Here is a 54,951-nt window from a genome sequence, read left to right on the forward strand (position 1 = left end):
TGCTGGAACGGCCCCCTCGCAGGGCCCCGCCGCGAGCGTGCGAGCGGTGGGGGGCGAGGGGGTCCTTCTAGTAGGCGGCCTTGACCGCCAGGACCGGGCAGGGGGCGTCGAGCAGGATCCGCTGCGCGGAGCTGCCGGTGATCAGCTTGCCGGTGGGCGTGCGGCGGCGCAGGCCGATGACCAGCAGGCTGGCCGAGAGCCGCTCGGCGGCGTCGACCACCTCCTCGGCGGCCTCGCGGCCGCGCACCTGCTGCTCGAGCTCGTAACGCACGCCCGTCGCGTCGAGCCGCTCGCGGACGGCCCGCAGGTCGTCCTCGCCGGCGAAGCGGCGGTCGACCAGGCTGTCGCCGCGGGAGGTGTTGACCACGTGCAGCGGCTCCCCGCGGCGCTCGGCCTCGGCGACGGCCGCGGTGAGGGCGGCCTCGCCCTCGGGGGTCGGGACGTAACCAACGACGACGGTCATGCGGGGCAGCCTGCGGCAGCGCGTGGCCGGGGTCACGCTTGCGGCCCTAGTGGAGCTATCGGTCGTTGTGGTCCGGGCCGGTCAGCGGGGCACCGGCCGGCCCGACCGCACGCTGAACCGCCGCTCGGGCCGGCCCGCCGTCCCGTAGCGCTGCCGGACGTCGGCCTCCTGCTGGGCCACCAGCTGCTCGAGGTAGCGGCGTGCGCTCACCCGGGCCAGCCCCGTCCGCTCGCTGGCCTCGGTCGCCGACAGACCCTGGGGTCCGGCCTCCGCCAGCGCCTGCCGGACCAGCTCCAGGGTCTCCGGGCTGATGCCCTTGGGCGTGCTCACCGGCCGGGGGGCGGCCGTGCCGCCGGGCCGGCCGAACACCCGGTCGACGTCGTCCTGGGCGAGCTCGGTGCCGCGGCGGAACTCGGCCGACAGGGTGCGGTAGTCGGCCAGCCACCGCTCCAGCGTGGAGCGGTCGAAAGGCTTGACCAGGTAGTGCAGGACGCCGCCGTGCAGCGCGCTGCGGATGCTCTCGACGTCGCGGGCCGCGCTGATGACGACGACGTCGACCGCCGAGCCGGAGGCCCGCAGCCGCTGCAGGACCTCCAGGCCGGTCATGTCGGGCAGGTAGACGTCGAGCAGCACGAGGTCCGGCCGCAGCCGCTCGACCTCGGCCAGCGCCGCCGCGCCGGTCGACGCGGTGCCGGCCACCTCGTACCCGTCGGCGGCCGTGACGAAGCCGGCGTGCACCCGGGCGACCATGAAGTCGTCGTCGACGATGAGGACCCGGATCACGCGCCCACCAGCTCGGGGTCGGCCGGCAGCCGGGCGGTGAACACCGAGCCGCCGTCGGAGGAGGCCACGACCTCGCCGCCGCGGCGGGTGCAGACCAGGTGCACCAGCGACAGTCCGATGCCGCGCTCCCCGCCGCCGGCCGCGTCCTTGGTGGTCACGCCCTTGCGGAACACCTCGCGCTCCAGGCCCGGCGGCACCCCGGCCCCGGAGTCGCGGACGACGACGTCGACCTCGCCGTCGACCAGGCCGAGGGAGACCTCCACCCACCGCTCCGGGGCGGCGGCCGCGGCGTCGAGCGCGTTGTCGACCAGGTTGCCCACCACGGTGGCGACGTCGGTGGACAGCTCGTCCCCGAGCGGCGGCAGCGCGGACTCCGGCGCGAAGCGCAGGTCCACGCCGAGCTCGCTGGCCTGACTGGCCTTGGCGATGAGCAGCGCGGCGATGGCGGGGTCCTGCACGGCACCGGTGACCTCGGCGCCCAGCCGCGACCGGCCGGCGCTCACCCGGTGCACGAAGCGCACCGCCTCCTCGGCCTGGCCCAGCTCGATCAGCCCGGCGATCGTGTGCAGCCGGTTGCTGAACTCGTGCGCCTGGGCGCGCAGTGTGTCGGTGACGTGCCGGGTGAGCTGCAGCTCGCGGCGCAGCTCCAGCAGCTCGGTGCGGTCGCGCAGGGTGGTCACCGAGCCGAGCGTCCGGCCGCGGCTGCTGATCGGCAGCCGGTTGACGACCACGACGCGGCCGGCCGTGGCCACCGCGCGGTCGCGCTCCTCGTCCCCGCGCAGCAGCGCGTCGCGCAGCTCCTCCCCCACCCCCAGCTCGCCGAGGTCGCGGCCGACCGCGTCGCCGGGGATGCCCAGCAGCCGGATGGCCTCGTCGTTGACCAGCGTCACCCGGCCGTGCAGGTCCAGCCCGACGACGCCCTCGCGGATGCCGTGCAGCATCGCCCGCTGGTGCTCGACCAGGCCGGTGATCTCCGCCGGCTCCAGGCCGAGGGTCTGCCGCTTGACCCGGCGCGCCACGAGCAGCGAGCCCACGATGCCCAGCACGCTGGCCACACCGAGGTAGGTGAGCAGGTTCGGCGCGGCCGCGGCCAGGCCGTCGAGGACGCCGGGGTAGCGGCGCTCCACCGCGACGAGGCCGAGCTGGTCGCGGCCGGTGAGCACCGGCACCATCGCGACGGCGTACCGCCCGCGCTCGTCGGTCCGCTCCCCCACCCAGGCGCGCCCCTCCAGCACGGTGCTGTCCCCGACCGGGAACCCGGTCCCGAGCTCGGCGGGGTCGGCGCTGGCCAGCACGGTCGCGCCGGCGTCGGCCACCACCACCGACGCGGAGCCCGAGACGGTGCGCGCGCTCTCCGCGGCGATGCGGACGTAGCGGACCAGGTCCTCCTCCATCGCCGAGCGCAGCGAGACGGAGTTGGCCAGCGTCTCGGCCACCGAGAGCGCCCGGCGGCCCTCCGACTCCTCGGCCCGCTGGGTGGTCTGGGCGACCGAGACCGCGGCCACGCCGACGAGCACCAGCAGGATGATCACGACCTGCAGCGCGAGCAGCTGGCCGGCCAGCGACAGTCGCCGGAGCACGAGCGCCTCCCTCGGGGCCTGGGGAACGCCTGACAGTGCACCACGCCACCGTCGTCCTGTGACCGTGAACACAAGGACCGCAAGGCGCAATGCGTCCGCAACGGTGACACCCCACCGGCCGGTTGCCAGCCTTCCTGCGACGCGGCAGAGGAGCCGCCCGCACACCTGGAGGAACGCATGCGCAACGCCCACCTGCGGAGGATCGCCGTCGGCACCGTGGCCGCCGGCCTGGTGCTCACCGGCTGCGGCACGACGGCGGAGGGCGGCTCGGCCTCCGGCGGCGGCAGCGACGAGGCGCTCAGCGGCCTGCGGGTCCTGGTCCCCAACTCGCCCGGCAGCGGCTACGACACCACCGCCCGCGCCTGGGCGCAGGTCCTCGACGACGAGGGGCTCGCCTCGGGCACCGAGGTGTTCAACGTCGAGGGCGCCGGCGGCACCGTCGGTCTGCAGCGCCTGGTCAACGAGGAGGGCAACGCCGAGATGCTCATGCAGATGGGCCTCGGCGTCGTCGGCGCGCAGTTCAGCAACCAGTCCGAGGCCACCCTCGACCAGACCACGCCGATCGCCCGGCTCATCGAGGAGGCCGAGGCGATCGTCGTCCCGGCCGACTCGCCCTACCAGGACCTCGACGCCCTGGTCGAGGCGTGGAAGGCCGACCCCGGCAACACCCCCGTCGGCGGCGCGTCCAACCCCGGCGGTCCCGACCACCTGACGCCGATGCTGCTGGCGCAGGAGGTCGAGGTCGACCCGACCACCGTCAACTACGTGCCCTACGACGGCGGCGGCGAACTGCTGGCCGGCATCCTCGGCGGCGACGTGGCCTTCGCCGCGACCGGCGTCGGCGAGGTGGCCGAGTCCGCGGCCGGCGGCGACGTCCGCATCCTCGCCGTCACCAGCGAGGAGCCCGTCGAGGGCGTCGACGCGCCGACCCTGACCGACGCCGGCGTCGACCTGACCTTCACCAACTGGCGAGGCGTCGTGGCCGCCCCCGGCATCTCCGAGGAGGACACCCAGCGCTTCGTCGACGCGATGACCGAGATGCACGGCAGCGAGGCCTGGCAGCAGGCCCTCGAGGACAACGGCTGGACCGACGCCTTCGCCACCGGCGACGAGTTCTCCTCCTTCCTCGACGAGGAGAGCCAGCGGGTGCAGTCCGTGCTGGGCCAGCTGGGGCTGGCGTGACCTCCGCCCAGGCCGGCCCCGCCCGGGGACGGGAGCAGGGCCGCTCCGAGTACGGGGTGGCCCTGTTCCTGGGGGCGATCGGCGTCGTCGTCGTCGTCTCGGCGCTGCTGCTACCGGAGAGCCGGATCAGCCGGGGGCCGGTCGGCCCGGCTGCCGTGCCCGTCGTCGTCGGCGGCCTGCTGCTCGTGGTCGCGGCCCTCCTCGCCGTCGACGTCGCCCGTGGCGGCCGCGGCGAGCCCGAGTCCGGCGAGGACGTCGAGCTCGGCGCGGGCAGCGACTGGCGGACCATCCTCCTGCTCGCGGCGTCGTTCGCCGCCAACGCCCTGCTCATCGAGTCGCTCGGCTGGGTGTTCTCCGGCGCGATCCTCTTCTGGGGATCGGCCTTCGCCCTCGGCAGCCGCCACTACGTGCGCGACGCGGTCATCGCCTTCGCGCTGTCGATCGGCTCCTTCTACCTGTTCGCCCTGGGGCTCGGCACCGTGCTGCCCCCGGGGGTCCTGAGGGGGATCCTGTAGATGGACGCGTTCAGCTCCCTCGTCGAGGGCTTCGGCACCGCGCTGACCCCGACGAACCTGGCGTTCGCCCTGCTCGGGGTGCTGCTGGGCACCGCCATCGGGGTGCTGCCCGGCATCGGCCCGGCCATGGCGGTGGCCCTGCTCCTGCCACTGACCCGCGGCCTCGACGTCACCACCGCGCTGATCATGTTCGCCGGCATCTACTACGGCGGCATGTACGGCGGGTCGACGACGTCGATCCTGCTCAACACCCCCGGCGAGAGCGCCTCGGTGGTGACCGCCGTCGAGGGCAACAAGATGGCCCGGGCCGGGCGGGCCGCGCAGGCACTGGCGACGGCGGCGATCGGCTCGTTCGTCGCCGGCACCATCGCCACGCTGCTGCTGGCGATGCTGGCTCCGACCGTCGCCGACCTCGCGATCGAGGTCTCCCCCGCCGACATGTTTGCCGTCATGGCGCTGGCCTTCATCGCCGTCACCTCGGTGCTCGGCAGCTCGCGGATCCGCGGCCTGGCCTCCCTGGGCCTGGGGCTGACCATCGGGCTGATCGGCATCGACGCCACCTCCGGCCAGCAGCGGCTGACCTTCGGCGTCCCGGAGCTGGCCGACGGGATCGACGTCGTCGTCGTCGCGATCGGCCTGTTCGCCGTCGGCGAGGCGCTGTGGACCGCCGCGCACCTGCGGCGGCGGCCGGTCGACGTCATCCCCGTGGGCAGCCCGCGGATGAGCCGGTCGGACTGGAGCCGGTCGTGGAAGCCGTGGCTGCGCGGCACCGCGATCGGGTTCCCGTTCGGGGCGGTCCCGGCCGGTGGCGCGGAGATCCCGACGTTCCTCTCCTACGTCACCGAGAAGCGGCTGTCCAAGCACCCCGAGGAGTTCGGCAGGGGCGCGATCGAGGGCGTCGCGGGGCCGGAGGCGACGAACAACGCCTCCGCCGCCGGCGGCCTGGTCCCGCTGCTGACCCTGGGCATCCCGACGACGGCGACCGCGGCGGTCATGCTCGCGGCCATCCAGAGCTACGGCATCGAGCCCGGGCCGCAGCTGTTCGACAGCGAGCCCGAGCTCGTGTGGGGCCTCATCGCCAGCCTGTTCATCGGCAACGCGGCGCTGCTGGTGCTCAACCTGCCGCTGGCCCCGGTGTGGGCGCGGCTGCTGCGGATCCCGCGCAGCTACCTGTACGCGGGCATCCTCTTCTTCGCCAGCCTCGGTGCGTACGCCGCCAACGCCAACACCTTCGACCTGTTCCTGCTGCTGGTCATCGGGGCGCTGGGCATGATGATGCGGCGCTACGGCCTGCCGCTGCTGCCGGCGATCATCGGCGTGATCCTCGGCCCCTACGCCGAGGCGGAGCTGCGGCAGGCGCTGCAGATCAGCAACGGCGACCTCGGCGGGCTGATCGACCCGATGTCGGTCGTGGTCTACGCGATCATCGCGCTGGTCCTGCTGTTCCCGATCGTCCGGCGGCTGCTGCCGCGCACGGCGCACGTGCCGGTGCTCGACGAGGCGGTGCACGAGCTCGAGGAGGCGCACGCCCACCACGGGGCGACGACGGCGGTCGCCGTGGAGCGCCACGTCGGCGGGCGCCCCGGCAGCCAGCGCCCCGTCGTCGAGCGCCCGGCCGTCGAGCGCCCCGTCGACGAGCGTCGCGACCGGACACCCGGGGAGCCGCCACCGGGTGGCTGACACCAGGACCCCACGGAGGGGAGGGACGCCGCGAGCTCCCTCCCCTCCGTGGCGTCGGGGACCCGGGCCGAGACGTGCCGGGCTCCCTTCCGTGGGAGGACGGCCGGATCGACACTGCTCGCGCCGTCCACGGGGGACCCGTCCTCGGGAGGGAGTGCACCGTGTCCGACCACCCCAACCTCACCCGCATGCGGGAGGGCTACACCGCCTTCGCCAAGGGCGACCTCGCCGCGCTGACCGAGCTGTGGCGCGACGACGTCCGCTGGCACGAGCCCGGGCACACCCCGGTCTCCGGTGACTACGAGGGACCGCAGGCCGTGTTCGCGATGTTCGGCCGGTCCATGGAGCTGACCGAGAACAGCCTGCGGGTGGAGCCGGTGCTCCTGTGCGCCGACGCCGAGCACGGCACCGCCCTGGTCCGGATGACCGCCCACCGCGGCGACCGGCACCTCGACACGCTGACCGCGCACGTCGTCCGCTTCGACGGCGAGGGCCGGCTGGCCGAGTTCTGGAGCGCCCCGATCGACGAACCGGCGATCGACGCGTTCTTCGCCTGACCGTCAGCCGGCGGGGAGGGCCGGCCCCTCGTCCTTGAGCGCGACGCCGGAGGCGCCGAGCTCGCGTGCCGCGGCCAGCAGCGCGGCCACGGTGTCGGCGGCCTGCGCGTAGGACAGCCCGTGCGGCGGGCGGACGTTGGAGACGCAGTTGCGCTCGGAGTCCACCCGCCCCGGCCGCGGGTCCCAGGTGAGGTAGACGCCGAGGGAGTCGGCCGAGGACAGCCCCGGCCGCTCACCGATCAGCACGACGACGGCCCGCACGCCCAGCGCCGCGCCGATCGCGTCCCCGAGCGCCACCCGAGCCTGGTCGGCCAGCACCAGCGGGGCCACCCGCCAGCCGGGCAGCCGCTCCAGCAGCGCGGTCACCAGGCCCGCGGCGTGCTCGTGCACCGCCCGCGGGGACAGCCCGTCGGCGACCACCACCGCGAGGTCGGCGTCGGTGCGCGGCAGCGACGTCCCCTCCGCCAGCTGCCGGCCGAGGTCGGGCCGCTGCAGGTAGGTGGCCCGGTCGGGGGCGGCCGAGTGCACCTCCAGCAGCTCGTGCCCGGGCAGCGCGGCGCGCACCGCGGCCGGGTCCAGCGGCTGGTGCACCGCGTCGCGGGCGGCGGCGTGCGCGGCGCGGAACTCCAGCTCCCGGGCGGTGGGCAGCGCGTCACCGGCCCGGCCCAGGGCCACCCGCGCCCGGGTGGCCGTCCGCAGCACCGTCCACGGGTCGTTCCCCGGCGGCAGCGGCCGGTCGAGCGCCTCGCTCACGCCGACGCCGCCGCGAGCAGGGCCCGCGCCGCCGGCGCGTCGGGGGCGAGCTCGCGCACCCGGCCGGCGTCGTCGAGCAGGTCCATCCGCGCCAGCCACGCCTCGAACTCCGGTGCGGGGCGCAGCCCGAGCACCTGCCGGGCGGTGAGCACGTCGGTGAACGACAGCGACTGGTAGTGCAGCATCACGTCGTCCGACCCGGGGACGGCGATGAGGAACGAGCACCCCGCCGCGCCCAGCAGCAGCATGAGGGAGTCGGTGTCGTCGCCGTCGACCTCGGCGTGGTTGGTGTAGCAGACGTCCACGCCCATGGGCAGGCCGAGCAGCTTGCCGCAGAAGTGGTCCTCCAGCCCGGCGCGCAGCACCTGCTTGCCGTCGTAGAGGTACTCCGGGCCGATGAACCCGACGACGGTGTTCACCAGCAGCGGCGCGTAGTGCCGGGCCACGCCGTAGGCCCGGGCCTCCAGCGTCTGCTGGTCCACCGGCCGCCCGCCGACGCCGAGGTGCGCGCCGGCCGACAGCGCCGAGCCCTGCCCGGTCTCGAAGTAGGTCACGTTGTCCCCGACCGTGCCGCGGCCCAGCGCCAGCGCCCCGGCCCGGGCCTCGGCGAGCAGGTCGAGGGTGACGCCGAAGCCGCGGTTGGCCTCCTGGGTGCCGGCGACCGACTGGAACACCAGGTCCACCGGCGCGCCCTGCTCCAGCGCCCGCAGCGTCGTCGTCACGTGCGCCAGCACGCAGGACTGGGTGGGGATGTCGTAGCGCTCGATGACCGCGTCGACCAGCTCCAGCAGGGCCACGGTGCGGGCGGGTGAGTCGGTGGCCGGGTTGATGCCGATGACTGCGTCGCCCGACCCCTGCAGCAGCCCGTCGACGATGGAGGCGGTCACGCCCAGCGGGTCGTCGGTCGGGTGGTTGGGCTGCAGCCGGGAGGCCAGCGTCCCGGGGCGGCCGATCGTGCTGCGCAGCCCGGTGACCACCCGCGTCCGCCGGCCGACGGCGACCAGGTCGGCGTTGCGCATCAGCTTCGAGGTGGCCGCGGCCATCTCCGGGGTCAGCCCCGGGGCCAGCGCGGAGATCGACGCCTCGTCGCCGGCGGCGGCCCAGGCCAGCAGCCGGTCGCGGAACTCCCCCACGGTCAGCGACGCGACCGGCGCGAACGCCGCGGCGTCGTGGGTGTCGAGGACCAGCCGGGTGACGTCGTCCTCGTCGTAGCCGACCACCTGCTCGTCGAGGAAGGTGGCCAGCGGCAGGTCGGCCAGCACGCCCTGGGCGGCGACCCGCTCGGCGGCCGACTCCGCTGCGCAGCCGGCGAGCACGTCGCCGGAGCGCAGCGGCGTCGCCTTCGCCAGCAGCTCGACCAGCGTCGGGAACTCGAAGGTGTGCCCGCCGACGGTGCTGCGCCGGGCGCTCACCGGACGTCGTCCTCCGCGTCGGCGAGCAGCTCGAACTCCTCCTCCGGCGCCGAGGCGACCAGGTGGTGGCGGCTGTAGAGGGCGAACCAGGCGAGGAACACGACGTAGGCCGCCAGCGTCCACAGCGCCGCGGTGACGTCGACGAGGAAGGTGGCCAGGACCGCGGCGGCGGCCAGCACCAGCGCGACGCCGGTGGTCGCCGTCCCGCCCGGTGTGCGGTAGGGCCGGGGCAGGTCGGGCTCGCGGCGGCGCAGCACGATGTGGCTGACCATCATCAGCACGTAGGACACCGTCGCGCCGAAGACGGCCATGTTGAGCAGCACCGCGCCCTGGCCGGTGAGCGAGAGCGCGAAGCCGATGGCGCCGGGCACCAGCAGCGCGAGCACCGGCGCCCGCCGGGAGTTGGTCACCGACAGCGCCCGCGGCAGGTAGCCGGCGCGCGACAGCGCGAAGACCTGCCGCGAGTACGCGTAGATGATCGAGAAGAAGCTGGCCACCAGGCCGAAGAGCCCGGCGTAGTTGACCACCCGGGTGAGCGCGTCCGGCGCGGCGGAGGCGGCCAGCGCGTCGACCGGCGGGTTGCCCGAGTCGGCAATGGTGGACGCGCCGCCGGCGCCGGGGGTGAACACCAGCATGAGCACGGCGAGGACGACGAGCACGCCCATCGCCGCGACGATCCCCCGCGGCATCGACCGGGCCGGGTCGCGGGCCTCCTCGGCGGCCAGCGGCACGCTCTCGACGGCGAGGAAGAACCAGATCGCGAACGGGAAGGCCGCCCAGATGCCGATCAGCCCGAACGGCAGGAAGGACGACGCGCCCGCGGCGTCGGTGGGCGCGATGTCGAGCAGGTTGCCGGCGTCGAACTGCGGGACCGCGCCGACGAGGAAGACGATCAGCCCGGCGACGGCCACCACGGTGACGGCGAACATGACCTTGAGCGCCTCGCCGACGCCCATCAGGTGGATGCCGATGAACAGCGCGTAGGCGGCGAGGTAGACCCACCAGCCGTCGGTGATGCCGAACAGCCCGAGCGACTCGACGTAGGCGCCGATGAAGGTGGCGATCGCGGCCGGGGCGATGGCGTACTCGATGAGCACCGCGACGCCGGTGGCGTACCCGCCCCACGGGCCCAGCGCGCGCCGGGCGAAGGTGTAGCCGCCGCCCGCCGTCGGCAGCGCGGAGCCGAGCTCGGCCAGCCCGAACACCATGGCGGTGTACATGACCGCCATGAGCACGACGGCGACCAGCAGCCCGCCGAAGCCGCCCTCGGCCAGGCCGAAGTTCCACCCGGCGTAGTCGCCGGAGATGACCGCCGAGACGCCGAGGCCGGCCAGCAGCAGCCAGCCCGCCGTCCCGGTGCGCAGCCGGCGCCGCTCCAGGTAGTCGGCGTCCACCCGCTCGGACTCCACGCCCGCGTGCGCGGGGTGGCGGGGCGGGGTGGGTCGGGCGGTGGGGTCGGCGGTCAACGGGGCCTCCCGCGGTCGGCCCGCCCGGCGGCGGGGAGGGCCAGCCTCGTCCCGCCCCGACCCCCGGGTCAACCAGGGACGACGGTGCGCACCACGGTGGTCACGGGATGCCGTGCCAGCGCCCCGTCGTCGCGTTGCCGTCGGGCCGCGACGCGAAGACGTTGCCCTCGGTCGGCGGCGTCCGGTCGTCGTCGGCGAGGGCGAACACGCGCAGCAGCGGCCCGACGAGCGCGTCGTAGAGGGCCGGGAAGAGCCGGAACCCGAGGATGACGACGGGGTTGGCGAAGCCGGACTGGACCAGCCGCCGCGGCTTGTCCAGCCGGGCGACCACCGAGCGGGCCACCCGCTCCGGGGAGTAGATCGGGATCGGCGGGCGGCCCTTGAGGCCGACGTAGCTGCCGGCCTGCGAGTAGATGGGCGTGTTCACCCCGCCCGGGGCCACCGCCGAGACGTGGATGCCGGGGACGTCGCGGGTCTCCTGCTGCAGCGTCCGGATCATCGCCAGCTGGCCCCACTTGGCGGTGGTGTAGCTGCCCATCAGCGGGGTGGTGACCGACGCCAGCAACGAGCTGACGACGACGAGGTGCCCGGCACCCTGCCGGCGGAACACCGGGAGCACCGTGCGGGCGAGGTTGCCGGTGCCGTGCAGCGCCGTGTCCACCACCCGCTCGAAGACCTCCTTGGGCACCTCCTCGAGCCTGCCGTAGGCGACCACCTGGGCGGAGTGGACGACGATGTCGAGGCGGCCGGTGCGCTCCACCGTCCCCTCGACGGCGCGGCGCAGCGCGTCCTCGTCGAGCACGTCGGCCGGGCAGACGACGACGTCGGCGGCGCCGGCGGCCCGCACCTCGGCGGCGGTCTCCTCCAGCGCCTCCCGGCCGCGGGCGAGCAGCACCAGGGACGCGCCGCGCTGCGCGAACAGGTGCGCGGTGGCGCGGCCGATGCCGCTGGAGGCGCCGGTGATCAGGACGGTCTGGGGCATGCGGTCGGGCTCCTCGTCTCGGAGTGCGCCGAGGTCACGCCCCGGCCGGGCAGTCTCCTCCCCGCCTACCCCGGTCCGTTGCCCACCATGCGATCGAGCGCGGCGAGCAGCCGGCCGAGGCCGGTGACCTCCGTCCCGGCCGGCAGGCGCGCGCGCAGGCCGCGGTCGGCGGTCACCACGTGCACCCGCCGGCCCGCGGCGGCCAGGCGGGCGGCGGTGAGGGCCAGCGCGTCGTCGCCGCTGCCGGGCGCGCGCACCAGCCGGACACCGGCGGGCTCGGGGACGCCGGCCGCCGCACCCTCGACGACGACCAGCACCTCCGTCACCAGGCCGATGCCGGGGACGGCGGCGCCGGCCAGCGGGGCCAGCCGGCGCAGCAGGCGGGTCGTGGCGCCGGCGCGGTCGCGCCACCACCCGTCGGGGCGGGCGCCGACCACGTTGGCGGCGTCGACGAGCAGGACCGTCATCCCGCCTCCTCACCGGTCACCCGGTCGGGGTGCCGCCGTTCACGATCGCCGCGACCGGGTACCCGACCTGCGCGGACGCGCCGGACCGACCGGCGCACACCGGCCGGGGAGCGCCCTCCCCGCCCACGACGAGGAGGTCCGATGGCGACCAACGACCGTACCCACCACGACCAGGACGCGACGCTGGCCACCGAGGGCGCGCACGTCACCCGCGGGGCGGCCCGGGACGCCGTCGCGGCGCAGCGGGCGCGCTTCGGCGGGATCAAGTGGGGTGCGGCCTTCTTCGGCTGGCTGTCGGCCACCGGCCTGGCGGTGGTGCTCGTGGCGCTGCTCGCCGCGACCGGCGTGGGGCTCAGCCTCGCCCAGGTCGACGGCGTCGACGACGTCCCGGCCGACCCGGCGAGCACCCTCGGCGTCGCCGGCGGGATCGCGCTGCTGGTGATCCTGTTCCTGGCCTACCTGGCCGGCGGGTACGTCGCCGGGCGGATGGCCCGCTTCGACGGCGCCCGCCAGGGGCTGGCCGTGTGGCTGGTCGGCCTGCTCGTCGTGGTCGTGCTGGCCGTCGTCGCCACGGTGCTCGGCGCGCAGTACAACGTGCTGCAGCAGCTCAACCTGCCGCGCATCCCGATCGACGAGGGCACCGCGACCACGGCCGGCCTCGTGACGCTGGCGGCCGTGCTGGTCGCGACGCTGCTCGGCGCGCTGCTCGGCGGCACCCTCGGCACCCGCTACCACCGCCGGGTCGACCGCGCCGGCTTCTGAGCGAGGGCCCGGTGCAGGGGCCGGCAGCGGGCCCGGTCCGGGTGCGGACCGGGCCCGCTGTCGGCTGCCGGTCCTAGGGTGCGCGGCATGTGCCGCAACATCCGCCCGCTGTCGAACTTCGCGCCGCCGGCCACCGACGAGGAGATCACTGCCGCGGCCCTGCAGTACGTGCGCAAGATCAGCGGCTCGGCGAAGCCCGCGCGGGCCAACGCCGAGGCCTTCGACCGCGCCGTCGCCGAGGTGGCCGCCGCCTCGGCCCGGCTGCTCGACGCGCTGGTCACCACCGCCCCGCCGAAGGACCGCGCGGTCGAGGCGGAGAAGGCGCGCGCCCGGGCCGCCGTCCGCTACGCACGCTGAGGATCAGCGGGAATGGTCCCCGGATGAGCGGGTAGGTGGCGGGCTCACCGCAACCGACCTGCTGGAGAGACCCATGGCCCGCAACACCCTGTCCCGCGCCCTGCACGACCTGGGCCTGTCCGCCTGGTTCGGCGGCACGCTCGCCAACGCCGTCGCGCTCAACCCCGCCGCCGGGGAGGCCGGCAAGGACACCGGCCGCGTCGCCAACGAGGGCTGGAACCGCTGGACCCCGGTCAACGCGGTCGCCATCGGCGCCCACCTCGTCGGCAGCGTCGGCCAGCTCATCGGCAACCGCGGCCGGGTGGCCAACCAGGAGGGCGTGGCCGGCATGTCCACGCTCAAGACCCTGCTGACCGCCGCCGCGCTGGGCGTCACCGCCTACAGCCGCTCCCTCGGACAGGTCGTCAACAGCAAGGACAACCCGTCGTCGCGGTCGGGCACCAAGCCGACCAAGTTCACCAAGGCCGAGATCGCCGCCGCGCAGGAGCAGCTCGACGCCCTGCAGTGGGTCATCCCGGCCCTGACCGGCGCGCTGGTGTGGGTGAGCTCCTACGCCGGTGAGCAGCAGCGCGCGAGCGAGGTCATCAAGGGCACCGCCCGCCGCTGACGCCCGTCTCCCTGGTCGACCGTGCGGCGCCGGCCCTCGGCCTGAGCCGGCCGCACTCCCCCTCCGGCCGCCGCCCGCACCCCGCGGGCGGCGGCCGGCGCGTGTCCGGGCTCCTCGCCGGGGACACTGGCACCCGTGGCCGGACCGCACGCCCTGTCGCGCCGGCTGCAGGGCGTGCTGCCCCGGCTGACGCGGCGCGGGCGCACCCCCGGCTTGCGCACCGCGAAGACCGTGCTCGCCGCGGTGCTGGCGTTCCAGGTCGCGACCTGGCTGGACACCAGCAGCTCGCCGATCCTCGCGCCGCTGACCGCGCTGCTGGTCGTGCAGCTCACGCTGTACGAGACGCTGGCGACCGGGTGGGAGCGGATCGCGAGCGTCACCGCCGGCGTCCTGATCGCGGCGCTGTTCGCCTCCGTCGCCGGGCTGAGCTGGTGGAGCCTGGGGCTCGTCGTCGGGATCTCGCTGGTCGTCGGCCGGCTGCTGCGGCTCGGGCCGCACCTGGCCGAGGTGCCCATCAGCGCGATGCTCGTGCTGGCCGTCGGCGGGGCGGAGAGCGCCGCGCTCGACCGCGTCACCGAGACGCTGGTCGGTGCGGCGGTCGGCGTGCTGGTGAACCTCGTGATCGCCCCGCCGCTCTACGTCCAGCCGGCGGGCGAGGCCATCGCCGAGCTGGCCGGGCGCATGGCCGCCGTCAGCGAGGAGCTCGCCGCCGCACTGCGCGGCCCGTGGTCGCGCGAGCTCGCCGACGAGCTGCTGGACCGTGCCCGCGGCCTGGGGACGGAGCTGGCGCGGGCCGACCGCCGGCTCGCCCGCACCGAGGAGAGCGCCCGGCTCAACCCGCGCGGCAGGGCGGCCCGGGAGGCCCAGCCGCGGCTGCGCAACACTCTGACCGCCCTCGAGCGGCTGCACGTCAGCCTGCGCACCGTCTCCCGCGTGCTGCTCGACCGCACCTACTTCCTGCCCGAGGAGGCGGCCGACCACGCCTGGTCGCCGCCGGCCCGGGAGGCGCTGGCCGACGTCCTGCTCGCGGTCGCGGCCACCCTGCGCGCCGCGGGCGGCGTGGCGGACGGCACGCGCCCGGCGACCGGTCCCGACCTGGAGTCGCTGACGACGCTGCTCGACCTGCGCGGCCGGCTCGCCGAGGCCCTGCTGGTCGACCCGCGGGCGGACCCGGCCGCCTGGTCGCAGCACGGGGCCCTGCTCGACGCGGTGGACCTGCTGCGCGTGGAGCTGGGCACCGCGCTGCAGCCGCCGTCGGCCGCGTGGGCGCCGCCGCCGCTGGCCGCCGCACAGCGGCGCGCCGTCCGCCGGGCGATGGCCTGGCGCCGGCGCCGGTGACCGGGCTCAGGGGGCGGTGAGTTCGGCGGCAGGGTGTGATCTTCTGTGCGGAAGTCCAGTCGCCCGATGTGAGCGGTGTGCTGCGCGTTGGCGTTCTCGCGCTCGGCGGCTACAGGCGCGCTCGCACATCTGCCACGCCCGCACCGGCGAGCTCAGGCAGGGCGGCGGTCCGGCCCGAGAGCGTGGTGAGCAGCGCGGTGGCCGGTCCGGAGACCGGGGCCCCCTTGCCGTAGCGCCAGTCGGTGTCGGTGGCCGAGAAGGCCAGCCCGTCGAGGATGCCCGGCGGAAGCGAGCGACGGGCGCGCGGGCTGGTCAGCTGCTCAAGGGCGACCCGGGCGTTCTCCGGGTCCGTCGGGGAGGGCACCCCGAGCGGCCGGTAGACGTCCTGGGCATGGATGACCAGATGACTCAACGGCGCCTCAACCGGCGCGCCGGGCACGTTGAAGGTGCGGTGCGCGGTCTCCCGAAGGCCCGCGACCACCTCGGCCGGTGTCCGGGTGTCCGTGGTCGCCCAACGGTCGGCGGCGCGATCGAAGTCGAACCGCGCGCGCAGCATCATCTGCAGGAACCGGGGCGTCGAGACCTCGTACGGCATGAGCACGTGTAGGACGAGGTCTCGCACCGACCAGCCGGCACACAGGCTGGGGGTGTCCCACTGCTCCTCGTCCAGCCCGTCGAGCACGTGGAGCAGTCGGGTGCGCTCGGTGTGGACGCGCGCGTCGACGTCTTGCCTGATCTCGGTCACCTGGTTCCTCTCGTCGTCCTGCCGGGCCGCGGACGCCGAGTCCCGCCGCCCAGTGGGAGGACGGCCAGGGGTGCCGGAAGTCATCGCTGGCGGCGAGTCTCACCCGTACAGGGGCTCCGACCGGCCCCGGCGCGCGCGGACTTGCGCACATCTGGCACACCTTGCTGCCGAACTCAGGGGGCGGTGAGGACGACCGGCCCCTCGTCGGTGACCGCGACGGTGTGCTCGACGTGGGCGGCGCGCCGGCCGTCGGCGGTGACCACCGCCCAGCCGTCCTTCTTGTGCCGGTAGCGGTCGGCGCCGGCCAGCAGCATCGGCTCGATGGCCAGCGTGCTGCCCGCGTGCAGCCGCACCCGGTCGAGCCCGGCCTGCGGGCGGTTGGGCACGAACGGCGGCTCGTGCATCGAGCGGCCGATGCCGTGCCCGCCGTGGTCGGGCAGGTGCGCGTAGCCGTGACGGCGGGCGACGGCGTCGACGGCCTGCGCGACGTCCTGCAGCGTGGCCCCCGGGACGGCCGCGGCGATCCCGGCGGCCAGCGCCTCCTCGGTGGCGGTCACCAGCCGGGCGTCGTCGTCGCTGCCGGCCCCCACCTGCACGGTGATCGCGGCGTCGCCGTGCCAGCCGTCGACGATCGCGCCGCAGTCGACGCTGAGCAGGTCGCCCTCCTTGAGCCGCTGCCCGCTGGGCCGGCCGTGCACGACCACCTCGTTGGGCGACAGGCACAGCACGCCGTTGTAGGCCGTCGGCGCCCAGGCGGGCTTGTAGCCGAGGAAGGACGACGTCGCCCCGGCCTCCCGGATCGCGGTCTGCGCCAGGTCGTCGAGCTCGCGCAGCTTCACGCCCGGCACCGCCGCGGCCCGCACCACTGCGAGCGTCTGCGCCACCACCCGGCCGGCGTCGCGCATCGCGTCCAGCTCGTCGGCGGTACGGCGGGGCAGCACGCTCAGGTCCACCCCTCCGACGGTACGGCGGCGACGCGGGTCACCCGTCGTCCGGACGGCGGGCGGCGCCGGGGTCGGGCGGGGTGAAGGGCGTGTCCGGCGTCGCCACCTCACCGGCGGTCCGGCCGGCGTCGTCGGTCTCGCCGGGCCGGTCGCCGTCCCCCGGGTGGTCGGCGTCCTGGTCCCGCGAGCCGGGGGCGGCCGGCGGCCCGTCGGGCTCGCGGTCGTCGGGCTCGTGGTCGGGCTGGTGCGGGTGCGGTGTCCTCGGCTCCCACGTCGACATGGCCCTCCCCTACCCACGGACGGGCGAGGAGAGTGACCACCAGGTGAGACGGAGGCCGCGAGCGGGCACACGCTGCACCTGCGGACGGGGTCGCGCGACCCGGGGGACGTCGGACCGGAGGAGGAGGACCGGGGACATGGCCACCACCGGATCGGGACAGCGGGCACGGCGCGGCGCGCGGCCGGGTCCCGCACGCAGGGCGGCGGTCGACGGCGGGGCTGCCGACGACCGCGCCGAGAGCCCCGAGGGCCCCCGCCGGGGGCCCGGTGGCCGGGACGAGACCCGGGCCGAGCGCATCGACCGCGAGCTCCTGGAGCTGCTCAACGAGCTGCGGGTGGCGCTGCCCGGCGTGCAGTTCCTGTTCGCCTTCCTGCTGGTCGTGCCGTTCCAGCAGGCGACGGAGCGGGCGACCGAGTTCCAGCGCGACGTCTACTTCGTGACCCTGATCGCCGCCGTGGTGGCCACCGGGCTGCTCATCGCCCCGGCCGCGCAGCACCGGGCGCTGTTCCGCCAGCACGACAAGGAGGACCTGCTGCGGCGCAGCAACCGCAACGCCTTCCTCGGCCTGGTCGTGCTGGCCGTCGCCATCGTGTCGGCCGTCGTGCTGGTGGTCGACTTCATCTTCGCGCTGCCGCAGGCCCTCGTGACCGGCGGCGTGGTGGCGGTGCTGCTCGGCTGGCTGTGGGTCGGCAGCCCGGCCGTGCAGCGCGCTCGGGGTGCCGCCCGGGACGAGTGACGCCGGGTCACCGCCCCAGCGCGGCGCAGATGGTGTCGGCGACCGTGTCCGGGTCCTCGGTAAGGACCACCGTGCCCCCCACCGCTCGCACGCTCGCGGCGGGCCCATGCACGGTGGCCGGCCGCTGACGTCTGCCGCTGCCGGGGAGGGCGCCGGGCCACGCCCCGTCCCGAGCCTGCGGGGGACGAGGGGTACGGGCTCCTCTCTCCGGAAGCGGACACCGCGCGCGTGCAGCCGACGCCGCACCGCCAGCTCGTGCGCGGTGTCCCGCCGGCCCTGCCGGCGGAACCGCGCCCGCACGACGTCCGATGACGGCGGCGGAGCGGGATCCAGCACGCGGACCACCCTGCCCGGCGCCACCGACGATCCGCGCGAGGAAGGGTCGCCTACCCTTCCTCCCCGTGACGACGACGGCGCCCCGGCCGGTCGGGGCGCCACCGGCCGCACCGGTCGCCCGCTGGCGGCCGGTGGAGCTGCTCCCGCCGCTCGTGCTGGTGCTGCTGGCCGCCGTCCTGCTCGCCCCGGGCCACGGGCTGTGGTTCGACGAGCTGTTCACCGCCGAGGTCGGCCGGCGCCCGCTCGCCGAGATCCTCCGGGCGATCGTCACCGGCGAGGGGACGACGAGCTACCTCGCCGACGTCCCGCCGTCCTACAACGCGCCCTGGTACGTCGTCGTGCACGCCTGGGTGTCGCTGCCCGGGCTGGGCGGGGACACCTCGCTGCGGGTGCTGTCCGTGCTGGCCACCGCCGGCGGGCTGGCGCTCGTCACCCGCGCGGGGACCCGGCTGGCCGGGCGGCCGACCGGCGTGCTGGCCGGCCTGGTCGTGGCGACCGCACCGCTGCTGCTCGAGCAGGCCGTCGAGGCGCGCAGCTACGGCCTGGCCGTGCTGGCCACCGGCGGGGCGCTGCTGGGGTTGGTCCGCTGGCTGCAGGAGCCGCCCCGCGGCCTCCTGCTGTTCGGCCTGGCCGGGGCCGGGATGGGCCTGGCGCACTGGTACGCGGTGACCGTGCTGGCCGCCTTCGTCGTCGCGGCGCTGCTGCTGCGCGGGCGGGCCGCCGTCCGCGTCGTCGCCGTGGGCGCCGCGGCGGTGGTGCCCACCCTCGGCCTGGTCGCGCTCAACCTGCTCAACGGCACCGGCGCGCGCAACGCCGAGCACCTGCGCGACACCGGCGGGACCTTCCCCGGCCTCGCCGCCGAGGCCTGGGCCGGGGGCCGCACGCCACTGCTGTACCTGACCGTGGGGCTGGCGGTGGTCGGCGCGGTGCGCGGCGCCGGCCTGCGCGTCGTCGGCGCCTGCTGGCTGCTCGTGCCGCTGCTGCTCCTGCTCGCCGGGGAGCTGGTCCGGCCGGTCTACCACCCGCGCTACCTGCTCGCCGGGCTCGTCGGGCTCGGCGTGCTGGCCGCGGCCGGCGCCACCGCCCTCCCCCGCGGCGCCCGAGCACCGGTGGCCGCCGCGCTGGTCGGGCTCTCGCTGCTGGCCGGCTCGCCGCTGGCGGTGCGGGAGCCGCGCGAGCGCTCCGACGACGTGGTGGCCGCGATCGCCCGGCTGCAGCGCCCCGGCGAGCCGGTGGTCGCCGCCGACCAGCGCTCCGCGCTCGGCCTCGACCACTACGTGCGCACGCTGGCACCCCGCCTGCGGCCCGACGTCGTCCTGCCGCCCGACGACGCGCCCGCCGACGCCGACCGCGTGTGGCTGGTCCGCCGCCTGGTCGACGGCGAGCCGGTGCCCACCGACGACGACGCGATCCTCGCCGGCGCCGGCCTCTCCCTCGCCGACGAGCGCTCCTTCCCCGCCACCCGGACCGACCTCGTCCTGCAGCTGTGGACCCGGTGAGTCAGCGCCGCCGCGCCGCCCACCACAGCGAGCGCAGCGACTGGCGCAGCCGCGCCCCCGCCGTCCACGCCGAGGCACCCTCGGGGCGGCGGTCCCGCGTCACCGGCACGCTGGCCAGCGGCCGGCCGGCCCGGCCGGCGGCGAGCACCACGCTGGGCGCGTCGCCGGCCAGCACCAGGTCGACGACGGCCGAGCGCACCTCCGGGCCGAGCGCGAGGAACGCGCCCGCGTCGGGCGGCAGACCGGTGAGTCGGGCGGCCAGCCGGCGGTGCAGCGTCCCGGTGAGCCGCCGCACCGGCGACTCGTAGCGGCCGCGCCGGCCGGCGAACACCGCGCCGACGTCGCCGCGCGCGAGCCGGTCGAGCAGCAGCGGCACCGCCTCGGGCGGGTCCTGCAGGTCGGCGTCCAGGCACACCCAGACGTCGGCGTCCTCGGCGAGCAACCCGGTGGCCAGCGCCCGGTGCTGACCGAGGTTGACCGTCAGCCCGGTGACGCCGATGCGCGGGTCGGCGGCCAGCTCCGCGGCCACCGCGAGGCTGTCGTCGGGCGAGGCGTCGACCACCAGCCGCAGCCGCCAGTCCCGGCCCGCCAGCGCGGTGGCCAGCCGGTCGGCCAGCGGCCGCAGCGTGGCCGCGTTGCCGTACACCGGGACGACGACGGCGACCCGCGGCCCGCTCACCGCTCCTCCGCCGCCCAGGTGCGGGCCAGCCCCTCCTCCAGGCCGACCGCCGGCTCCCAGCCGAGCGCCGCGCGGGCCGCCCGCGGGTCGCACACCCAGTCGGCGGTGTCCCACGACCGGCCGGGGTGCCCGCCCGGCGCGGTGGCGACCGGCCGGCCGGTGACCCGCTCGGCGGCGGCGACGAGCTCGGGGACGTCGGTCTGCACGCCGGTGCCGACGTTGAGCACCGTGCCGGGCGGCAGGTCGTCGGCCAGCGCCGCCCGCACGCAGGCGTCGACGACGTCGCCCACCCACACCCAGTCGCGGCGGCTCACCCCGGCCGGCAGCGGCACGGTGCCGCCGGTGCGGGCGGCGGCCAGCACGACCGGCACCAGCCGGGTGGGGTGGTCGCCGGGGCCGTAGACCTGGAAGGCACGCAGCACCGCGGCGCGCACGCCGCGCTCGGCGGCGGCGGCCTGCAGCAGCAGCGACCCGGCGGCCTTGGTGGCGCCGAAGAAGCCCCGGGGGCGCAGCGGCGCGTCCTCGGCCAGCGGCGCCGGTCCGGCCGCGTACTCGGTCGAGGAGCCCAGCCGGACCACGGCGCGGCAGCGGTCGGGCAGCGCGTCGACCAGCCAGGGGCTGGTGTTCACCGCCACGGTGGCGGCCCGCTCGGCCGGCGTCCCCTTGGCCCGGCCGGCGGCGAGGGAGAAGACGACGTCGGGGTCGGCGGCGCGCACGGCGGCGGCCGCGGCGACCGGGTCGGCGAGGTCGACGTCGGCGCGGGTCAGCCCGGTCACCGACCAGCCGTCGGCGCGCAGCCGGGCGACCAGGTGCCGGCCGACGAAGCCGCCGGCGCCGGTGACCAGCGCCCGGCCGCTCACGCCGGCAGGGCCACCGGGACCGGGGACCCGGCCGACTCCACGGCGGCCACGAAGTCTGCGCGCCGGTGCGCGACCGCCAGCGGGTCGGCGAGGGTGAGGTCGGCCAGGGCGGCGCGCAGCCGCGGCACCTCGCGGAAGGGGTCGCGGCCGGCCAGGTCGGCGGTGAACGAGCGGCGCAGGAAGGTGAAGTCGGTGCCCAGCCGCACCAGCTCGGCGGCCAGCAGGTCGCCGGGGACCGGGAAGCCGCGGCCGGGCAGCGTCAGGCCGCCCACGCCGAAGGGCTGCCGCACGTGGGCGCGGACGGCGTCGACCGTGCCGTCGACGAGCGGGCGGAATAGCTCGTGCGACCGGCGGTCGATGCGCAGGTCGTTGAGCCCGACGTAGAGGCGCGACAGCGGCCGGCGGGCCAGCTCGGGCACCCGGTCGACGGCGTCCTGGGTCTCCACGAGGATGCCCAGCCCGCAGCGGCCGGCGACCAGGTCGAGGGTGCGGTCGACCTCCTCGGGGGTGCGCACCATCGGCAGCAGCAGCTCGTCGGCCCCGCGGGCGACCGCGTCGTCCACCTCGGTCGCCGTCCACGGGCCGTAGCCGTTCACGCGGCACAGCAGCCGGCCGTCGGTGGCCGCGCGCATGCGGGCGAGGTCGTCGACGGTGTCGCCGTTGATCTGGGTGCCCTCGCCGGCCTGACGGCGGTGCTTCCCGCGGCGCTCCCAGTCGACGACGACCCCGGTCGCGCCGGCCGCCACGACGTCGCGGCCGAGGGCGGCGTCCACGGTGAAGAGGTACAGGTCCACGGTGGTGAGCTTAGGCACACCTAACTCCCGGGCAGCACCCAGGTCGGCGCGCGCGGTGGTGTGCACCCCCGGCGCGTCGCGACGGCAGGCGGCGCCGCGACCGCACACCACCGGTCGGGACGCGCGTCCTCCCGCACCGCAGCGTGTCCTACCCGACCGCCCACCGTCGGGTAGGACACGCCATGATCAGGTGACCTGATCGTGGCGCGCCTCAGGCGGGGGCAGGCGTCGAGGCCGGGGTCGGGGTCGACGTCGGGAAGGGCACCGCCGTCCCGGAGACGGCGACCGCGACCTCGGCGCCGGTCAGGGGCAGGTCCCCGCCCTCGGTACGGGCGCTCACCCGGCGACCCGAGGGCAGCTCGAGCTCCACCCGGGCGTCGTGGCCGTAGAAGTCCACCGCGCACACCCGCGCGCGCGGCCCGGGGCCGGCCGACAGGCGCAGCTGCTCCGGCCGCAGCAGCACCCGCACCGGCCCGTCGGGGCAGTCCCGGCCGAGCACCAGCTCCCCGAGCTCGGAGGCCACCCGCCCGCCGACGGCGTCCCCGTCGAGGACCACGGCCTCCCCCACGAACGCGGCGACGTCGAGGTCGCGGGGGTCGCGGTAGAGGGTGCGCGGGTCGGCCAGCTGGGCGAGCACCCCACCGCGCAGCACCGCCACCTGGTCGGCGGTCGACAGCGCCTCGGCCTGGTCGTGGGTGACGAGCACGGCGGTGGCACCGGTGGCCCGCAGCGCCTCGACGACCGCGCGGCGGGTGTCCTCGCGCAGGGACGCGTCGAGGGAGGAGAACGGCTCGTCGAGCAGCACCAGCGAGGGCTCGGGCGCCAGCGCGCGGGCCAGTGCCACCCGCTGCTGCTGGCCGCCGGAGAGCTGGTGCGGTGAGCGGTCGGCCAGCCCGGCGTCCAGTCCGACCAGGGCCAGCAGCTCCGCCACCCGGCCGCGGTCGCGGCGCAGCCGGCGGGGCAGGCCGAAGGCGACGTTGCCGGCCACCGTCAGGTGCGGGAACAGCCCGCCCTCCTGCGGCACGAAGCCGATGCCGCGGCGCCGGGCGGGCACCGGGCGGCCGGCCCCGGCGACCACCCGGCCGCCGAGCTCGACGGTGCCGGCGTCGGGGTCGTCGAAGCCGGCGACGATCCGCAGCAGCGTCGTCTTGCCGCAGCCCGAGGGCCCGAGCAGCGCGGTGGTGGTGCCGGCCGGCACGTAGAGGTCGACACCGGCCAGCACCGGGGTGCGGCCGTAGGACTTCGTCACACCGGTGACGGTGAGCGCGCTCATGTGGTCAGACCTCGTCGGACGTCTCGGGAGAGCAGCACCGTGGCCGGTGCCGAGAGCAGGACCATGACGACGGCGTAGGGCGCGGCGGCGCCGTACTCCAGGGCGCTGCTGGCCGACCAGAACGCCGTCGCGAGCGTGGTGGTGCCCGTGGGGGCGAGCAGCAGGGTGGCGGTCAGCTCGGTGACCACCGCGAGGAACACCAGCGCCGCGCCGGCGCCGATGCCCGGCGCCAGCAGCGGCAGGGTGACCCGCCACAGCCGGGCCGGCGCCGAGGCGCCCAGCGAGGCGGCGACGTCGTCGTGCAGCGGCGGGGACTGCTCCACCGCCGCGCGCACGGTGACGATCGCCCGCGGCAGGAACAGGATCGCGTAGGCGGCCAGCAGCACCGGCACGGTCTGGTACAGCGCGGGCACCAGCCGGATGGACACCGTCACCAGGGCCAGCGCGATGACGATCGCCGGCACCGCGCTGCCGAGGTAGGTGCTGCGCTCGAGCAGGGTGGCCACCGGACCGCGCCGGCGCACGGCCAGCCAGCCGGTGGGCAGCGCGCACACCGTGGTGACGACGGCTGCTGCGGCGGCCAGCGCCAGCGTCGTCCCCGTGGTGGTGGCCAGCGTGGCGACGTCGAGACCGGCGGAGGTGCCGGTGGTCATCCAGCGCACCAGGCTGACCAGCGGCACCCCGACCGACAGCGCGACCACCGCGGCCAGCGCGAGCAGGGCCGGCGCGGCGAGGGCGCCCAGGCGCACCGGACGCACGGTGCGGGCCGCGCCGGCGCCGGTGCGCGCGTAGCCGCGGGCACCGCGCAGCCGGATCTCGGCGAGCAGCAGCACCAGGCAGAGCAGCACGAGGACGCCGGCGAGCATGGTCGCGCCGGGCCCGTTGAACGTGGCGCGGTACTGGTCGTAGACGGCGGTGGTGAAGGTCGGGTAGCGCAGCATCGCCAGCGCGCCGAACTCGGCCAGCACGTGCAGGGCCACCAGCAGGGCACCGCCGAGCACGGCCACCCGCAGCTGGGGCAGCTGCACCCGCCGGAACACCCCCCACGTCGACAGGCCCAGGCCGCGGGCGGTGTCCTCCAGCGCCGGGTCCAGCCCGCGGAAGGCGGCGACCGCGGGCAGGTAGACGAACGGCGAGTACGACAGCGAGACCACCAGCAGCGCCCCGCCGTAGGTGTCGAAGCCGGGCAGCAGCGAGATCCACGCGTAGCTGGTGACGAACGCCGGCACCGCCAGCGGCGCCACCAGCAGCACGTGCCACACCCGGCGACCGGGGACCGCCGAGCGCTCGACCAGCCACGCCGCGCCCACCCCGAGGACCACGCAGACCACGACCGCGCCGCCGACCAGCCGCACGGTGTTGACCAGCAGCTCGGCCACCCGCGGGCGGAACACCAGCTCGACGATCCCGCTCCAGCCCACACCGGCGGCCGCGACCACGATGTGGCCCAGCGGCACCAGCGCCAGCGCCGCCACCGCGGCGGCCAGCAGCACCGTTCCCGGCGAGCGGCGCAGGGTCCCGGGCGCGCGCCGGCCCCGGGACGCCGCGAGGGCGGGCGCCCCGGGGTCCGGGAGGACGGGTGCGGCGCTCAGAGCAGACCCACCTCCTGCATCAGCTCGGTGACCCGGTCCTGGTCGAGCGAGCCCGGGTCCACCGCGGGGGCGCCGAGGGTGTCCAGCGGCGGCAGCACCTCGGCGGAGGCCACCCCGGTGCCGACGGCGTACTCCAGCGCCGAGCTCCCGGCCAGCCGCTGCTGGGCGTCCCGCGCGGTCAGCCAGGCGACCAGCTGCTGGGCGGCGTCCTGCTGGTCGGAGGAGGCGAGCACCCCGGCGCCGGAGACACTGAGGAAGGCGCCCGGGTCGCCGTTGCCGAAGAGGTGCAGCGCCGCGTCGTCGCCCTTGAGGCCCTCCTCGGCCTGGTCGCGGTACCAGTAGTAGTGGTACATGACGCCGGCGTCGATCTCGCCCTCGTCGGCGGCGACCATGACCGCGGTGTTGCTCTGGTAGACGTTCGCGTTGCGCTGCAGGCCCTCGAGCCAGGCGCGGGTGGCGTCCTCGCCCTCCAGCGCCAGGACGGCGGCGACGATCGCCTGGAAGTCCGCCCCGCCGGCGGCGATGCCGATGCGGCCCTCCCAGGCGGGGTCGGCGAGGTCGAGGATCGAGGCCGGCAGCTCGGCCTCGGGCAGCTGCGCCGGGTTGTAGACGAGCACCGTGGAGCGCGCGGCGAAGCCGGTCCAGGTGCCCGAGGAGGGCCGGAACTGCTCGCCGACCTGGTCGAGGGTCGCCTGGTCCAGCGGCGCGAGCAGGCCCTCCCGGTCGAGGACGTCGATCGAGGGGCTGTTCTCGGTGAGGAACACGTCGGCCGGCGAGGCCTCGCCCTCCTGCACGATCTGGTTGGCCAGCTCGGCGTCGTTGCCGTCGCGGAACTCCAGCTCGATGCCGGTCTCGTCGGTGAAGCCCTCGACCATCGTGCGCACCAGGCTCTCGTGCTGGGCGCTGTAGACGGTGAGCGTCTCGGCGTCCGAGGCACCGGCGGTGTCGCCGCACGCGGTGAGGCCCCCGGCGAGAGCGAGGGCGGTGAGAGCGGCGGCGGTCGCCCGCGCGGGCCTGGTCACGGGAGGTCCTCCAGCAGAGGTCGACGGCTGTGCGGTGTGGCAGCCCAGGGTAGGCACACCTAAACAGACCATGCTCTCGCCGGGACAGCCCGCTCCGCTAGAAACGGGGCGTGACCCCTCCCGCGCTGCGCAGCGCCCGCCTCGCCGAGCTGACGCCGTTCGAGCTCTACGCGCTGTGCCGGCTGCGGGTGGACGTCTTCGTCGTCGAGCAGCAGTGCCCCTACCCGGAGCTCGACGGCCGCGACTGCGAGCCGGCCACCGTGCACCTGTGGCTCGAGGAGGACGGGCAGGTGCTGGCCACCCTGCGGGTCCTCGACGACGGCGACGCGCGCGCCATCGGCCGGGTGGCCACCGCCGCGTCCGCCCGCGGCCGGGGCCTGGCCGCGCGGCTGGTCGAGGCCGGGATCGCGCTGTGCGCGGGCGCGCCGGTCACGCTCGGCGCGCAGGCGCACCTGGAGGGCTGGTACGAGCGGTTCGGCTTCCGGCGCAGTGGGCCCGGCTACGTGGAGGACGGCATCCCGCACGTCCCCATGCGCCGCGAGCCGGCCTGACGGCCCGGGTCAGGCCCGCCGGCGGATCCGCCCGAACGGCTTGGCCACCGACAGCACCAGCGTGGTGACCAGCACCGCCGAGGCCGCCGACGAGTTGCGCACCAGCGCCCAGCGCTCCCCCGCCGTCGGCGGCGGGCCGGCGAGCGCGGCGTCGGCGGCACCCGCGAGCGCCGGCACGAGGACGACGAGCGCGAGGACCGCACCGGCGGCCGTGAGCACCAGCTTCAGCGCGACCCACCAGTGGCGCACCAGGCCCCACCGCGTCAGGGCGCCGAGCAGCACCCCGGTGGCGAGGGCGGCGAGGGCCAGCGGCACCAGCAGCACGGTGCCCACCAGGTGCGCCGCCGGGTAGACCGTCGCCGGGTCGCGGCCCGTGGCACCCGCGAGGTCGAGGGTGAGGACGGCGGCGTCGGCGCCCAGCAGCCCGACCGACGTCCCGACGTGCACGACGACCCACACCGTGCGCCAGCGCGGCGACAGCCGCGGGATCCCGGCCATGCCAGGACGATAGACGTCTCACAGTTAGACGTCTATCGGATCGCTACGCTGTCCCCGTGCCACAGCCGCAGGAGGAACCCGTCGGGCTGGCGGTCACCCGGACCTCGCGCACCCTGGCCCGGGCGTTCGAGCAGGCGCTGGCCGCGGCCGGCGGGTCGACGCCGACCTGGCTGGTGCTGCTCTCGGCCCGGACCGGGTCGCACCGCACGCAGGCGGAGCTGGCCGCGGCGGTCGGCGTCCGGGGCCCGACGCTGACCCACCACCTCGACGGCATGGAGCGCGCAGGGCTGGTCACCCGCGCGCCGGTCCCCGGCGACCGGCGCGGGCAGCGCGTGGTGCTCACCCCCGCCGGCGAGGAGCTGTTCCTGCGGCTGCGCGAGGCGGCGGCCGCCTTCGACCGGCGGCTGCGCGCCGGCCTGGCCGAGGCCGAGGTGGCGCAGCTGCGGCGGCTGCTGGCCACCCTGGCCGGCAACGTCGCGGACTGAGGCAGCCCTCAGGTCGCCGTCGAGGGCCGCAGGTCGGCGGCGCCGAAGGCCGCGTCGAAGCGGTCGCACCAGACGACCACGCTGGTCCAGGCGGTGGCGTCGACGTCCTCGGGCACGGCGTAGTTCTGGTCGCCGACGTTGCCCTTGAGCGGGCCGAGGTCGACGAACTCGTCGTCGAAGGCCGCCTCCTCCCCCTGGGCGGTGTTCTGCGAGAGGTAGACGTAGAGCGCCGGGCCGTTGGAGGTGGCGAAGCCTTCCAGGCGGACCACCACCTGCCCGTCGGGCAGGGCGACCACCCGGGCGGTGCCGGTCGTGTCGTGCTCGCGGGAGACGAACGTGCCCGTGGCCAGGTCGACCGGGCCGGGCGGCGCCGCAGGGGCCGGCTGGCCGGCACCCGCGGACGGCGGCGCGTCGGCCGACGGCAGCGCCTCGTCGACCCGCTGGTCGTAGAACAGCTTCTGCGGCTGGAACCAGACCAGCGCGACGGCCGCCAGCAGGACCGCCCCGACCGCCGCCAGCCCGATCCACGTCCGCCGCCGCGCCGTCACGGCGGCGCACCCTAGCCGCGCGCCGCCCGGCTGCGGGGTGTCCCGCGCACGGCACCGGGTACCGCCGGCGCATGGCAGACGACGCGACGGTCGGCGGGTTCGCGGGACGGCTCGGTGCGGCCCTGCAGGAGGCCGCCGACGGCGCGGCGGTGCTGGCCTTCGACGTCGGCGACGAGCACCTCAACCCGGCCGGCACGCTGCACGGCGGGGTGGTCGCCACGCTGGTGGACACGGTGATGGGGCAGGCGGTGCGCACCACGACCGGCGACGGCGAGGTGCCCGCGACCAGCCAGCTGACCGTGACCTACCTGCGGCCGGGCCGGCCGGGGCGGCTGGACGTGCGGGGCAGGGTGCGCACCCGCGGCGAGCACCTCACCATCTGCGAGGCCGACGTCGAGCAGGACGGCGAGACGGTCGCGCACGCCGTCGCCACGTTCGCGCTGCTCGACCGCTGAGCCGTCCGCCGGCGGGCGGCGCCGGTCAGACCGGCTCGACGCAGTAGACGGTGCCCTCGCCGCGGTCCCCGCCGCGCCACAGCGCCCGGACGGCGGTCTCGAACCCCGCGCACAGGGTGGTGGAGGTGGCGGAGAACTCCTCCGCGGTGACCTCGTCGGCCCCGGTGCCGACGACGCGGTACTGCGCCTGGGAGCTGTCGCAGTCGACGGTGTCGACGGAGCCGGGCGCCTCCTGCTCGATGCAGTCGCCGACCCGGGGCTCCCCGAACCCGCCCAGGGTGACCGCGACGACGCCTCCTGCGACCGCCACCGCGGCCGCGACGCCGCCGGCCCGGCGACCCCGGCCCGCGGCTGCCGGACGGGGCGGGGTGCGGCGCTGTCCGGGGTGGGCCATGTCGAGCTCCTGCTCTCCGGCCGGCACCGGGTGCGGTGCCGGGTCGACCGCCGGGAGCATGCCACGGGGCCGCCGCGGCGCCCGGGAGGCCCGGCGGGCGGCGGCCGCGCCGGTCACACCCCGGCGGAGGCGGGCAGCGGGTCCTCGACGACGAGGGCGGCGCCCTGGGGGTCGTCGTCGTAGACCTCGTCGTCGTCGCCCGTGCCGCACTGGCTCACCAGGACGATGAACAGGAAGACGAAGACGACCAGGCCGGCGAAGGTGCCGAAGAACAGCGCCCGCCCGCGCTTGGGACGCGGGTGCATGCCACGACGCGGGTCCTCGGGATCGGGTGTCGTTCCGGGCGTGGACATGGCGTCTCCTCGTCGTGGGCGGTGGCTGCGGCGGGTGCGACCCGTGCCGGCGCGGGCGTCCGGTCGTGCACCCCTGACCGCTGCCATGCCCACCCCACCGGGTCTCACGCGTCCGCGGGTGCCGCCGGGCCCCGGCGCGGGGCACGATCGGCGCATGACCACAGCCACCTGGAACGGGACCGTCATCGCCGAGTCCGACGACATCGTCACCGTCGAGGGCAACGCCTACTTCCCGCGCGAGTCGGTGCGCGAGGACGTGCTGCGCCCGTCCTCGACGCACACCACCTGCCCGTGGAAGGGCGAGGCGTCCTACCTCACGCTCGAGGTGGACGGGCAGACCAACCCGGACGCGGCCTGGTACTACCCGCAGCCCAAGGCCGCGGCGGAGGAGATCACCGGCCGGGTCGCCTTCTGGCGGGGCGTCGAGGTCGGCTGAGCCCGGGCGTTCAGCCGGTCGGGCGGGCGCCGGCGAGCTCGCGGGCGGAGGCGGCCTCGTCGGGGGCGAGGGCCGCGCTGCGCTCCTGCTGCTCGATGGCCTCCTGGAAGCGGCTCCACGCCTCCGCGGGGGTGGTGTCGAGGGCGGCGGCGATCTGCTCCCAGGTGGCCCCGCCGCGCAGCGCGGCGCGGAAGCCGGTGAGCTGGCTGTCGTGGGCCTTGCGCGCGATGACCTCGCCGAGCGCGAGCAGCTCCAGCGACTCGGGCACGTCGAGGGAGGTGTCGTCGTCGAGCAGGCTGCTCCAGTCGTCGGCGGCGGTGTCGCGGACGGTGTTCAGGGTCGTGGCCCCGGAGTCCCGCCGGCTGAGGAAGTCGAGGCGGGTGGCGGCCGTCTGCAGGCTGAACTCCTGCTCGAGGGCCTGCGGCGTGATCTCCATGTCCTCCACCTTCCCCGACCCGGCCGCGGGGGTCCATCGGGTGCGACGGGGATCTCCCGGACGCGCGGAGGGCCCGCACCCGATCGGGTGCGGGCCCTCCACCGGGGTCCTGCGCGTCAGCTCTCGACGCCCACGGCCTCCTTGGCGACCGCGGCGAGGGCGACCTGGGCGGCGCTCACGACGCTCGACCGGTTCTTGTGGGTCTCCTCGTAGCGGATGATCACCCGGATGTCGTGCGGCTTGCGCAGCTCCTTGACGGCCTTGGCGGCGTCCGAGGTCGACAGCGAGTCGTAGCCCTTGATGGGCAGCTCGTCGGCGGAGACGTCGCCGAGCTCCTCGCGGGCGGCCTTGGCGGCGTCGGCGGCCTTGCGGTTGCCGTCGCGGCGGGCGATCCGCTCGGCCCGGCGCAGCGCCGCGCTGCGGCCGACGGTCAGGGTCTCGCGGACGGCGTCGGTGAAGGAGCTGGCCTTGTCCGCGGCCTGGCTGACCTCGTCCTCGACCCGCTGGCGGCGCTGCACGGCGGTGTCGAGCACCTCGTTCACGCGGTTGGCCACGAAGCGGTACGGGGCGTTGGCCGCGCGGGCGGCGACACCGGCGACGGTCTGGAACGGCGTCGGCTGCAGGGCGGCCGGGCCACCGAGGGCCTCCTCGGCCAGCACCACGGTCAGCCACTCGACGGTGGCCTTGTGGGCGGTGACCAGACCCTCGGCGAGGCGCTCCACCTTCGGCAGCTGCGCCCGCTGGGCCAGCACCTTGAGGTAGGTGGCGCGGTCGAGCAGCTGGTGCTCGAGGGTGAGGTCCTGCAGCAGGGCCTCCTCGATCGGCTCGGCCTGCTCGAAGGTGGCCTTGAGGACGGCGGACAGCCGGCCGACGGCGGGGGTGACGACGTCCGGCACGCCCCCGAGCTCGCGCAGCTCGGCGGTGATGAGGCGGGTGCGCTCGGTGGCGTTGTCGGCGTTCTGGGTCAGCTCGCGGCGGACGGCGTCGGTCCGGGCCTGGGACACGCGCGTGCGGGCGATCTGCTCCTCGGTCTGGCTGAGCAGGACGAGCGCGCGGAGCTGGTTGACGATCTTGGCGTGGGTGGTGTCGGTCATGACGGCGTGGACTCCAACGATCGGGGATGACCTGACGCCCTCTTCCTGCCCCACCGCTCCGCGCCGCTAACTCCTGCAAGCGGATTGCTAGCGGTGAGGTCGGTCACGCCGGGCCGCCCCGGCGGAACCGGACCCGCTACGGCCGGGGTGCCGCCGGCGGCACGGCCGGGCGCCGGCGGGTCTCCAGCCGCAGCACCGGCTGGGTGAGCTGGGCCAGGGTGGCGCAGCGGGAGCAGACCGGGCCGGGGTGGGTCTCGGTGGCGCAGGTGGTACAGGGCACGGGGTCTCCTCGCTCGGGGGTCGGTCAGGACCCGGGGCTCGGAATGTGTCACCCGTGGCGGGCGCGGTCACCGGTCGTGTGACGGGTGGGACGACTCGTCAGCGATCCGTCACCTGGAGGTCCCCCTCGCGCGCGGGGACGGCGGCCGCGGGGGACGTCCAGCGCGGACGCACCCGCACGACGGCGGTCGCGACCGGGCGGCGGACGAGGGCGGACGGGCCGGTGGGGTCGGTGCTCACGGGGGCCTCCGGAGGTCGGGAGCGCCCGAGGGTGGCAGCCCGCGACGCCGCCGGACAGGCACCGGCACGGCGGTGGGACGAGATGTCACGCGATCGCCTCACCCCGTTCCCCCGGACGGTGCGCGTCAGCCGCCGAGGAAGTCGAGCAGGCGCTGCAGGTAGGGCACCTGGCCCGCGACGAGCCGGGCGCGGGCCTCCGCCACGCCGAACCAGGCGGCGCGGTCGACCTCCGGGAACTCCTGCACGCGACCCGACCGCGGCGGCCACTCCAGGGCGAAGGTGTTGCTGCGGATCGCGGTGGCGTCCAGGTCGCCCTCCGCCGCCCACACGGTGAGCACCTTGCCGCCGGCCCGCAGCTCGCCGAGCGGGACCAGCTCCGCCGCCGGGACGGGGCTGCCGAGCTCCTCCTCGAACTCCCGGTGCGCCACCGCGAGCGGGTCCTCCCCCTCGGCGTACTCGCCCTTGGGGATCGACCAGGCGCCCTCGTCGCGGCGCGCCCAGAACGGGCCGCCCATGTGCCCGAGCAGCACCGACACTCCCCCGCCGGGCTCGCGCCGGTACAGCAGGACCCCCGCGCTCCGCCTCGGCACCCGCCCACCCTGGCACGGCTCGACCGGCTCCTCAGGGGCAGCGCGGGGAGCCGTTGCCCCGGGCGTGCTCGCTGTTGCCGGGGGCGTCGCACGGCGTGGCCTCCGGCGCCGGGGGTGGCGGTGTCGTGCTCGGCGCGGGCGGCGGGACCGGCGCGGGGACCGGTTCGGTCGCTGCGGCCGGCTCGACGGGCGCCGGCGGCGGGGCCGGCGTGCTCGGTGCGGGCGAGGGCCGCGCGGGGGGCGGGACCTGCCGCGTCGGCTCCGTCGGGTGCGCGGTCGGGATGCCGGCGGCGCCCTCGCTACCGGTGCCCGGCCCCGCGCCGGGGGCGACGAGGAGGGCGAGCGCGACCACCGCGAGCAGCGCGACGGCGGCCGCGAGGACCAGCCGGCGCCGGCGCAGGGGCGTCCGGGGTGCCCGGTGGCCGCCCGGGACCGGGAGGACGAGGGTGTCGGCGTCCTCGGGACCGTCCGCGGCGGGACGGGGGCTGCTCGGCATCCCCGCGACCGTCGCACGGCGCGGCCGGTGTCCGGGGGCGCCGGGCCGGGTGGGGCGGACAGCGGCCGTCCGGCCGGTCCCGTCCGCCCCACCCGTCCCGTGGGGGGGCGGCGCCTCCCGAGGGGGGACACCCGGGAGGCGCCGCCGTCTACGTGGGGCGCTGGAGACAGGCCAGCGCCCCGGCCAGGTCGACCACGTCGGCGTACTTGGCGTCGAGGTCGGCGAGGTTGTTCTCGTGCAGCGCCGGGGTGCGGTCGGCGCACGCCTGGCGCACCACCTGCGGGCGGAAGCCCGAGTTGAGCGCGTCCATCGCGGTGGCCCGCACGCAGCCCGACGTGGACACCCCGGCGACCACCAGGGTGTCCACCCCGAGGCCGAGGAGGGTCGGCGCGAGCGTCGTGCCGAAGAAGGCCGAGGCGTACTGCTTGACCACCACGGGCTCGCCCGGGGCCGGCTCGAGCGTCAGGTCGCCCCAGCCGCCGGGCGCGTCCTCGGCGAAGGCGGCCAGCGCGGGCACCTTGCGGGCGAACAGGCCGCCGTCGGCCATGCCCCGGGTGTAGCGGACCGCCGTCCACAGCACCGGGTGGCCGTGCGCGCGGGCCGCCGCCACCAGCTCCGCCGCCGCCGCGACCGCCGGCCCGGGGTCGGGCAGCGCGAAGGGCCCGCCGGGCTCGGTGTAGGCGCGGCACAGGTCGATGACCAGCACCGCCGGTCGGGCGCCCCAGCCGAGCCGGCCGGAGAACGCCGTCCCGTGCGGCCCGGGCTCCGGCACGCTCACGGCGCACCCCGGGGGCGAGATCGCGCGATCTCGCACGCACCTCGGGGCGCGGGCGGGCGAGATCGCGTGATCTCGACGGGGAGGACGGCGGCGGGCACGGTCACGCCGACGTCCACACCGGGCGGCGGGGCGCGGGCAGGCCGGTCTCCTCCTCGCAGCGGGCCAGCAGCTCCTCCACCGGCGGGCCCATGTCGAACACCGGCAGCTCGGCCGGGCGGTCGGCGCGCAGCTGGTCGCGCATCGTCTCGGTGGCCTCGACGTCGACCTCGCCGTCCTCGGTGACGCAGACGCCGTACCGCTCGGCACCGCGGTGGGTCACCAGGCCGCGGCGCACCTCGCGGGCCACCAGCTCCGGGTCGCGCTGCAGCGGGTCGCCCCAGCCCCCGCCGCCCCAGGTGACGAAGTGCAGCACGTCGCCGGGGTGCACCGGCACGCCGTGGCACTTGCTCGGCAGCACCTCGCGGGTGCCGTCGGCGCGGTCGATCCACTTGCGGCCGCGGGCGCCGGGCTCGCCGCCGTTCACTCCCCACGGGTAGGTCAGCCAGCGGTCGTCGTGGATGGCGATCTCGCCGGGCTCCTCGAAGACGTAGGCGACGTCGACGCCGTTGCCGCCGCGGTGCAGGCCGGCGCCCCCGGTGTCGGGCACGGTCTCCCACGTCTCGATCCGCAGCGGGTAGTAGGACTCGAGGTACTCGCAGGGGATGTTGACGAAGCTCGGCCACAGCGAGTGCCCGTCGGGCCCGTCGCCCAGCGGCCGGCCCGGGATGCCGCCGAAGCCGATCGAGTAGAGCTGGAACCACTCGCCCTTCCGCTCACCCGACGAGTAGTGCCCGGAGTACATGAAGTGCGGCGAGGAGGAGAACCCGGCGGCGTTGAGCAGCGCCGGGTTCGTCTGCCCGAGCAGCCCGCCGAAGAGGTCGAAGACCCGCCCGATGCCGTGGTTGCGGCCGTTGAGCGCCGCCGGGTGCGCGGGCTTCCAGTAGGACCCGTCCGGGATGGTGACGTCGACGAGCGGGTAGAAGCCGTCGTTCCACAGGATCTGCGGGTCGGCGACGGTGATCATGTAGATCCCGAAGAACATCCGGGTCAGGTTCTCGTTGATGTAGTAGTTGATCGGCCCGGCGGCCTGCGGCGAGGACCCGGTGAAGTCCAGGTGCACCTTCTCGCCGGTGCGGGTGAGCGAGAGCTTGAGCTCGTAGGGGCCGTTGCCGACGCCGTCGTCGCAGATGTAGTCGGTGAACGACAGCGTCCGCCCCTCCTCGAACACCGCCTGCAGCAGCACCTTCATCGCGTCGTGGTTGCGCTGCAGCAGCGCGTCGAGGGCCGAGAGGTAGGTGGCGGTGCCGAACCGCTGGCACATCTCCACCACCCGGCGCGAGGCGGTGCGGCAGGCGGCGACCAGGCCGTTGAGGTCGGCGCGGTTCCAGTCGGGCATGCGGACCTGGTTGAGGATGATCCGCAGCGCGTCGTCGTTGAGCACGCCCTTCCGGTAGAGCTTGAACGGGGGTATCACCACCCCTTCCTCGTAGATGGTGCGGGCGTCGGTGGGCATGGACGACGGCGTCTTGCCGCCGACGTCGGACATGTGCCCGAACATCGACGCCCAGCCCACCACCCGGCCCTCGTGGAACACCGGCATGACCAGCAGCCAGTCGTTGGCGTGGCTGATCGCCGCGCCGCACGCGTAGGGGTCGCTGGTGAGCAGGACGTCGCCCTCCTCGACGGTGTCGTCGAAGCCGTCGAGGAAGTCGGGGATGGACAGGCCGAACTGGCCGACGACCATCTTCCCGCTGGGGTCGCCGATGAGCGGGAACTCGTCGTGCTGCTCGCGGATGCCCGGGGACAGCGCGGTGCGGAACAGCACCTCGTCCATCTCGTAGCGGGCGTTGCGCAGCCCGTTCTCGATCAGGTCGAGGGTCACGGGGTCGACGTCGACCCGCTCGACGGTGCCGGTGGCGGTCTCGACGATGCGGGCCATGGGTCACGCCTCCGGGGTGATCAGGAGCGAGCCCGAGGCGTGCACGGTGGCCGCGTGCCCGGGCAGGACGAGGGTCGTGGAGTCCATCTCGGTGACGATCGCCGGACCGCGCACCACGTCGCCGGCCCGCAGCCGCGCCCGGTCGTAGACCGACGCCGTCACCTGCTCGCCGCCGACGTGCACCAGCGCCTCGGTGACCAGGGCGCCCGCCGGGTCGCCGTCGCCCTCCTCGAGCCGGACCGGGGCGACGTCGGGGCGCGGGCCGGTGACCGTGGCGCGGGCGTTGACCAGCTCGTGGTCGACGTCGAGCAGGAAGGAGAACAGCCGGTCGTGCTCGGCGTCGAACGCCCTCCCCAGCTCGGCGAGGGAGTCGCCGCCGTCGAGCCAGGCCGGGTCCACCTCGACCGGGATCTCGAAGCCCTGCCCGTGGTAGCGGACGTCGACCTGGAAGCCGACCGTCTGGTCCTCGCGCGCCAGGCCCTGGGCGGCCAGCCGGGCGGCCGCCTCGTCGGCCAGCTCGCGCAGGATCTGGCCGAGCTCGCCGTCGGTGAGCTGGCCGAAGCGGCGCAGCACCGTGCGGGCGGACTCGTCGCGCCGGCTGGTGGTGGCGTCGCCGAGCGCGCACAGCACCCCGGGCGAGGGCGGGACGATCACCGGCCAGGCGCCGGTGAGCTTCCCGAGCGCGTTGGCGTGCAGCGGGCCGGCGCCGCCGAAGGCGACCAGCGCGAAGTCGCGCGGGTCGAAGCCCTGCTGCACCGAGACCAGCCGCAGCCCGCCGAGCATGTTCTCGTTGACGATGTCGACGATGCCGGCGGCCGCGGCCTCCGGGGAGTCCAGCCCCATCGCCTCGGCGACCTTGCTCACCGAGGCCCGCGCCGCCTCGGCGTCGAGGGTGATCTCCCCGCCGGCCAGCGCCGAGGGCAGGTAGCCGAGGACGACGTTGGCGTCGGTGACCGTGGGCTCGACCCCGCCCTTGCCGTAGGCGGCCGGGCCCGGGTCGGCGCCGGCCGACTGCGGGCCGACCCGCAGCGCGCGGGTCAGCTCGGGCACGTGCGCGATCGACCCGCCGCCGGCGCCCACGGTGCGCACGTCGACGCTGGAGGCCCGCACGGTGAGGTCGCCGACCTTCGTCTCCCGGCCGATCCGCGGCGAGAGGTCGCGCACCAACGCGACGTCGGTGGAGGTGCCACCCATGTCGAAGGTGATCAGGTCGCGGTGGCCGCACTGCTCGGCCACCCACACGGCGCCGGTCACCCCGCCGGCCGGGCCGGACAGCAGCATCGTCACCGGGGCGGCGACCGCGGCGTCGGCCGACTGCAGGCCGCCGTCGCTGCGCAGGATCGACAGCTCGCCGGCCACCCCGCCCTCGCGCAGCCCCGCCGACAGGTGCCGCACGTACTTCTCCACCTGCGGCTGCACGTAGCCGTTGGCGACGGTGGTGAGGGTCCGCTCGTACTCGCGCAGCTCCGGCAGCACGTCCGACGACAGCGACACCGGGACGCCGGGCAGCACCTCGGCGGCCAGCTCCCGAATGCGGCGCTCGTGGCCGGCGTCGGCGAAGGAGTTGACCAGGCTGACCGCCAGCGCCTGCACCCCGCGCCCCGCGAGCCGGCCGAGCTGGGCGCGCACGTCGTCCTCGTCGAGGGGGCGCACGACCGAGCCGTCGCTGGCGACCCGCCCCTCGACCTCCACGGTGTCCTCGAGGTCGGCCAGCGGCTCGGGTTTGGGCCAGATGATCCAGCCGGCCAGCCCGCCGGGGACGAAGGAGCGGGCGATCTGCAGCACCTGCCGGAAGCCGCGGGTGGTGACCAGCCCGACGCGGGCGCCCTTGCCCTCGAGGATCGCGTTGGTGGCCACCGTGGTGCCGTGCAGCACCTGCGCCACCTCGGCCATCGCGATGCCGGCGTCGGCGCAGACCTCCTCGATGCCGCGCAGCACCCCGACCGCCTGGTCGGCCGGCGTGGAGGCCGTCTTCGCGCGCCACGTCGCGCCGCTGTCCTCGTCGACGAGCAGGACGTCGGTGAAGGTGCCCCCCACGTCGACTCCGAGCCGGTAGCTCATGCGGTCTCCTCTTCCGGGGTCGCGGTGGCGGTGGTCTGCAGCCGGGCCGCCCGCACCATCACGGCCCGGGCGTTGGCGATGTGCGAGGTCATGACGGCGCGGGCCCAGTCGGGGTCGCCGGCGCGCAGGGCCGCGACGATCTCGGCGTGGTGGCCGAGGCTGCGGCGCAGCGACTCCTCGTCGTAGGTGAGGAAGTTGCGCCGCACGATCGGCGGGTGGATCGCGGCGGCCAGCGCGGCGGCCAGCGCCGGGTGCCCGGCGAGGGCGACCAGCCGGTCGTGGAAGGCCCGGTTGAGCGGCACCAGCGCGTCGAGGTCCTGGTCCGGGCCGGGCGCGCCGACCTCCTGCATCCGCCGGGCCAGCGCGTCGAGCTCGTCGACGTCGGCGGGGCGGGCGTTCGGGACGGCGAGCGCGGTGAGCCGCGGCTCGAGCACCGCGCGCAGGTCGAACACGCCCTCGAGCTCGGCCACCGTCCAGGTGGCCACCCGGGCGCCGCGGTTGGGCACGACCTGCACCAGCCCCTCGGCGGCCAGCCGCGACAGCGCCTCGCGCACCGGGGTGCGGCTCACGCCCAGCCGGTCGGCGAGCTCCACCTCGCCGAGCCGTGCCCCGGGGGCGAGCTGCCCGCCCATGATCATCTCGCGCAGGGCGGACAGCGCCCGTTCCGCGGACGTCAGGGGACGTGTCACCGGTCACACCTCCGGAGAAGTTGCATGCAAGGTAGGGCCGCACCCCGGCCCGCACAAGGCCGAGTCGGAGAACTCCGGAGTTCCGTTCCGACCGTTGCCGTGCACGTCAGAGCCGGTGCACACTGCCCCTGACCCGCGACCGCCCCGCACCGGGGCCTGTATGCAACCGAGGGGGCACCGTGGGGGATCTGCTGGGGGCCGGACGGGCCCCGCGGGCGCGGCTGCGCGAGCTGCTCGCCGGCCCGGTCCCGCTGGTCGCGCCCGGCGCCTACGACGCGCTGTCGGCCCGGCTGGTGGAGCAGGCCGGCTTCGACGCCGTCTACATGACCGGCTTCGGGACGACGGCCTCGCTGATCGGCCGCCCCGACGTCGGGCTGCTGTCGGGCGCGGAGATGGTCGACAACGCCCGCCGGATCGCCGCCGCCGTCGACGTCCCGGTCATCGCCGACGCCGACACCGGCTACGGCAACGCGCTCAACGTCGTCCGCACGGTGCAGCTCTACGAGCAGGCCGGGGTGGCCGGCATCCAGCTCGAGGACCAGGTGATGCCCAAGAAGTGCGGGCACATGAGCGGCAAGGCGCTGATCGGCACCGACGAGATGGCCGGCAAGGTGCGGGCGGCCGCGGCCGCCCGGCGCGACCCCGACCTGGTGCTGATCGCGCGCACCGACGCGGTCGCCGTCAGCGGGGTGGACGACGCGCTGGCGCGGGCCCGGGCCTACGCCGACGCCGGTGCCGACCTGCTCTTCGTCGAGGCGCCGACCACGGAGGCCGACGTCGAGCGGGTGGCCCGCGAGCTGGCCGGGGTGGCGCCGCTGGTCTTCAACTGGGCCGAGGGCGGACGCACTCCCCCGCTGTCGCTGCAGCGGATGACCGAGCTGGGCTTCGCGCTGGTCATCTACCCGATCGGCACGCTGCTGGCGGCGACCGCCGGCATGCGGGCGCTGCTCGACGGACTGCGCACCGAGGGGGTGCCGCCGCTGGACGGGCTGCCGACCTTCGGCCAGTTCACCGACCTCGTCGGCCTGCCCGAGGTGACCGACCTGGAGCAGCGCTTCCGCTGATCGCCGGCGGCCGTCGCGCCCGTCCTCCCCTCCCGTCGGCGCACCTACGCGGCCGCACCGGCCAGTGCACCGCGGCGGGCGCTCTCCGGTGAGGGGGCGGTGTCCTGCTCGCTACTCGCAGCCGATGCCGTCGTCGTCCCGGTCGAAGGCGTCGCGGAAGCCGGGGTCGCCGGGGTGGATGGGCGCGGCACCGTGCGCGCGCACGTCGTCACAGTTGGCGTAGTAGACGCCGGATGCGGCAGGAGCGGGGGCGGGCGCCGGGGCAGGAGCGGGCGCCGGGGCAGGAGCGGGCGCCGGCGTGGGAGCCGGGCGCGGCGCGGGAGTGCTCGATCCCGGCGGAGTCGACGGCACGACGACGGCCGGCGCAGAGCTGACCGGCGCCGGGGTGGTCGGGACCGCGGCGCTGGTCTGCGGCACGACCAGGGCGGCGGCCGCGGAGGGCACAGCCGTCGAACGGGGGGCGGACGTCGGCGACGGAGCGGTGGCGCTGCTGGCTGCCGGTTCGGTGGCCGTGGGGGCGTTCGTCGCGCCGCCGATCCCGATGCCGATGAGCAGGCTGGCAACGGCGACGACAGGCGTCCGCCGCCAGAACGGCTGCCGTGGCGGCGTGCTGTCGGGCTGCGGCATGAGCGCGGTGTGGGCCATCGGACGTCTCCCCGTGGTGCCGGCGTGGACCGTCGCACCGTAGGAGCGCAGGCACGCCGCTCCGCTCCCTCGCGCTGGCGAAACGCCGCGGTCCTCCCTCCTGCCACACCCGTTCCAGGTCGGCGACCTCGTGGGGACAGCAATCGTGGGCCGCGACCCGCGGGAGCGCCTCGGCAGTGTGGGCTCCCCGACAACGTCTCGGCTCTCCCGTCACACCCGCACCAGACTCGTCCGGGGATGACCGGACCGGTCCGTCCGGGCCGGTAGACAGGACGCCATGGGCACTCCGGACGGCCGGCCGCATCCGCACGACGGGGCTGCCCGGGCGACCGTGGCGATCACGGCCACCACCACGCCGGTGCTGTCGGCGGCCCTCGCCGCGAGCGGGGTGCCCGTGGTGTCCCGGCTGGCCCTCACCGCCCACGGCGGCCCGCTGACCGGCGCCACCGTCCGGCTGGGCGTGCGCGACACCGAGGGTCCCCTGGGCACCCCCGTCGAGCTGACCGTCGACCTCGAGGCCGGCCGGACGACGGTGCTCAGCGACCTCGGCCTGGTGCTCGACCCCGCCCCGCTGCAGCAGGTCGGCCAGCAGCGCCCCGGCTCGGTCGAGGTCGACGTGACCGTGGCCGGCGCCGACGTCGGCGGCACCGCGCTGCCGGTGCAGGTGCTGGCCGCCGACCAGTGGCTGGCCGCTCCCGTGCCGCTGGCGCTGGAGCTGCTCGCCGCGCACGTGCAGCCGCAGCACCCCGCCGTGACCGCGCTGCTCGCCGAGGCGACCGCGCTCCTCGACACGGGCACCGACGACGCCGGCGTGGCCGGCTACGCCGCCGGCCCCGAGCGGGTCGACCGGGTCGTGGCCGCGGTGGCCACGGCGCTGCGCACCCGCGGCGTCCGCGCCGGCGAGGCGCCCGCCGGGTGGGCCGAGCACGCGCAGCGGGTGCGCACGCCCGGCGAGGTCCTCGACGGCCGCGCCGGCAGCTGCCTGGACGTCGTCGTGACGCTGGCCGCCGCGCTGGAGGCCGCCGGCGTCCGCCCGCTGCTGTGGGTCGCCGACCGGCACGCCGTCCTGGGCTACTGGCGCGAGGAGCGCAGCGCCGAGAGCGCCGCCACCACCGACGCCGCCCCGCTGGTGGACCTGGTCGGCCGCGGCCTGGTCCGGCTGGTGGAGCCCACGCTGCTGACCACCGGTGCGGATGCGGGGACGGACGGCGGTGCGGAGGACGGCACGGACGGCGAGCGGCTGCACCGGGCCGCCGAGGCGTGGCTGACCGGGGCGTCCGACCGGCTGCTCGGCGTCACCGACGTGCACCGCGCCCGGCGCGACGGCATCCTGCCGCTGCCCGTGCGCACCCGCGGCTCCGACGGCTCGCTGCAGGTGGTCGAGTACCGCCCGGCCGCGCCCGGTCCCGCCCGGTCGCCCGGCCGGCACGCCGCCCCCGCGCCCGGCAGCCGCCCCGGCGTCCCGCCGCGCGTGGAGCAGTGGAAGACCGCGCTGCTCGACCTGAGCCTGCGCAACCGGCTGATCAACCACAGCCCGGGCGCCGGCCTGCCGCTGACCGTCCCCGGCGCCTACCTCGCCACCCTGGCCGGCCTGCTCACGGGCGGGTCGGCGGTCGGCCTGCTGCCCGCCGACCGGCTCTCCGACGAGCAGCGCGGGCGCGGCCTGCAGTCGGCCCGCGAGCTGCCGGTCGGCGAGCTGGCCGAGGCGCTGCTCGAGCACGGCGCGGTGCACGCCGACGTCTCCGAGGGCGGCTACCTGCCGCGGCTGCGCTCCCTGGCGCACCGGGCGCGCACCGTCGCCGAGGAGACCGGCGCCAACGACCTGCACCTGGCCCTGGGCAGCCTGGTCTGGGAGGTCGACGGCCGGCCGCTGCGCTCCCCGCTGGTGCTGCTGCCGGTGGAGCTCGCCCCCGCCGGCTCCTCCCCCGACGGCGCGGAGAGCTACCGGCTGTCGGCCGACGAGAGCGCCGGCGCCAGCCCGAACCGGTGCCTGCTGGAGAAGCTGCGGCAGGAGCACGGCCTGGAGCTGCCGGGCCTGGCCGCCGACGCCGAGGCGGTCGACGTCGACCGCGTACTGGGCACGCTGCGCCAGGCGCTGGCCGACGCCGGGCTGCCCTTCCACGTCGAGGCCACCGCCGACCTCGCCGTCCTCTCCTTCGCCGGGTACCGGCTCTGGCGCGACCTCGACGAGCACTGGGCGGAGCTGGCGGCCAACCCGCTGGTCGAGCACCTGGTGCACGCGCCGCACCAGCCCTTCGTCGACCCCGTCCCGGCGCCGCCCGTGCCGGCCGACCTCGACGAGCTCGCCGCCGCCTGCCCGGTCCCGGCCGACGCCGCGCAGCTGCGGGCCGTGGCCGAGGGGCTGGCCGGCCGCACCCTGGTGCTCGAGGGGCCGCCGGGGACGGGCAAGTCGCAGACCATCACCAACCTGCTCGCCCGCGCGGTCGCCGAGGGCAGGCGGGTGCTGTTCGTCGCCGAGAAGCGGGCCGCGCTCGAGGTGGTCGCCCGCCGGCTGGAGGCGGTCGGCCTGGGCCCGTTCACCCTCGACCTGCACGACCGCGGCGCCCGCGCCACCGACGTGCGCGCCCGCGTGCGCGCGGCGCTGGAGCACGCGGTCGCCGTCGACGAGCCGGGCCTGGCCGCCGACGGCGAGGACCTCCGCGCCGCCCGCCGCACGCTGGCCCGCTACGCCGACCGGCTGCACGCGCCCAACGCCGCCGGGCTGTCCTACCACTCGGCGCGGACGACGCGGCTGGCCGTCGGCGACGACGTGCCGCAGCTCCCCGTGCCGCCGACCTTCGCCGCCGCCGCGCCCGCCGGGACGCTGGCCGCCGTGCGCCGCGCGCTGGCCCTGCTGCCCGACGTCGCCGACCTGGCCCGGCCCTCGCCCCGGCACCCGTGGGCGTTCGTCGACTCCGCCCGGGTCGACCTGGCCGCCGCGCACGCCGCCGCGCTCGAGGTGGACGCCGCGGTGCGCGGGCTGCCGACCGAGGAGCACCTGGCGCGGGCGCTGCGCGAGGTGCGCACCCCCGCCGACCTCGTCGCCCTGGCCCACCTGCTGGCCGGTCCGGGCGTGAGTCTCGACGTGCTCGACGAGGTGCCCACGCAGCGGTGGACGACGGCGACCGGCGCCGTGCTCGCCGACCTGGCCGCGTTCACCGCCACGGTGCACCCCGGCCTGGAGCTGGCCACGCCCGAGGCGCTGGAGCTGCCGCTGGCCGAGCTGTACGTGCAGGCGCAGACCGCGCAGGCCGCCCGCTGGTGGACCCGCCGGCAGGGGCTGCGGGCCGTGCGCGCCCAGCTCGCCCCCGTGCTGCGGCCCGGGGTGCAGCTGCGGCTGCGCGAGGTCCCGGAGCTGACCGCCGCGCTGTGGCGGGTGCAGCAGGCCGGGGCGGCCCTGGTGGCGCGGGCCGCCGTCATCCCGGGCCTGTCCGTGCCGGCCGGCTGGAACCCGCTGGCCGACCCGACGCTGCTCGACGGGCAGGTGGGCTGGCTGCAGCGGGCCGGCGCCGCCGTCGACAGCGCCCGCCCGTTCGCCGTGGCGCTGCGCCGCTACCTCGTCGCCGGGCCCGGCCCAGACGCCGCCGCGGCCGCCGCGGTGACCCGGCTGCGCCGGGCGCTGACCGCCCTGCTTCGGGCGTGCGGCAGCACGCCGGCCGCGCTCGCCGGGTGGTGCGGGGACGACGGGGTGCTGCTGCGCTGGGCGATGACCCGTCCCGAGCGCGGCCTGGACCACCCGGGCCTGATCTCGCTGCGCCGGTGGGCGGAGTTCCTCGACACCGTCGAGCCGCTGCGCGCCGCGGGCCTGACCGAGGCGCGCGACGCCCTGGTCTCCGGTCGGCTGCCCGCCGAGGACGCCCCGCGCGCCTTCGAGGCGGGGCTGGCCGCGGTGTCGGGTGCCGAGCGGCGCGCCGCGACCGGCCTGGACGCCTTCGACGAGGACGCGCACGACCGGGCCGTCACCCGCTTCACCGCCGCCTCGCGCGCCGTCCGCCGGCACCTGACCGCCGCGCTGCCGGCCGCGGCGCTGGCCGCCCGCCGGCTCGACGACGACCGGCTCGCCGCGCTGCAGCGCGAGCTGACCCGCTCGCGCCGCGGTCCGGGCGTGCGCGGCCTGCTCGCCGAGCACGGCGACCTGGTCACCGCGCTGCTGCCGTGCGTGCTGGTCAGCCCCGACTCGGTGGCCCGCTTCTTCCCCCCGCGGGCCGGCCAGTTCGACCTCGTGGTGTTCGACGAGGCCTCCCAGATCCGGGTGGCCGCGGCCGTCGGCGCGCTGGGCCGGGCGCGGTCCGCGGTCGTCGTCGGCGACAGCCAGCAGCTGCCGCCGACGTCGTTCGCCGAGTCGGCGGCGGCCCGCGACGACGACCCCGCCGGCCTGCCGGGCACCGCCGCCGAGGACGAGGAGTCGATCCTCACCGAGTGCGTGCAGGCGGGGGTGCCCCGGCACTGGCTGTCGTGGCACTACCGCAGCCAGGACGAGTCGCTCATCGCGTTCAGCAACGCCCACTACTACGAGGGCCGGCTGGCGTCGTTCCCGGCGCCGGCGCACGGCCGGTCCTCCCCGGGCGCCTCCTCCGCCGACGTCGACGTCGACGGCCGCGGCCTGTCGCTGGTGCGGGTGGAGGGCACCTTCCACCGCTCGGGCGCCGGCCGGCTGCTGCGCACCAACCCGATGGAGGCCAAGGCCGTCGTCGCCGAGATCCGCCGCCGCTTCGCCGCCTCACCCGACGCGGTGCCCTCGATCGGCGTGGTGACCTTCAACGCCCAGCAGCGGGCCTACGTCGAGTCGCTGCTGCGCGACACCGGTGACGAGCGGCTCGTCGCCGCGCTCGACCGCACCGACGGCGAGGGCCTGTTCGTCAAGAACCTGGAGAACGTGCAGGGTGACGAGCGCGACGTCGTGCTGTTCTCCACCGGCTTCAGCCCCGACGAGCGCGGTGTGCTGCCGCTGAACTTCGGCCCGCTCAACCGGGTGGGCGGCGAGCGCCGGCTCAACGTGGCGATCACCCGCGCGCGCCGGCAGGTCGTCGTCTTCACCTCGTTCGACCCGTCGGCGCTGCGCGCGGAGCAGACCTCGTCGGTGGGCATCAAGCACCTGCGGGCCTGGCTGGACCTGGCCGCGCTCGGGCCCGACGCGCTGCCCCGCGCCGCCCGCCGGGTGGGGCTGCTCGACCGGCACCGCGAGGAGGTCGCCGCGGCGCTGCGCTCGCGCGGGCTGGTCGTGCGCACCGACGTCGGGCTGTCCGGCTTCCGCGTCGACCTGTCGGTGGCCCGCCCCGAGGCCCCGGACACCCCGGTGGCGGCCGTGCTGCTCGACGGCCCGGAGTGGGCGCGGCGGGGCACGGTCGGCGACCGCGACGGCCTGCCCGTCGAGGTGCTCGGCGGCCTCCTCGGCTGGCCGCTGGTCGAGCGGGTGTGGCTGCCGTCCTGGCTGCGCGACCGCGAGGAGGTGCTCGACCGGCTGGTCGAGGCCGTCGCGGCGGTGCCCGCGCCGGCCGCGCCACGACCCGCTGCGCCGGTGCAGCTGGCCAGCGTCCCGGCCGCACCGGCACCGGTGCCCGGCGCCGCCGGTCCCTCGGCGCCGCGGGCGCTGCACACCGTGGTGACCGGTGCGCTCGCCGCGCTGCCCGGCCCGGCCGCGGTCGACGCCGAGCCCGCCGGCGAGCCGGTGCCCGTCACGCTCACCGTGGTCCCCGACCTGGTCGAGCCCGAGCCGGCCGCCGAGACCCCGCCTGCCGAGACCCCGCCGGCTCCGGCGCCGGCCCGGGCCCGCCGTCCCGCCGCGGCGTCGCTCGACGGCGAGCTGGCGTTCCGCCCGTGGTCGCCCCGGCCGGCCGGCGACCGCAAGGCCCTCGACGGGCTCGCCGACGCGCGCACCGCCCGGCTGGTGCGCCGGGTGCTGCTGGCCGGCGTCAAGGCCGAGGGCCCGGTGCACCGCGATCGGCTCACCCGGCTCGCGGCCGGCGCGTTCGGCCTCTCGCGGGTCGGCGAGGCCCGCCGCGACGCGCTGCTGGCCCTGCTGCCGGAAGGGACCGTCGACGGCGAGTTCGTCTGGCCCGAGGCGCTGGACCGGGGCGGCTGGACCGCGTTCCGCCGGCAGGCCGCGAGCACCGAGCGCCCGCTGGAGCACGTCGCGCCGGAGGAGGTGGGCAACGCGATGGTGGCGCTGTGCCGGGCCGCGGACGGCGGGCTGCCCGTCGACCAGCTGTTCCTGCGCACCGCCGAGGTCTTCGGGTACCGCCGCCGCACCCCGTCGCTGACCCCCCAGCTGGGCGACGCCCTCGACCGGCTCACCGCGGCCGGCCGGCTGACCGTGCACGACGACGGCCGCGTCACCGCCTGACCCCCTCCCCGCGCCCGTTCGTGCTCTGCCCACAGGAGCGGGGCAGAGCACGAAGGAGGGACCGACCCCTCCCGCCGGCACGGTCGTGCTCTGCCCACGGGGGCGGGGCAGAGCACGACCCGGCGCCGGACACCTCCCCGGCTCCGTCGTGCTCTGCACACGGGTGTGGTCAGAGCACGACCCGGCCGGCGGGAGGATGGTCGCTGTGAGCAGCACCGCGACGGGCCCCGACCTCGCCCGCTTCCCCGCCGACGTGCGCGACGCCGTCGGCCGGCTCGCCGGCATCGCCGAGCGCACGCCGCTGCAGCGCAACCAGCGGCTCAGCGACCTCACCGGCGCCGACGTCTGGCTCAAGCGCGAGGACCTGCAGGTCGGCCGCTCCTACAAGGTCCGCGGCGCCTACAACACGATCAGCCGCCTCGACGGCGCCGCCCGGGCCGCCGGGGTCGTCTGCGCCAGCGCCGGCAACCACGGCCAGGGCGTCGCCCACGCCTGTCGCTCGCTCGGCGTCCGCGGGGCGGTCTTCGTGCCGGGCACCACGCCGCGGCAGAAGCGGGCCCGCATCCAGGCGCTCGGCGGCGACGCGGTCGAGCTCGTGGTCACCGGCGACACCTACGACGACGCCGCGGCCGCCGCAGCCGCGCGCGCCGGCAGCAGCGGCGCCACGCTGGTGCCCGCGTTCGACGCCTGGCCGGTGGTGGTCGGGCAGGCCACCGTGGCCGTGGAGGTGCTCGAGCAGCTGGGCCGCGCGCCCGACGTGGTGGTGCTCCCGCTCGGCGGTGGCGGGTTGCTGGCCGGCTGCGGCACCTGGCTGCGGCAGGCGAGCCCGGACACCCGGCTGGTCGGCGTCGAGCCGGCGGGCGCGGCGAGCATGGCCGCGGCCCTGGCGGCCGGCGGGCCGGTGGAGCTGCCCGCGATCGACACCTTCGTCGACGGCGCCGCGGTCCGCCGGGCCGGTGCGGTCACCTACCCGCTGGTGCGCGACTGCGGCGCCGAGCTGGTCGCCGTCCCCGAGGGGCAGGTCTGCACCGAGATGCTCGAGCTGTACCAGGTCGACGGCGTCATCGCCGAGCCGGCCGGCGCCCTGGCCACCGCGGCGCTCACCGGCGGCACCGTGCGCGTCGAGCCCGGCCAGACCGTCGTCTGCCTGCTCTCGGGCGGCAACAACGACGTCAGCCGGTACGCGGAGGTCGTCGAGCGGTCCCTGGTGCACCAGGGCCTCAAGCACTACTTCCTCGTCGAGTTCCCGCAGGAGCCCGGGGCGCTGCGCCGCTTCCTCGACGACGTCCTCGGCCCCGACGACGACATCGTGCTGTTCGAGTACGTCAAGCGGGACAACCGCGAGACCGGCGCCGCGCTCACCGGCATCGAGCTGGGCGACGCCGCCGACCTGCCGGTGCTGCTGCAGCGCACCGCGGCCAGCCCGCTGCGCATCCAGCACCTCGACCCCGGGTCGCCGGCCTACCGCTACCTGGTGCGCGGCGGCGCCGGCTGAGCCTCAGACCCGCGCGAGACCGACCACGGTGACGTCGTCGCCACCGGCCGGGTCGAGCGCGGCGACCACGCCGTCGACGACCTCCTGCGGCTCCCCGGCGACCGCGGCCACCGCCTCGCGCACCGCCTCCAGCCCCTCCGGCAGCGGCCGCCCGCGGCGCTCGACGAGCCCGTCGCTGTAGAGCAGCAGCCGGTCGCCGGCGGCCAGGCGCAGCTCGGCCTGCGGGTAGGTGACCGCGTCGAGCAGGCCCAGCGCCGGGCCGCGCCCGTCGGTGACCAGCCGGCCGACCCCGCCCGCGGCGTGCACGGCCGGCAGGTGCCCGGCGTTGGCCAGCACCACCGCGCCGGTGGCGGGGTCGAACTGGGCGACGACGGCGGTGGCCATCTCGCCCGGCAGCAGCGCGCCGATCAGCTGGTTGAGCGCCGACAGCGCCGCCGCCGGACCCTCGTCGCGCAGCAGCGCCGCCCGCAGCGCGTGCCGCAGCTGGGCGGTCACCGACGCGGCGGACAGCCCGTGCCCGGCGACGTCGCCGAGCACCACGGCCAGCTCCCCGCCGGGCAGCGGCACCAGGTCGTACCAGTCGCCGCCGACGACGTCGGCCTCGCTGGGCCGGTAGCGGGCGCCGAGCGCGACGCCGGGCACCTTCGGCAGCTCCTCCAGCAGCAGGGTCCGCTGCAGCGCGGCCGAGAGACGGTCGTCCTCCGCGGCGCGGGCCAGCACCGCCTCGCCGAGGTGCCCGGCCAGCGCGCGGGCGGCGGCCACCTCGTGCTCGCGCCAGGGGCGGGCGGTGCCGCGGACGGTCTCGGTCCACCGGGCGAACGAGCGGCGCGGGGAGAGCCGGCCGTCGGTGACCTTCGAGGTGTGCGGGTCGCCGCCCCAGGACACCTCGCGCGGCGTCTCCGGCCGGAACCAGGCGAGGAAGTCCCCGCGCCCCCTGCCGACCTCGACGGCCAGCACGCCGCTGGCCTCCTCCGTGAGGTCGGCGAAGCCGGGCAGCGCGCGGGTCAGCCGGTCGGTGGCCCCGCCGGCGCGCAGCACCGCCGCGACGACGGCGGCCACCCGGTCGGCCGGCGGCGTCGTCCCGAGCAGGTGCAGCCGGCCGTCGAGGCGCACGGCGGCCCCGGCGGCGGGCAGCAGGTCGAGCACGGTCAGCGTGCCGTCGACCAGCGCGGCCGCCGGCGTCCGCGGGGTGCGGCCGACCGCGGCCGCGAGCTCGGCCTCGCGCCGGGTCACCGCGACGGCGTGGTCGCGGTCGGCGGCCTCGACCGTGGTGTGCAGCAGCAGCGAGGCGGTGCGGCCGAGGAACTCCGCGGCGGTGCGGTCGGCGGAGGAGGGCCGGTGCGGGCCGCTGTAGGAGTGGCAGGCGACCAGGCCCCACAGCCGGCCGCGGTCGACGAGCGAGACCGACATCGACGCGGTGACGCCCATGTTGGCCAGGTACTCCAGGTGCACCGGGGAGACGCTGCGCAGCACCGCGCCGGAGAGGTCCAGCGGCCGCCCGGTGCCCGGGACCAGCGGCGGCTCGAGCGGCACCGGCGTGTACGTGGCGTCGGGGATGAGCCGAAGCCAGTTCGTCGCGTAGAGCGCGCGGGCCTGGGCGGGGATGTCGCTGGCCGGGTAGTGCAGGCCGAGGAAGGGCTCGAGGTGCTCGCGGCGGTCCTCGGCGACGACCTCGCCGTTCCACTCGGCGTCGAAGCGGTAGACCATCACCCGGTCGAAGCCGGTCAGCGCGCGCACCTCGCGGGCCAGCACGCCGGTCAGCCCCTCCAGCGACGTGGGCGCCGACAGCCGCTGCAGCACCGTGGGCAGCCGCCGGTGCCAGGCCGCGCCCGCCTGCCCGGCGCCGGCGACCGGCTCCCACTCGGTGACCAGCAGGCCGCCGCTGCGCGAGAGCAGCAGGTCCAGCTCGCGGCCGCCCGGCGAGACCCGCAGCGGCTCGGCCTCGGCGAGGTCGCCGGCCAGCGCCGCGCGCAGCCGGTCGAGCTCGGCGGGGGCGAGCAGGTCGGCCAGCGTCCGGCCGGTGACCTCGGCGCCCAGGACGTCGGCGGCGTTGGCCGAGGCGACGACCACGTCGAGGCCGGGCTCGGTGACCGCCAGCAGCGCGCCGTGCGGCTGGACGGCGCCGGGGACGGCGATCGGCTCGTCGGCGCAGCGGGCCAGCGCGTCGGTGTCCACCTGTCGGCGCACCGGGTCGGGAGCAGCGGGCGGCGGGGGCGTGGTCACCGCCGCGACCCTAGGACCCGACCTCGCCGTCGGTCAGCGCGGCGGTCTCGACCACGGGCACCAGCCGGTCGAGCTCGAGCAGGTCGATGACCAGGCGCACCGGGGAGTTCGACCGCGGGCAGACAACCTGCAGCGCGGTGCCGGTCTCGGCGGCCCGCTTGGCGGTGCGGGCGAGCTGCCGGGCGCCGGAGGAGTCCATGAACGCGGTGTCGGTCAGGTCGACCACCAGGCCCCGCGGCGCGGCGGACAGCTCGGCCTCCACGCACTCGGCCAGCCGCGCCACCGTGGCGACGTCGAGTTCACCGCGTACCCTCAGCGCCGGCCGTCCGTGCACCGCAGTGCGGTCGACGGCGAACTGCACGATCGGGCTCCCTCGGTGCGGTGGTCGGACCCAGGGAGCGTAACCGGACGTCGCAGCGGGAGGCTCGGGGTGGAGATCAGCTTCACCGTACGTCTTCCGGTGGACGTCGACAGCGTGCCGTTCGTCCGGGGGCTGTGCCGGCAGGCGCTGGAGCACCTGCGCATCGACCGGCCGGTGGTCGAGGAGACCACGCTGGCGCTCACCGAGGCGTGCGCGAACGTCGTCCGGCACGCCGGTGCGCACGCCGAGTACGAGGTGTCGGTGGCGATCGCCGGCGACGTCTGCCGGATCACCGTGGTCGACGACGGCAGCGGCTTCGACCCCGCCGAGGTCGCCGGGCGCGAGCCGTCGGTCGACGGCGGCGGCGCGGGCCTGACGCTCATGCAGGCGCTGGTCGACCGCCTCGACTTCCGCAGCGACCCCGACGGCCGGCACCGGGTCAGCCTGGAGAAGCGGCTGTCCTCCCGTCCGCCGCTGCGGCTGCTCGACCCCTCCTGACCCCGCTCAGGACGGCGATGCGTCCCGGCCGGCCTCCTGCGCGGGCGGGGCGGTGGCCTCGACCGCGGTGAACGCCTCGACGATCTCGTACGTGTGGCGCACCCCGGCCGGGACGACCCACGAGTCGCCGGGACCCAGCTCCAGCGTCTCGTCCCCCGCCCGCAGCCGGGCCCGACCGGAGACGGCGTAGCCCACCGTCTCGTACTCGCGGGCCACCTCCGGCTCGCCCTCGCTCGGCTGCTGTGCCGCCCACAGGCGCATCGCGACCCGCGAGCCGGCCGCCAGGTTGCGCTGCCCCATCCCCCCGGCCGCCACGGCGACCGCCTCCACCTTGCCGACCCGGCTCTCGCTCGTCCCGCTCATGGACGGCGGGCTACCCGGGTGGGCGCCGCGCACGCGTGCCCACCGGGGATCGGCCTCAGGACGACGGGGTGAGCGCGCGGACCCGCTCGATCAGCCCGCCGGCGCAGGCGTCGATGAAGCCGTCGGGGTCGGGACCGGCGTTCTGCAGCACGATGTGGTCGAAGCCGGCGTCGACGTAGGGCTGCACCTGCTGCACGTGCGCGTCCAGGTCCGGGCCGCAGGAGAACTGCTGGCGGATGTCGTCGGGCTTCACCGTGGCGCTGGCCGCGTCGAAGTTCACCGGGTTGGGCAGCTCGCTCATCACCTTCCACCCGGTGAGCGCCCAGCGGCTCTTCTCCAGCGCCTCCTGGACGGCGGACTCCTCGTCGGCCGCCCACGCCACCGGCACCTCGGCGTACCGCGGGCCGGAGCCACCGGCGCCGGTGTAGGCCTCGACGAGGTCGGCGCGCGGCTCGGTGGCGAACAGCCCGTCGCCGTGCTCGGCGGCCAGTGCGGAGGCGTTGTGCCCGCCGCTGGCGACGGCGATCACGGGCAGCCGGTCGGGCAGGTCGAACACGCGGGCGTCCTCGAGCTGCAGGTACTGCCCGTCGTAGGACTGGTAGCCGCCCTGCCAGAGCAGCCTGATGATCTCCAGCGCCTCGGTGAGCATCTTGTGCCGCGTGCGCACGGCCGGCCAGCCCTGGCCGACCACGTGCTCGTTGAGCCGCTCGCCGGCGCCGATGCCCAGGGTGAACCGGTTCTCCGAGAGGATCTGCACCGTCGCCGCGGCCTGGGCGATGACCGCGGGGTGGTAGCGGATGATCGGGCAGGTCACGCCGGTGACCAGGCCGATCCGCTCGGTCCGGGCCGCCATCGCGCCGAGCATCGACCAGGTGAAGCCGCTGTGCCCCTGGGCGTCGAGCCACGGGTGGAAGTGGTCGCTGAGCTCGACGAAGTCGAAGCCGGCCTCCTCCGCGCGGACCGTCTGGCGGACCACCTCGTTCGGCGGGAAGGCCTCGGTGGCGAGCTTCAGTCCGACCTGCATGGTTCAGCGTCCTCACGGTGGGGTGCGGCGGTCCCCCGCCGCCTGCCCGGAGCCCGCGGAACGGAAACGGCACGCCGGTCGGGGTAATGCGGTCGCGCCGCGCGAGCCCAGCGCGTTGACTGCCCCGGCCCACGACCGCACCGCGGGGACCGGGCCCCGCGCAGCAGAGGAAAGGACCATGGAGCAGATCAGTGAACGCCTCCTCAACTGGGCGTCGATCCTCGAGCCGACCACCCGGGCGCAGGCCGAGCGCACCGCCGCGCTCCCCTTCATCCACCCGCACGTCGCGCTGATGCCCGACGCGCACCTGGGGCTGGGTGCGACCGTCGGCTCGGTCATCCCCACCGACGGCGCGATCATCCCCGCAGCGGTCGGGGTCGACATCGGCTGCGGGATGATGGCCGTGCGCACCCCGTTCACCGCCGACGACCTCGCCGGCCGCGACCTGTCCGTGCTGCACGGCCAGATCGCCCGCTCGGTCCCGCTGTCGGCCGGCGGCCGCAACCGGAAGCTGCGCGAGACCGCCGTCCCCCGGGTCGAGGAGCTGCGCGCACTGCCGGGCGCCGGCCAGGCCGACGCGGTCGCTGACTCCTGGCCGCTGCAGCTCGGGTCCCTGGGCTCGGGCAACCACTTCATCGAGGTCTCCCTCGACGAGGAAGACCGCGTCTGGACCTTCCTGCACTCCGGGTCGCGCGGCGTCGGCAACAAGCTGGCGTCGAAGCACGTCCGGATCGCGCAGGAGCGCTGCCGGGCCGAGGGCGTCGAGCTCGCCGACCGGGACCTCGCGTACCTGGAGGAGGGCGAGCCGGAGTTCGACGCCTACGTCGAGGCGCTGCGGTGGGCTCAGCGGTTCGCCTTCCTCAACCGCGAGGAGATGATGGACCGTGTCGTCGACCAGCTCGGTCGGTTCATGAGTGGACGTGGCCTCGGGACCGAGGTGGAACGGCTGGAGACGGTCAACTGCCACCACAACTACACCGAGCGGGAGACGCACTACGGGCGCGAGGTGTGGCTGTCCCGCAAGGGCGCGATCTCCGCGCGCGCCGGACAGTGGGGGCTGATCCCGGGCTCGATGGGGACGGCGAGCTACGTCGTCGTCGGCAAGGGCGACGTCGAGTCGCTGACCAGCTCGCCGCACGGCGCCGGGCGGGCGTTCTCCCGGACGGCGGCGCGCCGGCGGTTCACCCGGGCCGACCTCGACGCGCGGATGAGGGGCATCGCCTGGGGCCGCTCCGACGCCTTCCTCGACGAGCACCCCGACGCCTACAAGGACATCGACGTCGTCATGGCGGACGCCGCCGACCTGGTGGAGGTGCGGCACACGCTGCGCCAGGTGGTGAACGTCAAGGGCGACTGAGTCCCCCGCCGCTGGGTCCCCGTTGCGCGGTCGTGCTCTGCCCACACCTGTGGGCAGAGCACGACCGTCCACCGGAGCACTCCCTCCCGGGGTCCCCGTGCGGGACAGTGACCCGGTGACGACGTCGATCGAGGCGGCCGCGCTGCAGGAGGTGGCACCGGGCGTCTTCGCCTACGTGCAGCCCGACGGCAGCTGGATGATCAACAACACCGGCGTGGTGGCCGGCGACGACGGGACCGGCCTGATGGTCGACACCACCTCGACGGAGGCGCGCAACCGGGCGCTGTTCGCCGCGGTGGCCGGGGTGGTGCCGGGCCGGCTGCACGCGGTGGTGAACACCCACCACCACGGCGACCACACCTTCGGCAACTGGCTGGTCCCCGCCGGCACCCCGGTGGTCGGCCACGCGCACAGCCGCGAGGACCAGCTCGCCGCCGGGCTGGTGGCGGCGCAGGTGCTCACCGGACCGGACTACGGGCACCTGGAGGTCCGCCCGCCCGACCTGACGTTCACCGGTGCGCTGACGCTGCACCTCGGCGAGCGGGCGGTCGAGCTGCACGCGGTCGGCCCGGCGCACACGCGCGGCGACGTCGTCGTCTGGCTGCCGGCCGAGCGGGTGGCCTTCGCCGGGGACGTCGCCTTCGCCGGCGGCCAGCCGTTCCTCGCCGAGGGCAGCGTGGCCGGGTACCCGCGGGCGCTGGCCGCGCTGCGGGCGCTCGAGCCGGAGGTGCTGGTGCCCGGGCACGGGCCGGTGTGCCGGGGCGCGGAGGTGACCCGCCTGCTCGACGACCTGGCCGGTTACGCCGCCTTCGTCGACGCGACCGCGCGCGAGGGTCACGCGGCCGGGTGGTCGCCGCTGGAGACCGCGCGGCGGCGGGCGGACAACCCGTACGCGGCGTGGCAGGAGTCCGAGCGGCTGGTGGGCAACCTGCACCGCGCCTACACCGAGCTCGACGGCCGGCCACTCGGCGAGCGGCTGCCACTGACCGACATCTGGCCGGACATGGTCGCCTTCCACGGCGGCCCCATCGGCTGCCGGGCCTGACGGCGGGGCGCGCTCCCCTGCGGCCTGAGGCGTCGGCCTCCTAGGGTCCGCGTCATGGCGGAGCGCGAGGTGCGGACGGTGCTGACCGGCGGCGGGTTCTTCGAGGGCCCGCGCTGGCACGAGGGCACGTGGTGGGTGTCGGACTTCTACCGGCACACGGTCAGCCGGGTGACGGCCGACGGGCGGGAGACGGTGCAGTTCGAGGTGCCCGGGCAGCCCTCGGGCCTGGGTTGGCTGCCCGACGGGTCCCTGGTCGTCGTGTCGATGAAGACCCACGAGGTGCTGCGCTGGGACGGCTCGTCGCTGTCGACGTACGCCGACCTCTCCGAGCACTGCTGCGGGCACCTCAACGACCTGGTGGTGACGGCGTCCGGGCACGTGTTCGCCGGCGACTTCGGCTTCGACCTCATGGGCGGCGGGGACGCGACCACGGCGTCGCTGAAGCGCATTGACCCCGACGGCCGCGTGTCCGTCGCCGCCGAGGGGCTGCAGTTCCCCAACGGCTCGG

58 protein-coding genes (1 of these 58 running past the window's edge) are annotated in these 54,951 nt (G+C 76.4%); 22 read left to right on the forward strand and 36 right to left on the reverse strand.

Annotated elements, in window-relative coordinates; all coding sequences use genetic code 11:
• Positions 1-67: 67 nt before the first annotated feature.
• The 3 genes from BLQ97_RS11930 to BLQ97_RS11940 all read right to left on the reverse strand — a co-directional run bounded on the left by BLQ97_RS11930 (position 68) and on the right by BLQ97_RS11940 (position 2,826).
• A complete protein-coding gene (locus tag BLQ97_RS11930) occupies positions 68-463 on the reverse strand; it encodes a universal stress protein (RefSeq protein WP_091366435.1) in 396 nt (131 codons plus the stop codon).
• An 81-nt stretch (positions 464-544) separates the two neighbouring features.
• Positions 545-1,246: a response regulator gene (locus BLQ97_RS11935; RefSeq protein ID WP_175471696.1), complete on the reverse strand. Its 702-nt coding sequence runs from the start codon at positions 1,244-1,246 to the stop codon at positions 545-547.
• The gene (locus BLQ97_RS11940) at positions 1,243-2,826 is read right to left on the reverse strand and encodes a sensor histidine kinase (RefSeq protein WP_175471697.1); all 1,584 of its coding nucleotides are present in this window, start codon (positions 2,824-2,826) and stop codon (positions 1,243-1,245) included. The genes BLQ97_RS11935 and BLQ97_RS11940 overlap by 4 nt, the downstream gene beginning before the upstream one ends.
• 177 nt (positions 2,827-3,003) lie before the next feature.
• Here BLQ97_RS11940 and BLQ97_RS11945 point away from each other — a divergent pair, with 177 nt between their 5' ends.
• The 4 genes from BLQ97_RS11945 (at position 3,004) to BLQ97_RS11960 (ending at position 6,760) form a co-directional block, all read left to right on the forward strand.
• Positions 3,004-4,008 (forward strand): Bug family tripartite tricarboxylate transporter substrate binding protein, encoded by a 1,005-nt coding sequence (locus tag BLQ97_RS11945; protein WP_091366084.1) that lies wholly within the window; start codon positions 3,004-3,006, stop codon positions 4,006-4,008.
• A complete protein-coding gene (locus tag BLQ97_RS11950) occupies positions 4,005-4,523 on the forward strand; it encodes a tripartite tricarboxylate transporter TctB family protein (protein WP_091366085.1) in 519 nt (172 codons plus the stop codon). Before BLQ97_RS11945 ends, BLQ97_RS11950 begins: the two co-directional genes overlap by 4 nt.
• Positions 4,524-6,203 carry a tripartite tricarboxylate transporter permease gene (locus BLQ97_RS11955; RefSeq protein ID WP_091366086.1) on the forward strand — a complete coding sequence of 560 codons (1,680 nt, stop codon included), beginning with the start codon at positions 4,524-4,526 and terminating at the stop codon, positions 6,201-6,203. It begins immediately after the preceding gene.
• A gap of 161 nt (positions 6,204-6,364) precedes the next feature.
• Positions 6,365-6,760, forward strand: a complete 396-nt coding sequence (locus tag BLQ97_RS11960; RefSeq protein ID WP_091366087.1) for a nuclear transport factor 2 family protein — start codon at positions 6,365-6,367, stop codon at positions 6,758-6,760.
• Positions 6,761-6,763: 3 nt separating this feature from the next.
• On the opposite strand, the gene eutC is transcribed toward BLQ97_RS11960, so the two are convergent.
• The 5 genes from eutC to BLQ97_RS11985 all read right to left on the reverse strand — a co-directional run bounded on the left by eutC (position 6,764) and on the right by BLQ97_RS11985 (position 11,840).
• Complete coding sequence (eutC, locus tag BLQ97_RS11965) at positions 6,764-7,513, reverse strand: ethanolamine ammonia-lyase subunit EutC (protein ID WP_091366088.1); 750 nt, start codon at positions 7,511-7,513, stop codon at positions 6,764-6,766.
• Entirely contained in the window at positions 7,510-8,925 is a 1,416-nt protein-coding gene (locus BLQ97_RS11970) for an ethanolamine ammonia-lyase subunit EutB (RefSeq protein WP_091366089.1), read from the reverse strand. Before BLQ97_RS11970 ends, eutC begins: the two co-directional genes overlap by 4 nt.
• Positions 8,922-10,391 (reverse strand): ethanolamine permease, encoded by a 1,470-nt coding sequence (eat, locus tag BLQ97_RS11975; protein WP_217637163.1) that lies wholly within the window; start codon positions 10,389-10,391, stop codon positions 8,922-8,924. The genes BLQ97_RS11970 and eat overlap by 4 nt, the downstream gene beginning before the upstream one ends.
• 100 nt (positions 10,392-10,491) lie before the next feature.
• Positions 10,492-11,373 carry an SDR family NAD(P)-dependent oxidoreductase gene (locus tag BLQ97_RS11980; RefSeq protein ID WP_091366090.1) on the reverse strand — a complete coding sequence of 294 codons (882 nt, stop codon included), beginning with the start codon at positions 11,371-11,373 and terminating at the stop codon, positions 10,492-10,494.
• A 65-nt stretch (positions 11,374-11,438) separates the two neighbouring features.
• On the reverse strand, positions 11,439-11,840 hold the full coding sequence (locus BLQ97_RS11985) for a hypothetical protein (protein WP_091366091.1): 402 nt from the start codon (positions 11,838-11,840) through the stop codon (positions 11,439-11,441).
• Between the two features lie 141 nt (positions 11,841-11,981).
• On the opposite strand from BLQ97_RS11985, the gene BLQ97_RS11990 reads away from it, so the two are divergent.
• The 4 genes from BLQ97_RS11990 to BLQ97_RS12005 all read left to right on the forward strand — a co-directional run bounded on the left by BLQ97_RS11990 (position 11,982) and on the right by BLQ97_RS12005 (position 14,904).
• Positions 11,982-12,602 carry a hypothetical protein gene (locus BLQ97_RS11990; protein ID WP_091366092.1) on the forward strand — a complete coding sequence of 207 codons (621 nt, stop codon included), beginning with the start codon at positions 11,982-11,984 and terminating at the stop codon, positions 12,600-12,602.
• Between the two features lie 87 nt (positions 12,603-12,689).
• Complete coding sequence (locus tag BLQ97_RS11995; RefSeq protein ID WP_091366439.1) at positions 12,690-12,959, forward strand: DUF2277 domain-containing protein; 270 nt, start codon at positions 12,690-12,692, stop codon at positions 12,957-12,959.
• A 73-nt stretch (positions 12,960-13,032) separates the two neighbouring features.
• Positions 13,033-13,566, forward strand: a complete 534-nt coding sequence (locus tag BLQ97_RS12000) for a hypothetical protein (RefSeq protein WP_091366093.1) — start codon at positions 13,033-13,035, stop codon at positions 13,564-13,566.
• A gap of 135 nt (positions 13,567-13,701) precedes the next feature.
• A complete protein-coding gene (locus BLQ97_RS12005) occupies positions 13,702-14,904 on the forward strand; it encodes an aromatic acid exporter family protein (protein ID WP_175471698.1) in 1,203 nt (400 codons plus the stop codon).
• Between the two features lie 109 nt (positions 14,905-15,013).
• Here the strand turns inward: BLQ97_RS12005 and BLQ97_RS12010 are convergent, their stop codons facing one another.
• The 3 genes from BLQ97_RS12010 to BLQ97_RS24220 form a co-directional block, all read right to left on the reverse strand.
• Complete coding sequence (locus BLQ97_RS12010) at positions 15,014-15,649, reverse strand: maleylpyruvate isomerase family mycothiol-dependent enzyme (protein WP_091366095.1); 636 nt, start codon at positions 15,647-15,649, stop codon at positions 15,014-15,016.
• A gap of 173 nt (positions 15,650-15,822) precedes the next feature.
• A complete protein-coding gene (map, locus tag BLQ97_RS12015; protein WP_245692149.1) occupies positions 15,823-16,602 on the reverse strand; it encodes a type I methionyl aminopeptidase in 780 nt (259 codons plus the stop codon).
• Positions 16,603-16,630: 28 nt separating this feature from the next.
• Positions 16,631-16,873 (reverse strand): hypothetical protein, encoded by a 243-nt coding sequence (locus BLQ97_RS24220; RefSeq protein WP_091366096.1) that lies wholly within the window; start codon positions 16,871-16,873, stop codon positions 16,631-16,633.
• A gap of 136 nt (positions 16,874-17,009) precedes the next feature.
• Between BLQ97_RS24220 and BLQ97_RS12025 the strand changes: the two genes are divergently transcribed.
• Together BLQ97_RS12025 and BLQ97_RS12030 are read left to right on the forward strand one after the other, a co-directional pair.
• A complete protein-coding gene (locus BLQ97_RS12025; RefSeq protein WP_217637164.1) occupies positions 17,010-17,609 on the forward strand; it encodes a DUF6328 family protein in 600 nt (199 codons plus the stop codon).
• Positions 17,610-18,010: 401 nt separating this feature from the next.
• Positions 18,011-19,444: a glycosyltransferase family 39 protein gene (locus BLQ97_RS12030; RefSeq protein WP_245692102.1), complete on the forward strand. Its 1,434-nt coding sequence runs from the start codon at positions 18,011-18,013 to the stop codon at positions 19,442-19,444.
• A gap of 1 nt (position 19,445) precedes the next feature.
• Here the strand turns inward: BLQ97_RS12030 and BLQ97_RS12035 are convergent, their stop codons facing one another.
• The 6 genes from BLQ97_RS12035 to BLQ97_RS12060 all read right to left on the reverse strand — a co-directional run bounded on the left by BLQ97_RS12035 (position 19,446) and on the right by BLQ97_RS12060 (position 25,664).
• A complete protein-coding gene (locus BLQ97_RS12035) occupies positions 19,446-20,123 on the reverse strand; it encodes a glycosyltransferase (protein ID WP_091366098.1) in 678 nt (225 codons plus the stop codon).
• A complete protein-coding gene (locus BLQ97_RS12040) occupies positions 20,120-20,983 on the reverse strand; it encodes an NAD-dependent epimerase/dehydratase family protein (RefSeq protein WP_091366099.1) in 864 nt (287 codons plus the stop codon). The genes BLQ97_RS12035 and BLQ97_RS12040 overlap by 4 nt, the downstream gene beginning before the upstream one ends.
• Entirely contained in the window at positions 20,980-21,777 is a 798-nt protein-coding gene (locus tag BLQ97_RS12045; protein WP_245692104.1) for an aldolase/citrate lyase family protein, read from the reverse strand. The genes BLQ97_RS12040 and BLQ97_RS12045 overlap by 4 nt, the downstream gene beginning before the upstream one ends.
• 211 nt (positions 21,778-21,988) lie before the next feature.
• On the reverse strand, positions 21,989-23,050 hold the full coding sequence (locus BLQ97_RS12050; RefSeq protein WP_091366101.1) for an ABC transporter ATP-binding protein: 1,062 nt from the start codon (positions 23,048-23,050) through the stop codon (positions 21,989-21,991).
• A complete protein-coding gene (locus tag BLQ97_RS12055) occupies positions 23,047-24,543 on the reverse strand; it encodes an ABC transporter permease (RefSeq protein ID WP_245692105.1) in 1,497 nt (498 codons plus the stop codon). The genes BLQ97_RS12050 and BLQ97_RS12055 overlap by 4 nt, the downstream gene beginning before the upstream one ends.
• A gap of 95 nt (positions 24,544-24,638) precedes the next feature.
• Positions 24,639-25,664, reverse strand: a complete 1,026-nt coding sequence (locus BLQ97_RS12060) for an iron ABC transporter substrate-binding protein (protein ID WP_245692106.1) — start codon at positions 25,662-25,664, stop codon at positions 24,639-24,641.
• A gap of 110 nt (positions 25,665-25,774) precedes the next feature.
• Between BLQ97_RS12060 and BLQ97_RS12065 the strand changes: the two genes are divergently transcribed.
• Positions 25,775-26,215, forward strand: a complete 441-nt coding sequence (locus BLQ97_RS12065) for a GNAT family N-acetyltransferase (RefSeq protein WP_175471699.1) — start codon at positions 25,775-25,777, stop codon at positions 26,213-26,215.
• 9 nt (positions 26,216-26,224) lie between these two features.
• Here the strand turns inward: BLQ97_RS12065 and BLQ97_RS12070 are convergent, their stop codons facing one another.
• Positions 26,225-26,713, reverse strand: a complete 489-nt coding sequence (locus BLQ97_RS12070) for a hypothetical protein (RefSeq protein ID WP_091366103.1) — start codon at positions 26,711-26,713, stop codon at positions 26,225-26,227.
• A 56-nt stretch (positions 26,714-26,769) separates the two neighbouring features.
• Here BLQ97_RS12070 and BLQ97_RS12075 point away from each other — a divergent pair, with 56 nt between their 5' ends.
• Positions 26,770-27,198, forward strand: coding sequence for a MarR family winged helix-turn-helix transcriptional regulator (locus BLQ97_RS12075; RefSeq protein WP_091366104.1), 429 nt, complete (start codon positions 26,770-26,772; stop codon positions 27,196-27,198).
• An 8-nt stretch (positions 27,199-27,206) separates the two neighbouring features.
• Here BLQ97_RS12075 and BLQ97_RS24225 read toward each other — a convergent pair whose 3' ends face one another.
• Complete coding sequence (locus BLQ97_RS24225) at positions 27,207-27,746, reverse strand: DM13 domain-containing protein (RefSeq protein WP_091366105.1); 540 nt, start codon at positions 27,744-27,746, stop codon at positions 27,207-27,209.
• Positions 27,747-27,817: 71 nt separating this feature from the next.
• On the opposite strand from BLQ97_RS24225, the gene BLQ97_RS12085 reads away from it, so the two are divergent.
• Positions 27,818-28,201 (forward strand): PaaI family thioesterase, encoded by a 384-nt coding sequence (locus tag BLQ97_RS12085; RefSeq protein ID WP_091366106.1) that lies wholly within the window; start codon positions 27,818-27,820, stop codon positions 28,199-28,201.
• Positions 28,202-28,226: 25 nt separating this feature from the next.
• On the opposite strand, the gene BLQ97_RS12090 is transcribed toward BLQ97_RS12085, so the two are convergent.
• Positions 28,227-28,595 (reverse strand): LppU/SCO3897 family protein, encoded by a 369-nt coding sequence (locus BLQ97_RS12090; protein WP_139173587.1) that lies wholly within the window; start codon positions 28,593-28,595, stop codon positions 28,227-28,229.
• A gap of 113 nt (positions 28,596-28,708) precedes the next feature.
• Positions 28,709-28,948 (reverse strand): hypothetical protein, encoded by a 240-nt coding sequence (locus BLQ97_RS12095; RefSeq protein ID WP_139173589.1) that lies wholly within the window; start codon positions 28,946-28,948, stop codon positions 28,709-28,711.
• Positions 28,949-29,102: 154 nt separating this feature from the next.
• On the opposite strand from BLQ97_RS12095, the gene BLQ97_RS12100 reads away from it, so the two are divergent.
• On the forward strand, positions 29,103-29,384 hold the full coding sequence (locus BLQ97_RS12100; RefSeq protein ID WP_091366109.1) for a DUF427 domain-containing protein: 282 nt from the start codon (positions 29,103-29,105) through the stop codon (positions 29,382-29,384).
• Between the two features lie 10 nt (positions 29,385-29,394).
• On the opposite strand, the gene BLQ97_RS12105 is transcribed toward BLQ97_RS12100, so the two are convergent.
• The 10 genes from BLQ97_RS12105 to BLQ97_RS12140 all read right to left on the reverse strand — a co-directional run bounded on the left by BLQ97_RS12105 (position 29,395) and on the right by BLQ97_RS12140 (position 38,025).
• Positions 29,395-29,820, reverse strand: a complete 426-nt coding sequence (locus BLQ97_RS12105; RefSeq protein WP_091366110.1) for a hypothetical protein — start codon at positions 29,818-29,820, stop codon at positions 29,395-29,397.
• Between the two features lie 116 nt (positions 29,821-29,936).
• On the reverse strand, positions 29,937-30,914 hold the full coding sequence (locus BLQ97_RS12110) for a hypothetical protein (protein ID WP_091366111.1): 978 nt from the start codon (positions 30,912-30,914) through the stop codon (positions 29,937-29,939).
• A 136-nt stretch (positions 30,915-31,050) separates the two neighbouring features.
• Entirely contained in the window at positions 31,051-31,194 is a 144-nt protein-coding gene (locus BLQ97_RS23320) for a hypothetical protein (protein ID WP_175471700.1), read from the reverse strand.
• A 98-nt stretch (positions 31,195-31,292) separates the two neighbouring features.
• Positions 31,293-31,433 carry a hypothetical protein gene (locus BLQ97_RS23325; RefSeq protein ID WP_175471701.1) on the reverse strand — a complete coding sequence of 47 codons (141 nt, stop codon included), beginning with the start codon at positions 31,431-31,433 and terminating at the stop codon, positions 31,293-31,295.
• Positions 31,434-31,558: 125 nt separating this feature from the next.
• On the reverse strand, positions 31,559-32,023 hold the full coding sequence (locus tag BLQ97_RS12115) for an NUDIX hydrolase (protein ID WP_091366112.1): 465 nt from the start codon (positions 32,021-32,023) through the stop codon (positions 31,559-31,561).
• A 31-nt stretch (positions 32,024-32,054) separates the two neighbouring features.
• Complete coding sequence (locus BLQ97_RS12120) at positions 32,055-32,519, reverse strand: hypothetical protein (RefSeq protein ID WP_091366113.1); 465 nt, start codon at positions 32,517-32,519, stop codon at positions 32,055-32,057.
• 148 nt (positions 32,520-32,667) lie between these two features.
• Complete coding sequence (locus tag BLQ97_RS12125) at positions 32,668-33,297, reverse strand: isochorismatase family protein (RefSeq protein WP_245692107.1); 630 nt, start codon at positions 33,295-33,297, stop codon at positions 32,668-32,670.
• A gap of 100 nt (positions 33,298-33,397) precedes the next feature.
• Positions 33,398-35,275, reverse strand: coding sequence for a hydantoinase B/oxoprolinase family protein (locus BLQ97_RS12130; RefSeq protein WP_091366114.1), 1,878 nt, complete (start codon positions 35,273-35,275; stop codon positions 33,398-33,400).
• 3 nt (positions 35,276-35,278) lie between these two features.
• Positions 35,279-37,336 carry a hydantoinase/oxoprolinase family protein gene (locus BLQ97_RS12135; RefSeq protein WP_091366115.1) on the reverse strand — a complete coding sequence of 686 codons (2,058 nt, stop codon included), beginning with the start codon at positions 37,334-37,336 and terminating at the stop codon, positions 35,279-35,281.
• A complete protein-coding gene (locus BLQ97_RS12140; protein WP_091366116.1) occupies positions 37,333-38,025 on the reverse strand; it encodes a GntR family transcriptional regulator in 693 nt (230 codons plus the stop codon). The genes BLQ97_RS12135 and BLQ97_RS12140 overlap by 4 nt, the downstream gene beginning before the upstream one ends.
• Before the next feature lie 179 nt (positions 38,026-38,204).
• Here BLQ97_RS12140 and BLQ97_RS12145 point away from each other — a divergent pair, with 179 nt between their 5' ends.
• The gene (locus BLQ97_RS12145) at positions 38,205-39,089 is read left to right on the forward strand and encodes an isocitrate lyase/PEP mutase family protein (protein WP_091366117.1); all 885 of its coding nucleotides are present in this window, start codon (positions 38,205-38,207) and stop codon (positions 39,087-39,089) included.
• A gap of 111 nt (positions 39,090-39,200) precedes the next feature.
• On the opposite strand, the gene BLQ97_RS24230 is transcribed toward BLQ97_RS12145, so the two are convergent.
• Positions 39,201-39,506: an excalibur calcium-binding domain-containing protein gene (locus BLQ97_RS24230; RefSeq protein WP_281181409.1), complete on the reverse strand. Its 306-nt coding sequence runs from the start codon at positions 39,504-39,506 to the stop codon at positions 39,201-39,203.
• Between BLQ97_RS24230 and BLQ97_RS23920 the strand changes: the two genes are divergently transcribed.
• The 3 genes from BLQ97_RS23920 to ilvA all read left to right on the forward strand — a co-directional run bounded on the left by BLQ97_RS23920 (position 39,388) and on the right by ilvA (position 47,572).
• Positions 39,388-39,777 (forward strand): hypothetical protein, encoded by a 390-nt coding sequence (locus BLQ97_RS23920; protein WP_245692109.1) that lies wholly within the window; start codon positions 39,388-39,390, stop codon positions 39,775-39,777. The two genes, BLQ97_RS24230 and BLQ97_RS23920, sit on opposite strands and share 119 nt — an antisense overlap.
• A gap of 288 nt (positions 39,778-40,065) precedes the next feature.
• On the forward strand, positions 40,066-46,077 hold the full coding sequence (locus tag BLQ97_RS12155) for a DUF3320 domain-containing protein (protein WP_245692110.1): 6,012 nt from the start codon (positions 40,066-40,068) through the stop codon (positions 46,075-46,077).
• Between the two features lie 205 nt (positions 46,078-46,282).
• Positions 46,283-47,572: a threonine ammonia-lyase IlvA gene (gene ilvA / locus BLQ97_RS12160; protein WP_245692111.1), complete on the forward strand. Its 1,290-nt coding sequence runs from the start codon at positions 46,283-46,285 to the stop codon at positions 47,570-47,572.
• A gap of 3 nt (positions 47,573-47,575) precedes the next feature.
• On the opposite strand, the gene BLQ97_RS12165 is transcribed toward ilvA, so the two are convergent.
• Complete coding sequence (locus BLQ97_RS12165; RefSeq protein ID WP_091366121.1) at positions 47,576-49,795, reverse strand: SpoIIE family protein phosphatase; 2,220 nt, start codon at positions 49,793-49,795, stop codon at positions 47,576-47,578.
• A gap of 10 nt (positions 49,796-49,805) precedes the next feature.
• Complete coding sequence (locus tag BLQ97_RS22920; RefSeq protein WP_175471702.1) at positions 49,806-50,156, reverse strand: STAS domain-containing protein; 351 nt, start codon at positions 50,154-50,156, stop codon at positions 49,806-49,808.
• Between the two features lie 69 nt (positions 50,157-50,225).
• Here BLQ97_RS22920 and BLQ97_RS22925 point away from each other — a divergent pair, with 69 nt between their 5' ends.
• Complete coding sequence (locus tag BLQ97_RS22925; protein ID WP_175471703.1) at positions 50,226-50,654, forward strand: ATP-binding protein; 429 nt, start codon at positions 50,226-50,228, stop codon at positions 50,652-50,654.
• A 6-nt stretch (positions 50,655-50,660) separates the two neighbouring features.
• Here the strand turns inward: BLQ97_RS22925 and BLQ97_RS12175 are convergent, their stop codons facing one another.
• The gene (locus tag BLQ97_RS12175) at positions 50,661-51,017 is read right to left on the reverse strand and encodes a cupin domain-containing protein (protein WP_091366123.1); all 357 of its coding nucleotides are present in this window, start codon (positions 51,015-51,017) and stop codon (positions 50,661-50,663) included.
• Between the two features lie 55 nt (positions 51,018-51,072).
• Positions 51,073-52,041: a TIGR03557 family F420-dependent LLM class oxidoreductase gene (locus tag BLQ97_RS12180; RefSeq protein ID WP_091366124.1), complete on the reverse strand. Its 969-nt coding sequence runs from the start codon at positions 52,039-52,041 to the stop codon at positions 51,073-51,075.
• 178 nt (positions 52,042-52,219) lie between these two features.
• Between BLQ97_RS12180 and BLQ97_RS12185 the strand changes: the two genes are divergently transcribed.
• The 3 genes from BLQ97_RS12185 to BLQ97_RS12195 all read left to right on the forward strand — a co-directional run.
• Positions 52,220-53,398 (forward strand): RtcB family protein, encoded by a 1,179-nt coding sequence (locus BLQ97_RS12185; RefSeq protein ID WP_091366125.1) that lies wholly within the window; start codon positions 52,220-52,222, stop codon positions 53,396-53,398.
• A gap of 115 nt (positions 53,399-53,513) precedes the next feature.
• Entirely contained in the window at positions 53,514-54,443 is a 930-nt protein-coding gene (locus BLQ97_RS12190; RefSeq protein ID WP_217637165.1) for an MBL fold metallo-hydrolase, read from the forward strand.
• A 54-nt stretch (positions 54,444-54,497) separates the two neighbouring features.
• Positions 54,498-54,951 carry the 5' portion of an SMP-30/gluconolactonase/LRE family protein gene (locus BLQ97_RS12195; RefSeq protein ID WP_091366126.1) on the forward strand. It continues 446 nt past the right edge of the window, so 454 of the gene's 900 nt are visible here — the first part of the coding sequence; the start codon lies at positions 54,498-54,500; the stop codon falls past the right edge of the window.

Source organism: Geodermatophilus telluris (assembly GCF_900102745.1).
In the GTDB taxonomy this organism is placed as follows: domain Bacteria; phylum Actinomycetota; class Actinomycetes; order Mycobacteriales; family Geodermatophilaceae; genus Geodermatophilus; species Geodermatophilus telluris.

Coding starts and splice junctions, on each gene's coding strand:
- BLQ97_RS11930 (WP_091366435.1), bottom strand. CDS start 463: ATGACCGTCGTCGTTGGTTACGTCCCGACCCCCGAGGGCGAGGCCGCC.
- BLQ97_RS11945 (WP_091366084.1), top strand. CDS start 3,004: ATGCGCAACGCCCACCTGCGGAGGATCGCCGTCGGCACCGTGGCCGCC.
- BLQ97_RS11955 (WP_091366086.1), top strand. CDS start 4,524: ATGGACGCGTTCAGCTCCCTCGTCGAGGGCTTCGGCACCGCGCTGACC.
- BLQ97_RS11980 (WP_091366090.1), bottom strand. CDS start 11,373: ATGCCCCAGACCGTCCTGATCACCGGCGCCTCCAGCGGCATCGGCCGC.
- BLQ97_RS11985 (WP_091366091.1), bottom strand. CDS start 11,840: ATGACGGTCCTGCTCGTCGACGCCGCCAACGTGGTCGGCGCCCGCCCC.
- BLQ97_RS11990 (WP_091366092.1), top strand. CDS start 11,982: ATGGCGACCAACGACCGTACCCACCACGACCAGGACGCGACGCTGGCC.
- BLQ97_RS11995 (WP_091366439.1), top strand. CDS start 12,690: ATGTGCCGCAACATCCGCCCGCTGTCGAACTTCGCGCCGCCGGCCACC.
- BLQ97_RS12000 (WP_091366093.1), top strand. CDS start 13,033: ATGGCCCGCAACACCCTGTCCCGCGCCCTGCACGACCTGGGCCTGTCC.
- BLQ97_RS24220 (WP_091366096.1), bottom strand. CDS start 16,873: ATGTCGACGTGGGAGCCGAGGACACCGCACCCGCACCAGCCCGACCAC.
- BLQ97_RS12025 (WP_217637164.1), top strand. CDS start 17,010: ATGGCCACCACCGGATCGGGACAGCGGGCACGGCGCGGCGCGCGGCCG.
- BLQ97_RS12050 (WP_091366101.1), bottom strand. CDS start 23,050: ATGAGCGCGCTCACCGTCACCGGTGTGACGAAGTCCTACGGCCGCACC.
- BLQ97_RS12070 (WP_091366103.1), bottom strand. CDS start 26,713: ATGGCCGGGATCCCGCGGCTGTCGCCGCGCTGGCGCACGGTGTGGGTC.
- BLQ97_RS12085 (WP_091366106.1), top strand. CDS start 27,818: ATGGCAGACGACGCGACGGTCGGCGGGTTCGCGGGACGGCTCGGTGCG.
- BLQ97_RS12090 (WP_139173587.1), bottom strand. CDS start 28,595: ATGGCCCACCCCGGACAGCGCCGCACCCCGCCCCGTCCGGCAGCCGCG.
- BLQ97_RS12095 (WP_139173589.1), bottom strand. CDS start 28,948: ATGTCCACGCCCGGAACGACACCCGATCCCGAGGACCCGCGTCGTGGC.
- BLQ97_RS12100 (WP_091366109.1), top strand. CDS start 29,103: ATGACCACAGCCACCTGGAACGGGACCGTCATCGCCGAGTCCGACGAC.
- BLQ97_RS12105 (WP_091366110.1), bottom strand. CDS start 29,820: ATGGAGATCACGCCGCAGGCCCTCGAGCAGGAGTTCAGCCTGCAGACG.
- BLQ97_RS12110 (WP_091366111.1), bottom strand. CDS start 30,914: ATGACCGACACCACCCACGCCAAGATCGTCAACCAGCTCCGCGCGCTC.
- BLQ97_RS12120 (WP_091366113.1), bottom strand. CDS start 32,519: ATGCCGAGCAGCCCCCGTCCCGCCGCGGACGGTCCCGAGGACGCCGAC.
- BLQ97_RS12130 (WP_091366114.1), bottom strand. CDS start 35,275: ATGGCCCGCATCGTCGAGACCGCCACCGGCACCGTCGAGCGGGTCGAC.
- BLQ97_RS12135 (WP_091366115.1), bottom strand. CDS start 37,336: ATGAGCTACCGGCTCGGAGTCGACGTGGGGGGCACCTTCACCGACGTC.
- BLQ97_RS12175 (WP_091366123.1), bottom strand. CDS start 51,017: ATGAGCGGGACGAGCGAGAGCCGGGTCGGCAAGGTGGAGGCGGTCGCC.
- BLQ97_RS12180 (WP_091366124.1), bottom strand. CDS start 52,041: ATGCAGGTCGGACTGAAGCTCGCCACCGAGGCCTTCCCGCCGAACGAG.
- BLQ97_RS12185 (WP_091366125.1), top strand. CDS start 52,220: ATGGAGCAGATCAGTGAACGCCTCCTCAACTGGGCGTCGATCCTCGAG.